This is a genomic window from Streptococcus saliviloxodontae (assembly GCF_016908655.1).
Classification (GTDB): Bacteria; Bacillota; Bacilli; order Lactobacillales; family Streptococcaceae; genus Streptococcus; species Streptococcus saliviloxodontae.
Genome location: NZ_JAFBEI010000006.1, coordinates 1 through 57,671 on the forward strand (window position 1 = coordinate 1; position 57,671 = coordinate 57,671).

The window sequence follows — 57,671 nt, forward strand, 5'->3', positions numbered from 1 at the left end:
TTATCCAGAAAAAAGGCGACTACTGTTTGGCTGTTAAAGAGAATCAGAAGGGACTATTAGAGGACATTCGTCCCTACTTTGAGTTGGATTCTAGAGGCGATGACACTTACGAAACTATTGAAAAGGCTCATGGTCAAATTGAAGTCAGACAGTATGATGTCATCCATGATGTCAGTTGGCTGAGAAAAATTCATCCTGATTGGGGCCATGTTCAGAGTATAGGCCAAGCCCGTATTCACATCATAAAAAATGGACAAGAGAGTGAAGAGACCCGTTATTTTATTCTAAGTTGCCAGGTTAGTGCTCAGGAATTGTGTCATTACGTTCGAGGTCATTGGCAGATAGAGAGTATGCACTGGCTATTGGATGTTGTTTTCCGTGAGGATGCTAATAAGACGATGAACAAGCACTTGGCTTTCAATTTAAATGTCATGGATAAATTCTGTCTAGCTGTATTAAAGAGACTAGATACTGGAAAGAAAATGAGTATGAGGCATAAGAAATATGTTCTTAGTTTATCCTTTGACAAATATCTAAGCCGACTACTTTAGGTCAAAAAAGGTTCTGTCGTTCAGAAAATGAAATGGAGTATCTCATGCGTTTGTCGTGAGATTTAATTTATTGATTTATATCAACTCTCGAAATTATGTTATACTAGTTAAGTTACAAATCAATACAAAGGAGCTAAACATGACAAATTCTGTAAGTTCTACCTCAGATAGGAAGTACAATATTGCGGCTTTCTTTTCTGGTGTGGGTGGAATTGAGTTAGGTTTTGAACAAACCGACGAGTTCAGAGTGGTGTTTGCTAATGAATTTGATAAGTATGCAAGGGTGACTTATGCTTTGAATTACCCTGATACACCTTTAGATTCACGTGATATCCACGCTGTTCCTGCCGACGAAATCGGCGACAATATTGATGTGATTGTGGGAGGATTCCCCTGTCAAGCTTTCTCCATTGCGGGATATCGTAAGGGATTCGAGGATGATCGTGGGGATTTGTTCTTTGAACTGCTTCGCATGATAGAAGCGAGAAAACCAAAGGCTATCTTTATTGAAAATGTTAAGAATATGGTGGGTCACGACCACGGTAATACCTTTAAGGTGATTCGCGAAGCCTTGACGGATAATAATTACTTTATCAAGTGGAAGGTTCTGAATGGTAAAGATTATGGTAATATTCCACAAAATCGTGAGCGAATTTATATTGTAGGTTTTGATAATAAAGAAGCCTATGATTTATTTGAATTTCCAGAAGAGATTGCTTTGACAACTTCTTTGAAAGAGATAATTGACTTTTCTGGAGAGAAAGAGAGGGTCTACTATTATGAGGAAGGTCGTCAGAATTTCTATGACCAGCTGAAAGAAAGTATGACCAGTCAGGATACGGTTTATCAGTGGCGTCGTCAGTATGTCCGTGAAAATAAGAGTGGTGTTGTACCGACTCTGACTGCTAATATGGGGACAGGGGGGCATAATGTTCCCTTGATTTTGACGGATAGTGGTAGGATTCGTAAGTTGACACCTAAAGAGACCTTTAACGCTCAAGGCTATCCGAAAGATTTCAAGATTCCAGAAGGTGTTTCTAATGGTCAGCTTTATAAACAAGCTGGCAATAGTGTTGTTGTCCCGGTTATTAGGCGCATTGCAGAAAAAATAGCTGATGCTTTAAATCAATCCAAAGGGCAATCTCAGTTTGATAGAGAAGGTCAAGTTGGTTTGATTTATACACAGATGAATGGACCTTTCGAAGGGGAATCTTATCTGGTTGACTATTTTTCAAGTCAAGCTGAAGCAGAGCAGTTTGTTGCCAATCTTGACGAAGCACTTCCGATTCTATCAAGAGATGATTATCTTACGTTTGTTAAGAAAAAGAGTAGTGGTGCTTTTTATAGTTTGGTTACGAATAAATAAAGGGAGTGAGCGAATGGCTCACTTTCTTTTGATAGACTAAAGTGGAAAGAGGCGAGATAGATAATATGTGGGAAGATTTAAAATCATCGGACAAAAAACGATATCAAACGTTAATCACTAATTTTGCTAGTTTGAGTCAGGCCTTTTCTCAAAAAGCAGATACAGATGATGGTGATTTGGAGCAAGTAGCTCCCATTGTCAATTCTAAGTTTCAGGAGACTGTTTTTCAAAGAGCCTTTAATGCTGTTGCAGAAGATATTGCCAATACATCTTACGATGCTTCTTTAGTCTTGGATGATAAGCATAAGTATCTTGTAGGGATTAAGTCTTTTGGGCTTAGCTCAGGTGACCAAAAGGTGGCACAATTCAAGAAAGACTCTCAGAAGTGGACGGAGATTTTGCAGAAAATTCAGTTTCACGCTAGTATTTCAAATTCCAAAGAAGAAGCTGATGAGAAGAATAAAGCGTCTTATGAAACACTTGCTAGATACATTTCTCATCTTCGAAATCAGAGAATTGCTTCGTCAAAGGCACAGATTAAAGGCTTTCAGTCGGAAGATGTTTCAGTTGAATCTGTTTATCATGTCTTGATGCCAACCAGAAAAGGTCAAGACCCTAAAATTCATGTTGGCGAGACAAGTTATCTCCCTATTGATATCGAGCAATTACAGATTTTAGGGGCAACTAACTTAAATAACCCAACTAATTTTCGATTTACAGATGGTAATCACGTTTACAAATACACTGCCGCAGATAGTCAGTTACATATGACCTTTAACAATCAAGATATTATTGTTGAGACTTGGGATGTGTCCTATGTTGAGGATCCTTTTTACCTTTTTGAGCATTTGCATGAGCTTTCTGGAGGTAAGGAAGAACAGATAGTTGAACAGACGGTTTCTTGGATGATTCCAAATGCTAAACACGAGGTTGAAGAAAGTTCTGGTTATAACGCTTTTGACGGCGGTTCGAAATTAGCTAAAGCTGATCGTGAAAAACGCATTGCCTCTATTGAAACAAAGTATACCTCTCTTTTAGCTGAGGATGAGTTGAAAAAGGTTAGTGACTACCTCAAGGAGATTTTGCTGATTAGCTGGAAGAAAACGGAAGATATGAAATCATTGCGTTCTGAATTGATGACATATCTGATGGACACAGTTCAAAATATTGAATTGATCAACGATATTGAGCATATGATTTACCGTCCTATCAGTGAACTTTACATTCCAATCCCAGATGCCAAGCATTTTCATCAGACTTATCCAAACTTTTTTGGCGAAGCTATTGGCACTTTTAAAGAAAATAGTAATAAGCTAGCTCTTCCTAAAGAAGAAAGAATATTTACCTTGAGATTTTTGCCATCTGGCGACGAGATTGAAGCTTATATTAACCAAGACAATGGTAAGGCGATTCAATCAACTCAGAAACAAGGTATTTTGGGTGAGTGGATTTTGAGAGGTGTTTTTCAGCTTAAGGAAAGGGAAAGATTAACCTACGAAAGATTGGTGCAGCTAGAAATCAACGGTGTGCGATTAACAAAGCACAAGGATTCAACTGTTATCGGTATCGAATTTATATGGATTGATGAGGAAAATCCTCCTGCAGATGCCATTGGTTGGATTGCGAAGCAAAGGGAATCTGATTAAGTTTGTTTTAAGCTTTGCTTTGTATACTATAACCATCCTAAAACTTTTCTTTTTCATAAATCTCCTAAACAAGTTCATCCATGAGGGTGGGCTTGTTTTTTGGTATAATAGCAAATAACGACTATAACAGAAAGGTTGATAAATGATGCAGCCAACATACCATATTGACAATCCTCAATTATCCTATCAGACCAAGTTGGATCTTTGGCAGACCGGTTTTGGTCTTCAGAAGGTAGATGGTCTGACCCCATCTGCTTACATGGTAGAGCTTGCTGAGTGTCAGGCTCGCGGTGATTATAGCTATGAACAGGTTTATGAGGAGATAACGACTTACCATAAAATGAAGGATAATAGTACAGCTGAGGCTGACTTGGTTTCATTGAGAATAGCGGAGCTACTGTCACGTAGCGGCTTTTCCTTTAGCCCAGCTACCTTACTGACCATTCACCGTGAATTGTTTCAGGATATTTTTGATGATTCAATACCAATCGGTCAATTTCGTCAAACAAATATTTCTAAAAAAGAAGCAGTTCTTAATGGCGAAAGTGTTGTTTATGCTGATTTTTCGATGATCCAAGCGACACTTGATTATGATTTTCAGCAGGAAAAGACTTTCCACTATTCAGGGCTTTCAAAGGAGGCTATTGTTCAGCACATCCAATCTTTTATGTCAGGAATTTGGCAGATTCATCCTTTTCGTGAAGGTAATACAAGAACAACGACAGTTTTTCTCATAAAATATTTACGTGAATTTGGATTTGAAGTTGATAATAGACCTTTTCAAAAGCATGCCCAGTTTTTCAGAGATGCCTTAGTTTTGGACAATGCTAAAATATTACAGAAACGCCCAGAATTTTTGACTTCCTTTTTTGAAAACCTCTTACTTGAAGGGGAAAATGATTTATCAAAAGAAAAGATGTATAGAAGTTTAGGTTTGGAAACTAGTGAGGCGATTAAAGAATCTGAATAAGTTTTAGCTGATATATCGTTAACAAGTTCATCCATGAGGGTGGGCTTGTTTTCTTATCTGTGGGTAGGATTATTTCTGATAAAAGGAGAGAGAAAGGGATAATGTTAGTTAGTGTAGGTTTGAGACAATTTTTTAGAGCTAAATTATCTGAATTTTGCTATAATGAAAAGATAATAAAAGATTGTTCTATCTCAGTTTTAATGACTGATAAAGGGCTTTCTTTTGTATGGATTAGCACGTATCACTGTAACCAATTGGTAAGAATCATCGTAAAGGTGGGAAAAATATGGCAAAACTTATTCCAGGGCGTATTCGTAATCAAGGAATTGAGTTGTATGACTCAGGGAAAATCAAGATTATAAGTGAAGAAGATGGTGTTATCACTGCTGAGGTAGATGGCGCCTTGATTTCCTTTGCGTTTGATGATCAGTTGGTAATGTGTTCTTGTGATCTCTTTCAAAGTAAGCGCTACTGCCAGCATTTAGCCGCGGTTGAGCATTATTTAAAGAATGACGCTACTGGAAAGGAAATGGCTGACCAGATTCAACATAAGGAGGAAGAGACTAAGCAAGTTAAGGAAAAGCACTCGTTTGGTAGCTTATTCTTGGATTCCTTGGTGATGGTTGAGGATGACACCTTGAAATACCAGCTTTCAGCGTCTTGTCAGCAAAGTCCTTATTCTTCTGATTTGTGGTGGACCTTGAAGATTCGTCGTTTACCAGATGAGCGAAGCTACATTGTACGAGATATTCGTGGCTTTTTAGCCATCGTTAAAAAAGAAGGTTTTTATCAAATTGGCAAGAACTACTATGAGCAGTTAGCTTTGCCTTATTTTGATTTAGAGAGTCAAGAAGTCATTGAGTTTTTATGGCGTTTGATACCTGACTCGGATCGTTTTGATAGCGACTTTATCCTCCCTAATCATGGACGCAACCTGATGCTTCCAAGTGGTTTCTTTGAGGAAGGGATTACCTTGATGAGTCGCTTATGGCAGTTTGAGTTTGATTTCTTGCACAATCACTACACGTCAATCACGTTCAGGCATTTAGCTGGTGATGAGGGAATTTACCATTTTGATGTTGATGTCCATCAACAGGCTATCGAATTGATTATTTCAGATAAAAATAGTCTAGGTTTTTTTGATAACCAATACTTGTTCTATAACGGTGTGTTTTACTACTTAGATTTAAAGCAGCAAAAGTTAGCTAATGCCATCAAGAGTCTTCCTTTGTCTGAGGATTTGTCACGTCATATCTTTTTTGATTTAGATGACCAAGCCAAGGTTGCAGATAGCTTGTTAGAGTTTAGGCAACTCGGTGATGTTAAGGCTCCTAAAGCGTTTGAGATTCACGATTTTAGCCCGTCGTTTGCATTTAGTTTGCTTGATGATGGTTCAGTTGCACTTCAGATGACCTTTCGTTTTGAGCACATCACTGTGACTAGCCAAGAAGAATTATTGAATCTTCCTTTTGCTAGCAATTATAAAAAAGAGTCTCGCATTCTGAATTTAGCTGAGGCAGAAGGATTTGAAGGCCGCCTGCAAAGTAAGCGTGAACCTTTGAGCAAAGAGACGATTTATAACTTCTTCAATCACACCTTGTTGCGCTTTGAGCGATTTGGGAAGGTTGAGCTTTCTAAGGAGTTAGAAGCCTTGCGAAGTGTTGAAAAACCAAGCGTCTCTATTCAAAAGAAGGGCGGATTGCTAGATATTTCCTTTGATTTTGATCAGGTTCAAGAGGATGATATTGACCAAGCTTTGGAGGCTCTTTTTGCCAATGAACCTTATTTTATCAGCAAGTCTGGTCAATTAGTTGTTTTTGATGATGAGACTCAGAAGGTTAGTCAAGCCTTACAAAATCTTCGTGCTAAGCAAGTTAGTCAAGGTCATCTGGAGTTAGGAACAATTGCAGCCTATCAGCTTTCAGAAGCTTTCAAAGGGATGTCTCAGGTTACCTTTAGCGAAGAGTTTGAAAATCTTGCGCATGACCTGGTTCACCCAGAGACCTTTGAAGCAGCCCCTGTTCATGTTGAGGCGGAGCTACGTGATTACCAGATGACAGGTGTCAAGTGGCTGAGCATGTTAGATCACTACGGTTTTGGAGGAATCTTAGCCGATGATATGGGACTTGGAAAGACGCTTCAAACCATTAGTTTCTTGACATCACGTATAACAGAGTCATCCAAGGTATTGGTCCTGTCGCCATCTAGTTTGATTTATAATTGGAAAGATGAGTTTGACAAGTTTGCCCCTCACCTTGATGTTGCTGTCTCATACGGTCTCAAGCCTGTTCGCGATCAGCTTATTGCGGAGAATCATCAAGTGATGATTACGAGCTATAGCTCTTTTAGACAAGATTTTGAGGCTTATCGTCAAGAAAAGTACGACTACCTTATCCTCGATGAGGCTCAGGTGATGAAGAATGCTCAGACGAAGATTGCTAAGAGTTTGCGTGAGTTTGACGTCAAAAATTGTTTTGCTCTCTCAGGAACACCGATTGAAAATCGACTAGCTGAAATTTGGTCAATCTTCCAAATCGTACTGCCAGGTCTTTTGCCTAACCATAAGGCCTTTTCTAAGATGGATGCTAAGCAGGTAGCGCGCTACATCAAGCCCTTTGTCATGAGGCGTAAAAAAGAAGATGTCCTTCCTGAGTTGCCAGATTTAATTGAGATTAATTACCCTAATGAACTCGCAGAGAGTCAAAAAGCAATCTATCTGGCACAGTTGCGTCAGATGCAAGAAAGTATCAAGGGGCATTCCGATTCGGAAATCAATCGACAGAAGATTGAGATATTATCTGGCATTACCAGATTACGCCAAATTTGTGATACCCCTGCGCTCTTTATGGATTATAAAGGTGATAGTGGTAAGTTAGATAGTCTGCGTCAGCTATTGACTCAAATCAAGGAAAATGGACACCGTGCCTTGATATTTTCACAGTTTAGAGGAATGTTGGATGTGGCAGAAGCAGAGCTTGAAAAACTTGGTTTAACGACTTATAAAATCACAGGGTCAACCCCGGCAGATCAACGTCAAGAGATGACCCGAGCCTTTAATAGTGGCTCTAAGGATGCTTTCTTGATTTCCTTGAAGGCAGGTGGTGTGGGTCTTAACTTGACAGGAGCTGATACCGTTGTCTTAATTGATCTCTGGTGGAATCCGGCTGTTGAAATGCAAGCCATTAGTAGAGCCCATCGTATTGGTCAAAAGGAAAACGTTGAGGTCTATCGCTTGATCACTCGTGGCACCATTGAAGAAAAGATTCTGGAGTTGCAAGAAAGCAAGAAACACTTGGTCAATACTGTTCTTGATGGTAATGAAACGAGAGGTAGCATGACAATTGATGATATTAAAGAAATTTTAGGGATTTCAGAATAAGATAATTTTGAAAAATTCATAGATTTAGTTTATAATAGGAGCGTTGTAGAAAAGAGATGGCAAAGGAAGATGACTCGTGAAAGGGAGCCTCTAAGATAAAAGAGATTAGACGCTTTCACATCTTTCTTTTCCTATAGAAAGGCTGGTGATTACCATGAATCAAGTGACGAGACCATTTCCTTTAGTGAAGGACGATGAGCCTATTATTGGGCAGTCGCGTTTAATGAAACTTTATGAAAATGAAGATTTAATCAATAATATTCGTGGTAATTATCAAGACAAAAACTACAATGAGGTTGAGGAGACTCAAGTCATTTCGTCTAACCTGTCAAATCAAGTTACTTATAAGCCTTCTCAAACTGAGGAAACTTATGCGAGACAGGCTAGAGAGACAGCTAGAGAGGACATCAAGCGCAAGCGTCACCTGTATTTGAAAAATGAAGTGACCCAGGCGAGTCAAAAGCGAAAAAGCTCTTCTCCTATTTTGACGAGACAAGTGAGCACAGTAGAAGCTAATCAAGCGATTAGCCCGTCACCTAACCGTCAAGAAGTTGAGAGTGTTAAGCCTAAAAGAGTTTCTCAAACAGGTTTATCACGCTTTTCTGATAAGTTACGCCAAGAAGAGTACATCTTGGTTGAGTTACCCAAAACCTATCAGAAACCTCAGAACCCCTCAACCAAGAAAGTTAAGAAGAATAATTATGACTTTTTAAAACGTAGCCAGGTCTATAATCAAAAAGAACGTCAAGAAAACAAGGAGCGTCGAGTTGCTCAAGAATTGAACTTGACACGGTTTGAGGCTGACGAATAAAGGAGAAAACATGTCAAAAACCTATCATTTTATTGGAATTAAGGGTTCAGGAATGAGTGCCCTTGCGCTCATGCTTCATCAAATGGGACATAAGGTTCAGGGATCAGATGTTTCAAAATATTATTTTACCCAACGTGGATTAGAGCAAGCGGGAATCGCTATCTTGCCTTTCGATGAGAACAATATTACAGAAGATGTTGAATTGATTGCTGGGAATGCCTTTCGTGAAGACAATAATGTCGAAGTAGCATACGCTATTCAAAAGGGAATTGCCTTTAAACGTTATCATGAGTTTTTAGGTGACTTTATGCGTCAATTTACCAGTCTTGGTGTAGCAGGAGCTCATGGCAAGACCTCAACAACAGGTCTTTTATCTCACGTTTTGAAAAATATCACAGACACATCGTATTTGATTGGTGATGGTACAGGACGTGGTTCTGCCAACGCTCAATATTTTGTGTTTGAATCTGATGAGTATGAACGTCACTTCATGCCTTATCACCCAGAATACTCAATTATCACAAATATTGACTTTGACCACCCAGACTACTTTACAAGCATTGATGATGTCTTTGATGCTTTCAATGACTATGCTAAACAGGTTCAAAAAGGTCTCTTTATCTATGGTGAAGATACTTATCTTCGTCAAATTACGTCAGAAGCTCCAATCTACTACTACGGTTTTGATGAGAATAATGATTTTATCGCTTGCGACATCACACGTACCACTTCAGGTTCTGACTTTAATGTCAAACACGATGGTCAGATTATCGGTCACTTCCATGTCCCAGCTTTTGGTCGTCACAATATCTTGAACGCGACAGCAGTAGTTGCTAACTTATTTGTTGCTGGATTTGACATGGATTTAGTAGCTGAGCACTTGAAGAGCTTCTCAGGTGTTAAACGTCGCTTTACTGAAAAAGTGGTAAACGGCACCATTATCATTGATGACTTTGCGCATCATCCAACTGAAATTATTGCGACTTTGGATGCTGCCCGTCAAAAATACCCTTCAAAAGAAATTGTGGCGATTTTCCAACCGCATACCTTTACTCGTACGATTGCCCTCTTGGATGACTTTGCAGATGCTCTTAATGAAGCAGATGCTGTTTACTTGGCACAAATCTATGGTTCAGCGCGTGAGGTTGACCACGGTGATGTTAAGGTTGAGGACTTGGCAGACAAGATTGTCAAACCAGCTCAAGTGGTCACTGTTGAAAACGTCTCACCTCTTCTTAACCACGAGGATGCTGTTTATGTCTTTATGGGAGCAGGAGACATTCAACTTTATGAGCGTTCTTTTGAGGAATTGTTATCAAGTAGTGTCAACAACAATCAATAAACACTAGAGTTGGGGGTTCCCAACTCTTTGCCTTATTCTAGGAGTTATTTATGATAATTAGACATGCGACCTTAGAGGATTGGGAAGAAATCGTTGCGATTGAGCAAGAAAATTTCTCTCAAGCAGAGGCTGCTACGCCCGAAGATATGAGAAGTCGTATCACAACGATTTCTGATACTTTCTTAGTTGCAGAAGTGGATGGAAAACTAGCCGGTTATGTGGTAGGACCTGCTGTGAATCAGCGTTATTTAACCGATGATCTTTTTCATGAGGTAGTACCTAATCCTTCTGCAGGTGGGTACATCGCCTTGACGAGTCTATCAGTTAATCCTACTTTTCAAAATCAAGGGATTGGAACAGCCTTATTAGCAGCGATGAAAGATCTTGCCATCGCTCAAGAACGTGAAGGGATAAGTTTGACTTGCCACGATTACTTGATTGCTTATTATGAGAGAAATGGTTTTTTGGATGAAGGCGAGTCAGAGTCATCTCATGGTGGAGCTAGTTGGTACAACTTGGTTTGGGACGCTTCTGAAACCTCTCTTCGAGTCTTTTAAATGCCTTGTTGAAGCAATGTTACGATACGGTAACAAAAAGGAATTAGATTTGATTTTGCCTAATTTTTAAGATATAATGGCGTTTGATAAATATGGAGGAGGATAAGCTTTGACTGATTTTAAAGATGGTGAAAAAGCATCTCAAAAAGAGCCGAGCTTTAAGGATAAAATTTTAGCTGAATTGGAGGAGGCTAACCGTTTGCGCCAAGAGCGTGAGGAAGAATTACGCCGCAAACAACAAGAAGCCCAAGAAGCAGCCCAAAGACAAGCCGAGCAAGAGGCAAAGCTAGCTGAAGAGGCTCGTCTTGAAGAAGAGCGTTTGTTAGCCTTGAAACGCCAAGAAGCAGAGCGACTAGCAGTTGCTAAAGCCCTGATTGAGCAACAAAAAGCTGAGGAGGAGCGTTTATTACGTGAACGTCAAGAAGCTCAGAAGCAAGCTATTGCTCAAGAAGTAGAAATGCAGCGTCTAGCAGCAGAGAAGCAGGCAAAAGAAGCCCAAGAGGCTATTGATGCTGCCAAAATGGCTAGTTTATCACTTGAAGAAACGTCACCAGTAGACAAAGAGATCGTTAAACCAGAATTACCAACAGCCTCAACATTCACTATTGAAGAAACTGTTCAAAATCAGGAGCAAACGACTGTTCCCCAACTTGAAGAAAATGATGCGGAGATTGTCGCTCCTAAGTTAGTTGCTAAATCAGAGTCGACAAAAGATGTTTTTGAAGAGCTTGAAAAAGAAGTTCCAAGCAAACGTCAACGTAAAAATAAGATTGCTACTAAGATTTCAGCTATTCTTATTACCGTTATTATTTTAGTTGGCTGTTTAGCAGGTTTCTTCGGCTATCGTTATGTGACGTCTGCCTTGGGAGCAGCTGATAAAACAGCCAAAAAATATGTCACTGTCGATATTCCAGTAGGATCAGGCAATAAATACATCGGACAGATCTTGCAAAAGAGTGGTGTTATCAAAGATGCAACTGTTTTTAATTACTATACCAAGTTTAAAAACATTTCAAATCTTCAAAGTGGCTACTATAATTTGAAGGCAAGTATGACGGTTGAGGAGATTGTTAAGTCCCTCCAAAAAGGTGGAACAGCTCAGCCTGAACAACCTGTCGCTGGTAAAATTCTGGTGACAGAAGGTTACACGATTAAGCAAATCGCTGAAGCGATTACTAAAAATGTTAATACAAGCTCGTCATCTAAGACACCTTTTAGTGCAGATGATTTCTTAGCATTGATGAAAGATGACACCTTCATCGCTAAGATGGTTGCTAAATACCCAGATTTATTGTCAAATCTTCCAAGTGCGGATACGGCAACTTATCAGTTAGAAGGTTACCTTTTCCCTGCAACTTACAACTACTATGACGATACAACCCTCGAAGGCTTGGTAGAAGAAATGATTTCAACAATGAATTCTTACCTATCAAGTTACTACACGACCATTAAGTCAAGTGGGTATAATGTCAATCAAATCCTGACATTGGCTTCATTAGTAGAAAAAGAAGGCTCTACAGATGATGACCGTCGTAACATTGCTAGCGTTTTCTATAATCGTTTGAATAGTAACATGCCTTTGCAGAGTAACATCGCCATTTTATATGCTATGGGTAAACTCGGCGAAGCAACAACGCTTAAAGAAGATACAACTATTGACACGGCGATTGACTCTCCTTATAATATATATACTAATACTGGCTTGATGCCTGGACCAGTTGATAGCCCAAGTTTATCTGCAATCGAGGCAACGATACAACCAGCATCAACGAATTACCTCTACTTTGTTGCGGATGTCAAAACGGGTAAAGTGTATTATTCGGAAGATTACGACACACATTTACAAAATGTTGAAAAATATATCAATAGTCAGGTCGCAGAAAGCAGTAATTAACGACTAAGAAGGGAGGGTTTATGCCCACCTTCTTGATTTTACAAAGAAACTAATTAGAAAAGAGATAGACAGATGGCAGAAAAAACTTATGTAATGACCCAAGCGGAAAAAGAACAACTTGAACAAGAACTCGAAGAGTACAAACTCGTTCGTCGTCCAGAAGTTGTTGAACGTATTAAAATTGCACGTTCTTACGGTGACCTTTCAGAAAACTCTGAGTACGAAGCAGCTAAAGATGAACAAGCCTTTGTTGAAGGTCAAATTCAAATTCTTGAGACTAAGATTCGCTATGCTGAGATTGTGGACAGTGATGCGGTTGCTCAAGATGAGGTCGCTATTGGTAAAACAGTTGTTGTTCAAGAAGTTGGAACAACTGATAAAGATACTTACCATATTGTTGGTGCAGCAGGTGCAGATATCTTCTCTGGAAAAATTTCAAATGAAAGCCCAATCGCTCAAGCTTTGATTGGTAAAAAAACTGGGGATAAAGCAACGATTGATTCACCTTCAGGAAGCTATGATGTTGAAATCATCAGTGTTGAAAAAACAGCTTAAGTGATTATTGGCTTTATTACCAATAGTCTTCTGTGAGAGATGTTTGACAAAAGGAGGCAATTCCATGTTGATTGGGATCTTGTCTCCTTTTTTATTTTGGTATATTAATTACGTGATTTATAGATGAAAGAAGTAAGGTTTGACTAGGTATAGTCTTCATTTGATAAAAAAACCACAGAAAAGTAATATTTCTTTTTCTGTGGTTTTTTCTTAATTAACGTTTATTTTGCTTACCGGCATTACGGTTTGACTTTGGAGTTGGAATTGTTTGTGCTTTCTTTGGAGTAACATCACGACGTGCTGATTTAAAAGCTTTTGGAGGATTATTTTTGTATTCCTCTTCAACGCGCTTACGAAGTTTTGGTTTAAGCATGTATTGGGTGATGAGTTGTTGGACGATTGAGAAGATCCCTCCGACAAACCAGTACAATCCAACAGCAGAAGGAAGGCTAAATGACATCACAGCCATCATAATTGGCATGTAGTACATCATGACTTTCATTTGTTGGCGCTGTGCTTCTGGAACAGCGATATAAGATAAGTATGATTGGATAAAATAAAGACCAGCAATAATGATGATAAGGACAATATCACGTTGTCCAAGAGTCATCCAAAGGAAGTGGCTATTAGCAACTCCTTTGGTGTGCTGAGCAGCAAAGAAGAGAGCTGAGAAGAAAGGCATTTGGATGAGTAGCGGTAAACAACCAATACCACCAAGCATGCTAACGCCGTTTTCACGTTGAGCAGCCATCAAATCAGCTTGTGCAGCCATTTTTTCTTCTTGTGTTTCAGCATTTTTCATGCGCTCGTTGATTGGGTCAAAGATAGGTTTGAGGTAATTCATCTTTTCAGCGTGATAAGCCGCTTTCCAAGATTGATTTAGACCAAGGGGAAGGATGATCAATCGAACAATAATAGTTGTAACGATGATACCAACACCGAAGCCAAGTCCAAGGTGGTCACCAAAGTAAGTGATGACATAGCTCATTGGCTTACCTAAAAGATTCCAGATGAGACCAGTAGGGTTACCGCTTTTATCGCGTGAAACACATCCTGTTAGGAGAAGTAGCATTGACAGAGAGAGTCCTGTCAGTAGCCATTTTTTACTATTTTTCAATTTGGTACAGTCCTTTATTTTAGAATACTTATCTATTTTACTGTTTTTTTGTTAATTTCTCAATACATCTGAAGTCTTAATTTGCCATTTGAAAGTCTGTGTAGTCTGAGAAATTAGCCATTGTAGCATCAACATAGCTAACTTTGGCAAAACGAGAAGGACCTTTTCGGACTTCTTGGATGAATTTAGCTAGTTTGGCAGCATTGTCGGACTGGACTAAAATTTCAACAGTACCGTCATCATTGTTCCAAACCCGGCCATAGAGATCGCCTATTTCTTGGGCAAGGAGGTAGGTTGAGTAGCGAAAGCCTACTCCTTGAACCCGACCAGACACTAGGAGACGCATTTTTTTCATGAATTCTACCTTCTTTCTTTGTAGAAGCTTGAGGTTTGATGGTATAATGGTTTACATGACTATTATAACCTCAAAAGCAAATAATCTCATTAAAAATACAAAAAAACTCTTGCAAAAAAAATACCGTAAAACCTCTTACTTGATTGAAGGCTGGCACCTCTTTGAAGAAGCCAAAAAAGCTGGAGTCACTTTTCGTCATATTTTTGTGGTGCCCGAAATGGCAGAACGTATTGGTGATAGGTCAGAACTTGTTCTTGTTTCTATAGAGGTACTCAGGGAGTTGACCGAGTCAAAATCCCCTCAAGGCATTGTAGCAGAAATTATGCTAGAATCTCACTCTTTACCGGATCAGTTTTCAGGCAAGCTGTTGGTTTTAGAAGATGTTCAAGATCCAGGTAATGTTGGCACTATGATTAGAACGGCAGATGCTGCTGGGTTTGACGGTGTCTTATTATCACAAAAATCAGCTGATATTTATAATGACAAGACCCTTCGTTCTATGCAAGGTAGTCATTTTCACTTGCCAATTTGGCGAGGGGACCTTTTTGAACTATTGGCATCATTTAAAGAAGCGAAGAAGCCTATCGTTGCGACAACCTTATCTCAAACGTCGGTAGATTATAAGGACTTGCCTCATCTTGAAAATTTTGCTCTTGTAATGGGAAATGAAGGTCAAGGTATCTCAAAAGAAATGACAGCATTCGCTGACCATTTGGCTCACATCACTATGCCTGGGGATGCAGAGAGTCTCAATGTGGCTGTGGCAGCGGGGATTATGATGTTTAGTTTGATTTAAGAAAAGTGTTGTACTATAATTAGTTAGAAATACACCGTTGGAGGTGGCTAAAATGAAACACTATGAACAAGACAAAGACTTTATGAAGCACGTTGGTCATTTGATTGATCATCCGCGTTTCCAAAAATTGGATGGAATCGTCCAACACCATCATTCGACACGCTTGGAGCACTCGATTAATGTTGCTTATACTAGCTATAAAATTGCGAAAAAATTGGGTTGGGATGCTAAGGCAACTGCTCGAGGTGGTCTATTGCATGATATGTTCTATTATGACTGGCGTGACACGAAGTTCACTAAGGGGCATGCTTGGACTCATCCTCGTATTGCCGTTAGAAATGCCCGTAAGATAACAACGCTTAATAAGAAAGAAGAAGATATTATCCTTAAACATATGTGGGGAGCAACGATTGCGCCTCCACGTTATAAAGAGGGGTATATCGTGACCATGGTAGATAAGTATTGGGCAGTCAAGGAAGCGGCAACCCCCTTTAGAAAGATAATTCGTAAGGGTAAGCTGTTCCATAGACGTTTGTTGAATGATCGCCATTGATTAGTTAAGGAGGAGTAATGTACGATAATATTGTTTACACACAGGGAAGTGAGGCTGGATTAAGCCGTTTCTTCTCTAAGGTATATAGTTTGGTTGGTATGGGGATTGGTTTATCAGCCTTTGTATCCCTTTTGATGCTTTATGTTTTTCCGCAGAATCTCATTGCTATCATGACAGGGGGCTCTTGGATTTATTATGGGGCTATTCTACTGGAGCTTGCTTTGGTCTTTATGGCATCAAGCGCAGCGGCTAAAAATACCCCTGCAGCTCTTCCTTTGTTTTTGACCTATTCTGCTCTTAACGGATTTACCTTGAGTTTTATCATTGTCCGTTATGCTCAAGCAACTGTCTTTCAAGCTTTTCTATCATCTGCTCTCTTATTTGCTGTGATGGCAATTTTAGGAGCAGTCACTAAGAAGGACTTGTCTTCTCTACGTAAGGCTATGATAGCTGCTTTGCTTGGTATTATGATTGCAAGTTTGGTTAATTTCTTTTTAGGATCTGGCTTTATTTCATACCTTGTTAGTATCATTTCTGTTTTGATTTTCTCGGGTTTGATTGCTTATGATAATCAGCAAATCAAGAATGTGTACTATCAAACTGGAGGAAATGTCGGTGATGGTTGGGCAATTTCGATGGCTCTTAGCCTCTATCTTGATTTTATCAACCTTTTCCTTAATCTCCTTCGTCTTTTTGCTCGTAATGATTAAGATATGCAAGTTACCTAAGATTTAGGTAGCTTGTTTTTCTTTTAGCAGTTATCTGGCAGAGACTAGTCACTATGGTAGCTACTTTCTTTAGTAAAAAAAATATGCAGGAAATAATTTATCCGATAGGAACTTATGATATAATAGACTAAATATTTCGAATTTTGAGGAAAACAGATGAAAAGACCATTTATTTCAAAAGAGGAGCTTGAAAAAATTACAGCTCAATACCAGACACCATTCCACCTTTATGATGAAAAAGGGATTCGTGAGACAGCGCGTGCTGTTAACAAGGCTTTTGCTTGGAATCCAGGATTTAAGGAATTTTTTGCAGTAAAAGCAACTCCTAATCCATCAATTTTAAAAATCCTTAAAGAAGAGAACTGTGGGGTTGATTGTGCTACGGATACTGAGTTGCTCATGAGTCATAAAGTTGGCTTTACGTCAGCTGATATCAGCTTTACATCAAATGACACTAAGGCTCAGGAATTTGTCTACGCGCGTGAAATTGGAGCGACCATTAACCTTGATGCTTACGAACACATTGCCTTTTTAGAAGAATCAGCGGGGCTTCCTGAGACAGTCTCCCTTCGTTATAATCCAGGGGGTGTCTTCTCATTGGGGACTGATATCATGGATCACCCAGAAGAATCAAAATTTGGGATGACAAAGGAGCAACTTTTCCAAGGCTATCAAGATCTTAAAGAAAAAGGTGTTAAATCATTTGGACTTCACGCCTTCTTGGCTTCTAATACAGTAACCAACGAGTACTACCCAACCTTGGCTGCTCAGCTATTTGAATTGGCGGTAGAAATCAAGAACGAACTGGGCATTAGTCTTGACTTTATCAACCTTTCAGGTGGTATCGGTGTAGATTACAGTCCAGAAAACCGTCAAAATGACATCGCAGCCATCGGTCAAGGTGTTCATGAACAATTTGATGCCATTTTGGTACCAAACGGGCTTGGTCACATTAGTATCTATACCGAACTTGGTCGCTACATGCTTGCCTCACATGGTCACTTGGTGACTAAGGTGCTTCATTTGAAAGATACCTATCGTCACTATGTAGGCGTGGATGCCAGTGCGGTGAACTTGCTTCGTCCTGCTATGTATGGTGCTTACCACCATATCACCAATATTTCAAATCCTGATGGAGACATCCAGGTAGTGGATGTTGTCGGTTCTCTTTGTGAAAACAATGATAAATTTGCTAAACATCGTGAATTGCCAGAGGCGCGTGTGGACGACACGCTTGTCATCCATGATACAGGAGCTCATGGATTCTCAATGGGCTACCAGTATAATGGTCGTCTGCGTTCAGCTGAGATTCTTTATCAAGAAGACGGTTCAACTCGTGTGATTCGGCGTGCTGAAACAGTGGATGATTACTTTGCTACCCTTTATGGATTTGATTTTGATAAAGAGTAATGTCGTTTAAATACTAGGCTGGGATAGGATTATTCCAGTCTTTTTGTGAGTAAAGGAGGTCTTTGTGAAAGGAAGTGCTATTGATTTAACAAAGGGAAGAGTTCTAAATGTCTTGCTATTGTTTGCTTGGCCGATTATGGTCTCAAATCTCTTTCAACAACTTTATAATACAGCTGATACCATGATTGTGGGGCATTTTTTAGGAGAATCTGCCCTAGCTGCGGTAGGTGCCAGCGCCTCCTTGTTTGATTTAATTGTGGGCTTTTCCTTAGGGATTGGAAATGGTATGGGGATTGTCATTGCCAGATACTATGGTGCCAAAGAGATGGAAAAGCTTAAGCAGGCTGTTGCAGCCAGTCTAATCATAAGTCTTTGTTTTAGCTTTCTAGTCATGATTATTGGAAGTCTTGCCTTATATACGATTTTACAGCTTTTAGGGACACCAGCTTCAGTTATTCATCAGTCTTATGATTACTTGTCATTGATTGTTGCTAGTGCTATAGTGACATTTGCTTATAATTTGGGAGCAGGTCTCTTGAGGGCAATTGGTGATAGCTTGACGGCTCTATCTATTTTAGTGTTGGCTTCTTTGGTCAATATTAGTCTTGATTTTTTGTTAATTACACAGTTTGGTATGGGGGTTAGGGGAGCTGCTTTAGCAACAGTTATCTCTCAGGCTTTGTCAGCTGTTTTATGTCTGGGCTATAGTTACTATAAGTGTCCGATTTTAATTCCTCAGAGAAAGCATTTTACGTATGATGGCAAACTTTATCGTGACCTTTTGGGGCAAGGTTTGTCTATGGGCTTGATGTCATCGATTGTGAGTGTTGGAACGGTTATCCTGCAGTCCTCTATTAATGCTCTTGGCGTGATAATAATAGCTGCTCAGGTTACTGCACGGCGTCTGATGTCATTTTTTATCATGCCTTTGACAGCTATGGCCTCAGCACAGGCTACCTTTACTTCACAAAATTTAGGAGCAGGTCTTACGGTTCGTATTCGACAAGGCTTAAAGACAGCAACGGTTCTTGCTTTGATATGGGGAGTGATATCAATTATTAGCTTGTATGCTTTTGGACCTTATATGATAGCCTTTGTCTCAGGGTCTGATAAGTCGGGACTGCTTAGAGCAAGCGAGCGTTATTTGCATTTCACAACCTTATTTTATCCCTTGTTGGGGGTACTTTTTCTGCTACGAAATACCCTGCAGGGACTGGGGCAAAAGGTAACTCCACTATTGTCAAGTATCATCGAGTTGGTTGGAAAGGTTCTTTTTGTTATCTTTGTTATTCCAAGAATGGGTTACTGGGGTGTTATTATCTGTGAGCCTTTGATTTGGTTACCGATGACAGCACAACTTTATTGGGTTTATCGGAAAGTAAGACCTAAAGTGTGAAGGCTTTCTTGATATTTGATAAGTCTGCTGTAATTTGCTATAATGGTAGCAATAGTAAAACTGAGGAGAAAGCAATTATTATGACTTTTGTATGGATTTTGTTGATTATCGTCGCTCTTGTAGCGGGTCTTTTTGGTGGTGTTTATATCGCTCGTAAACAATTCGAGAAAGAAGTAAGTGAACACCCACGTTTAACACCAGATGCTATCCGTGAAATGATGAGCCAAATGGGTCAAAAACCAAGCGAAGCTAAGATTCAACAAACTTACCGTAACATTATCAAACAATCAAAAGCAGCTGCTAGCAAATCTAAAAAATAAGAGCAGCCTCGTTAGAAGAAGGCGAGGGTTACCTTTCAAGAGAGCTTGGAGTGTGACGTGCTGGAGTAGAAGTCAAACTCAGTTGGCACAGCCAGCTGGGTTTTGTCTTATTCTTAGAAAGTAGGTATTATGGATAATCGTCCGATTGGATTCTTGGATTCAGGTGTAGGCGGCTTGACAGTTGTCCGTGAATTGCTACGTCAACTGCCACATGAAGAGGTCGTGTATATTGGTGATTCAGCGCGTGCTCCCTATGGTCCTAGACCTGCAGAGCAGATAGAAGCTTATACTTGGGAGCTGGTAAATTTTCTGTTGACCAAAAATGTTAAGATGATTGTTATTGCTTGTAATACAGCGACAGCGGTTGTTTGGGAAGCTATCAAAGAAAAGTTGACCATTCCTATTTTGGGAGTGATTTTACCAGGGTCTAGCGCAGCGATTAAATCAACTAAGACTGGTAAGATAGGCGTTATTGGAACACCAATGACCATTAAGTCAGATATTTACCGACAAAAGATTGAAATGTTGTCGCCAGATATGTCAGTAACGAGTTTGTCTTGTCCCAAGTTTGCTCCTATTGTAGAATCTAACGAAATCAGATCAAGTGTCGCCAAAAAAATTGTTTACGAAACACTTTCACCACTCAAGGGAAAGGTGGACACCTTAGTGCTGGGTTGTACCCATTATCCTCTATTGAGTCCTATTATTCAGAATGTCATGGGACCAGAGGTCAAGCTGATTGATAGCGGAGCTGAGACGGTGCGTGATATTTCTGTCCTGCTCAATTATTTTCAAATCAATCGCAGCCGGGATGTGGCCAATCATCACCAGTTCTTCACGACAGCCGGTGTGGCTAGTTTTAAAGCAATTGCTCAAGAGTGGCTAGGTACAGACATCAGCGTTAGCCATGTGGATTTAGAAAAAAGCGAGGAAAATCATGTCTAAGATTTATGAAGTCAAAACAGAAGAAAACTGGTTTATCGGTAAGTGGGAAGGCTACGGTGCTATTCATGGAGTTGGTATCAGTAATGATGAAAACTATTTTAAAATAGCTAGAACATTAGACCCACTGTATTCAAACGATGAAGATAGTTATGATGTTGTGGTTATCAAGAAAAACTCTGATTTCGCGCTCATGTCTTTCATTGTGGACATGATTAACCAAGAGAAAGGTCGTCAGATTGAGATTCGTCAACATCAGGGAGCTGTTCTCTTTACTGAGGGGGACAAGCTCTTGGTGGTTCATCTTCCAGATGGCGGTGTGTCTAGTCAGGACTTTTTCGGTGATAGTGGCGGTACTGGCTTTGGGGATACCATTTTGATTGCGACTCGTAATGAGGGTAAGACTAAGGAGTTCCGCAAGATGTTTGGTAAACTAGGGATTACGGTCGAAAACCTCAATGATTACCCAGACCTGCCAGAGGTGGCTGAGACTGGTATGACCTTTGAGGAAAATGCCCGTCTCAAGGCAGAAATCATTTCAGCATTGACTGGCAAGATGGTCTTGTCAGATGACTCTGGCTTGAAAGTGGACGTTCTAGGTGGTCTGCCTGGGGTCTGGTCAGCTCGTTTTTCAGGTCCTGATGCCACTGACGATCTTAACAATGCTAAGCTCTTACACGAATTAGCCATGGTCTTTGACAAGGAAAACCGCTCCGCTCAATTTCACACCTGTCTGGTCGTAGCAGCTCCAAATAAGGAAAGTCTTGTCGTTGAGGCTGACTGGGAAGGCTACATCGGTACAGAGCTAAAAGGTGACAATGGCTTTGGTTATGACCCACTTTTCATCGTTGGTGAGGGAACTAAGACAGCAGCGGAGCTTTCTGCCGATGAGAAAAATGAGATTTCCCACCGTGGGTTAGCAATGAAAAAATTGATGGAGGTATTTCCAAAATGGCAAGCTACACATTAATCGTCATGAGTGATTCTCACGGTGACCGTGAGATTGTTGAAGAGATAAAAAATCATTACCTTGGTAAGGTGGATGCCATTTTTCACAATGGTGATTCTGAGTTGCCAAGTTCAGACCCTGTTTGGGAAGGTATCCATGTGGTGGCAGGAAATTGCGACTACGATGCTGGATACCCAAATACGCTCATCACAAGATTTCCTAATGTGACCATTGCGCAAACGCATGGGCATTTGTATGGTATTAACTTTATGTGGGATAAACTGGATTTGTTTGCCCAAGAAGCTGACGCTGATATCTGTCTTTATGGGCACCTTCACCGAGCTGCCGCTTGGCAAAATGGCAAGACTGTCTTTGTCAATCCAGGGTCAGTTTTGCAACCTCGTGGTGACGTCATGGAAAAACTCTATGCCAAAATTGAGGTGACGGACCATAAGATTGTAGTTAGCTACTATACTCGACAGCATGAGCCTTACCCATCCCTTAGTCAGGAATTTTCAAGATGATTGCAAAAGAATTTGAACAATTTTTACTTAAACATATGGAGCACTATCTTATTTCTGCTGAGGATCTGGCTATTATCGTTGACAGTCATAATGCGGATCATGCTAGCCTTTTGTTGGCTAGTGCTGGTTACTCTCGTGTCCCTGTTATCACTAAAGAAAAAAGATATGTTGGAACAATCGCTATTTCTGATATTTTGGCCTATAAGTCACATCATCATTTAGCGGATTGGGAAATGAGTCAATTGCCGATTGCTAAGATGGTTAATGATAAGATAGAGACTGTTTCAGAGACAGCTGATTTGACAGAAGTGATGCATAAACTTGTTGATAATCCGTTCTTACCAGTTGTAGGTGGGGATAACCGATTTTTGGGAATCATCACTCGAAAATCAATTCTAAAGGCGGTTAATAGCCTTTTGCACGAATTTACGGAGACCTATGATATCAGAAAAAAAGGATAAATTAGAGCTTTTAGTTGAGTCATTTTTACAAACCAAGACACTCAGTCTCAATTCGGAAAAATCCTATCGCTATGATTTACACCAATTTTTAGAGCAAACTACAGGTGATATCACAGACACCCGCTTGAAACTCTATCAAGAATTTCTAAAGACTCTAGCGATTAGTGCTGCCAAACGCAAACAATCTGCAGTGAACCAATTTCTTTTTTACCTGTATCAGGTGCAGAAAGTATCGACTTACCATCGTTTAAGCTTAGATGTTAATAGAAATACACTATCTAAAGAAGTCACTGCTTTGGAATTGTCATCGCTCTATTCAGAGACGGCCTTTAAAGAAGGCCAGGTGATTGCCCTTTTGATAGTAGAGCTAGGCTTAACTCCAAGTGAAATTGCAAGTCTTGAGACTCAGTCTCTTGATTTGACCTTTAGGATTTTGACCTGTCAGACCAATAAAACAAGGCGTGTCTTACAATTACCAGAAATTCTGCTTCCTTTTTTAGAAAAACGAGATGATCAGACCTACTATTTTCAAAATGGAGACCAAGCCTACTCACGTCAGTGGTACTTCAGACGTTTGTCTGAGTTCTTAGAGGAAAAAGGATTTGGTGAGTTGACGGCTCAAAAATTGCGTGAACAGTTCATCGTGAGGCAGGTTGCACAAGGGCAGACCATTTTTGAGATTGCAAAGGCACTTGGTCTTAAAACGAGTTTGAGTTTGGAAAAGTATTTTAAACACTAATGGATATTAAATTTAAAGATTTTGAGGGACCACTAGACTTATTGTTGCACCTGGTTTCTAAGTATGAAGTGGACATCTATGATGTTCCTTTGGTCGAGGTTATTGAGCAATACCTGTCTTATATCGCTACCTTGCAGGCCATGAAGCTTGAGGTTGCGGGCGAATACATGGTCATGGCTAGCCAGCTCATGCTTATCAAGAGTCGCCGTTTACTGCCGAAGTTGGTTGAGGACACTTCCTACGAGGATGATTTGGAAGTCGATCTTTTAAATCAAATTGAAGAATACAAACGTTTCAAAGCCTTGGGAGAAGAATTGGCAGCCCAGCATGATCAAAGAGCGAAGTTTTATTCAAAAGCTAAGACAGAGGTTCTTTCGGAGGATATGGAGCTAGTTCATGACAAGACGGTTGTGGATCTTTTCCTTGCTTTTTCAAAAGTGATGTCATCACGACAAAGCACTTTGAATGATAAGCATACAACTGTTGAAGCGGACCAGTATCGTATTGAGGACATGATGGTATATATCGAAGAAAGATTTGATCGCAAGCATCAGTTGACTTTATCAGATTTATTTTCTGAGAGTAGGAGTAGGGCTGAGATGTTGACTATTTTTCTAGCCAGTCTTGAACTGATTAAACGTCACATCTTGTGTGTGCAACAAGAAGATAATTTTGGAGAGATAATACTGACGAAGGAGGGGGCATGACAACTCTAGCAAAATTAGAAGCGCTGCTATTTTTGGCAGGAGAGGATGGTTTGAGCTTAAGACAGCTCGCAGAAATGTTAGAACTACCACCTACAGGAATTCAGCAATCTTTAGATAAGCTAGCGATCAAGTATGACGAGGATAATGAGAGCGCTTTTCATCTACTGGTCTCATCAAATACTTATAAGCTAGTGACAAAAGAGATTTTCGCAGATCTTTTGAAAACTTATGCTAAGACTCCTGTCAACCAAAGTTTATCACGTGCCAGTCTGGAAGTGTTATCGATTATTGCTTACAAACAGCCGACGACGCGTCTAGAAATCGATACCATTCGTGGGGTTAATTCGAGCGGTGCGATTGCAAAACTCCAAGCCCTGGGACTGATTACAGAGGCAGGGAAACTAGAAACGATTGGACGCCCGAATCTCTATGCGACAACTGATTTTTTTCTAGATTATCTTGGAATCAATGATTTGGGAGAATTAGTTGATGTCTCTAGTATTGTCGTCCAAGAAGAGGAAATTTCTCTCTTTGATGAGCTAGAAGAGACAGAATAATTGGAAAATAGCAGAGTAAAAGTCACTTTTTATGGTAGAATAGTAAAAAGTATTGAAAGCATCTGCTTTTATTGTGATAAAAATAGCAAGAATAAGGAAATAACATGAGAATCAATAAGTACATTGCACACGCAGGTATTGCCAGTCGTCGTAAGGCTGAAGAGTTTATCAAGCAAGGCTTGGTGACAATCAATGGTCAAGTCGTAACTGAGCTAGCAACAATGGTCAAATCAGGTGATAAAGTAGAAGTTGACGGAAGCCCAATCTATAATGAAGAAAAGGTTTACTACTTACTCAATAAACCTAAAGGTGTCATTTCAAGTGTTTCAGATGATAAGGGACGTAAGACAGTAGTGGACCTCTTACCAGAGGTTAAAGAGCGTATTTATCCAGTTGGACGTTTGGACTGGGACACGTCAGGTCTTTTGATTTTGACCAATGATGGTGATTTTACAGACAAGATGATTCACCCACGTAATGAGATTGACAAGGTTTACTTGGCGCGTGTGAAAGGTATTGCTACTAAAGAAAACTTGCGTCCTTTGACCAGAGGTGTCGTTATCGATGGTAAGAAAACAAAACCAGCTCACTATAGCATTATCAAGGTTGAAGCAGATAAAAATCGCTCTGTTGTTGAATTGACGATTCATGAAGGGCGTAATCACCAGGTTAAGAAGATGTTTGAATCCGTAGGACTTTTAGTCGATAAATTATCACGAACACGATTTGGAACCCTTGACTTAACAGGTCTTAGACCAGGGGAAGCTCGCCGCCTCAATAAAAAAGAGATTAGCCAGCTTCATAATGCAGCGATCAATAAAGGCAAATGAAGCGAATTATCATTTGGCTAGTGAGAGCTTATCAGAGAGGGATTTCCCCTCTTTTTCCACCTAGTTGCCGTTTTGAGCCAACTTGTTCCAATTATATGATCGAAGCCGTTCAAAAACATGGCTTAAAAGGGGTCCTAATGGGAATAGCACGGATTTTACGTTGCCATCCTTTTACACCGACAGGAAAGGACCCTGTTCCTGACCATTTTTCGCTTAGGGCTAATAGGAAGTAAGCTATCTCTTTCAAATAGGGAAAGTTAAAATAAAGGAAAAACTCCTAAACAGCATAACTGTTTAGGAGTTCTTGTTTATAAGCTTTTTGAGTCTAGTTAGACCATGTTTTAGGAAGAAAAAGCAACAAGACAGGATAAATTTCGAGACGTCCTGCAATCATGGCAAAACTCATTGCAAGCTTGGCAAAAGGTCCAAAAATAGCAAAGGTTTCTGTCGTTCCTAAGATAGGTCCGATATTGTTGAAGGTTGAGGCTGCTGCGCTAAAGACAACTAAGAAATTCTCATTGTCCCAACTTAAAATTAACACCAAACCTAAGAACGTCATCGTGTAAACTGCTAGGTATTTTAGGACACTGTGTTGGGTATGTTTGTCTAAAACCTCATGATTAATATGAAGTGATATGACGCGATTAGGATACAAGGTTGATAAAAATTGATTCTTGGCAATCTTTGAAAGAATCAAGACACGAATGACCTTAAGACCACCGGCAGTTGATCCTGCAGAGCCTCCGATAAGCATCAAAAAAATCAAGAGTACTTGAGAAAAGAGGGGCCAAACCGTCGTATCAGTAATACCAAAACCGGTTGTTGTAATGACTGTTGACACTTCAAAGAAAGCATACTCGAAACTTTTATCGAATGAGTGATAAAGATGCATGATATTGAAGCAAATCAATAGTGTCGTCAAAGCAACAATCCCAAAATAGGTTCGAAGCTCTTGGTCTTTGAAGAATGTCTTCACTTTTCCTAAAAGAATGAAGAAGTAGAGATTGAAGTTAACCCCAAAGAGCAAGGTTGCAATTGATACAATATAAGCAATCAGAGAGCTATGATAATGTGCGATAGAGTCGTTGTAAACGGCAAAACCTCCTGTACCGGCACTACCCATAGAGATGACCAAACTGTCAAATAAAGGCATACCACAAAGGACTAGAATAACCACCAATAGAACAAACATCATGAGGTAGATGATATAAAGGATCTGTGCTGTATTTTTTAGTTTGGAGACCACTTTACCAAAGACAGGTCCAGGAACCTCAGCCCGCATCAATTCGTGATTGGAATTTTTGCTGTTACTCATAATGGCTAAGGCAAAAACAAGAACCCCCATTCCTCCAATCAAGTGGGCGAAACTTCTCCAAAAGAGAAGCGAATGCGACAAGACACCGACATCGGGTAAGATAGTAGCTCCAGTAGTTGTAAAACCTGAGCTCATCTCAAAGAAGCTATCGATGACACTTGGAATTTGTCCAGCAAAGACGAAGGGAAGCCCACCAAAGAAGGACCACAACACCCAGCAGAGTGCTACAATCAGCATCCCGTCCTTAGTATAGATATGGAGATTTTTAGGCTTAAAGAGCATGCCAATCCCTCCGATAGTACAGAGGATGACCATGGTTCCAATAATGCTTCCAATGACCTTAATAGGTTCTTGATAGATAAAGGCAACTAGCAGAGGAACGATCAGAAGACATGCTTCGATAATGAGGAGTTTAGAGACAAGGTAACGTACCATACTTCTATTCATAGCCTTACCTCTTCAACAAATCGTAAATGTGTGTCACATTTTGCAAAAGGCTGATGACGATAATCTTATCACCGACTTCAAAGGTATCTTCACCAGTTGGGAAAATGGTTTTTCCTTTTCGGATGATAGCAGCGATAAGCACATTGGGTTTAAGGGTGATATCGTGTACTTTCTTACCAGCCATTTTATTTTGCTCACGAATCAAAAATTGTAAGGTTTCGACCCGTCCGTTGGCAACATGGTGCATGGCCTCCAAGTTAGAGTGCTGAGCATTGACACGTCCACGAACGAAGTGCATGATAGAGTCCACAGCGATGCGTTTTGGAGTGACGATGCTTGAAAATTCCTTACTATCAATGATTTCAAGAAGGCTGGTTCGATTGACCTTAGTGATATTTTTTTGGACACCAATTTTTTCTAGGAACATTGATGACACGATATTTTCTTCATCGACACCAGTCAAGGTTGCGACAGCATCGTAGTTTTGAGCCCCTTCTTCAAGTAAGATATCCTTGGCTGTTCCATCTCCTAAGACGATATGGCGTTTTGGAAATTCTTGACTGAAGAATTCAGCGCGTTTGGGATTAACTTCGATAACTTTGATCTTGATTTTTGTATTTTTAAGCGTGTTGAGTAGGTAGTAAGCAATCTTACCTGCCCCGATAATCATCAGATTTTTTACAGTTTTGCTCTTCACATAATTGTGGAAGAGAATCATCTCAACACGATTACCAGTAACAAAGATACGATCGTTTGGTTCGATAGAAGCCTCACCATCAGGGATGATAACCTTACCTTGACGTTCAATGGCACAAACAACGATATTGCCAAATTTTTCTCTGAACTCTTTTAAATTAAGGTGACAGAGACGGTTCTCACTAGTGATTTTGAACTCCATCAGCATCACACGTCCATTGGCGAAGTGCTCAACAGAATGCGCATTTGGAAACTCAACCATGTTGGCAATATAACGTGCCGTCAAGAGTTCTGGGTTGACAACTAGAGACATCCCCAGGAAGTTTTTGTCTCTAAAGTAGGGATTTGAGTACTCAGGGTTTCGAACACGGACAACAGTATCTTTTGCCCCCATACGCTTGGCAAGGACAGCAGCGACCATATTGAGCTCATCCTTATCTGTCATAGCGATAAAAATATCACATTCTGCGATGTCAGCCTGCTCTAAAATTTTATAGTTAGCACCATTACCGACAATGCCCATAATGTCATATTTCTTGGTGAGGTGTTTTAAAACGGATTCTTTTTCTTCGATGACGACAACGTCATGCTTTTCTTCAACGAGTGAGCGACAAAGGGCAGTCCCGACCTTTCCTCCGCCGACAACAATAATTCTCATTATTTTCCTCCTATACAGTTACGTTCTATCATACTCCTTTTTCCTTGAAAATGCACTTCTTTTTCGAAAAAGTTATAGACTTGTAAAAGAGGTGACAGTAGAGATAGAAGGAAGGACTAAGTAGACTGTGAAAGCCTTCTGTTTTCTTGATAATAAGAGTAGTTTGCTAAATAAACTTTTTTTAAAATCCTGATAATACAATGAAAAATGTTTCTATTTTGATACCGTGATGTATGATTGGAAAGTGTATACGTTTCGGCATTAGAATCATAAATTTATGACATTTTTCTTAATTGATGTTGACATTTGATGTCAGAATCGTTATACTATTACTAAAGAATTCGTTGGTTTAAATCAAACCTGTTATGATTTAAGGTAATGAATCGCCATCCAACCATGCTGTCTGCTGAGCTTGACTCCGGGCGGCATGGTTTTTTTAATCGTTTATCTAAACAAGAAAGGCTGACTGCTATGGCTAGAAATCATATCGTACTCTATCAACCACAGATTCCTCAGAATACTGGAAATATTGCAAGAACGTGTGCAGCAACCAATGCTCCTTTACACATTATTCGTCCTATGGGTTTTCCTATTGATGACAAAAAGATGAAGCGTGCGGGCTTGGATTACTGGGACAAGTTGGAGATTTATTTTTACGATTCCTTGGAGGAGTTCTTAGATAACTGCAAAGGAAGCTTACATCTGATTACCAAGTTTGCAGATAAAACCTACTCTGATGAGGTTTACGATGATGAGGCAGAGCACTATTTCATGTTTGGACGTGAAGATACTGGACTGCCTGAAGATTTTATGCGTGCCAATGCTGAAAAAGCGCTGCGTATTCCTATGAACGATGAGCATGTTCGTAGTCTCAATGTCTCAAATACCGTTTGTATGGTGGTTTATGAAGCTCTGCGTCAGCAGCATTTCCAAGGGCTAGAACGTAGCCACACTTATGCCAAGGACAAGCTTAAATGATGAAAGAAGAGCAACTGCTAGCTATTGAGATGCACGTCAGAACTGTTCTGGGGTCGGAGGCTTCTGGACATGACTGGTGGCACATCTATCGTGTCCGTCGCTTAGCGGTGACCATAGCAAAGCAGGAAGGGGCAGATCTTTTTATCTGTCAGGCGGCAGCTCTTTTGCATGACATGATTGATGATAAGCTCTTTGTGGATCCTCGGGCTGAAAAAGTAAAGCTAGAAACTTTTCTAGCCGATCTTGGATTAGCGCAAGCAGACATTGATTGGATAATGGCTATTATTGAAACCATCTCCTTCAAGGGAGGTCGAGGGGTGATTCCAGCCAGTCTTGAAGGACGTGTGGTGCAAGATGCTGATCGATTAGATGCTATCGGAGCAATCGGTATCGCCAGAACCATGGCTTATTCGGGAAATAAAAACCGTCTCATCCATGATCCTAGCATGACAGCACGTGAACATCTGACCTTAGAAGACTATCGCTCAGGTCAGGACACAGCCATCATGCACTTCTATGAAAAGCTTCTCAAGTTGAAAGACTTGATGAACACAGACTATGCTAAAAAGTTGGCCCAGAACCGTCACGATTATATGCTAGCTTTTTTAGATGAATTTTATGCAGAATGGGAAGGTCTCTCTTAATGTTGTAAGAGATTGTGACAGGAAAACTATTGCTACAAAGTGCCAAGAAACATCACGAACCCGAAAATGGTCTGATATTTCTTGGTTTTTTGCTAAAAAATAGTAATAATTAGTATCAACGACTTGAAATCATAAAAAAAATTTGTTATGCTAAAGGTGTCTTCAGGGCAGGGTGTAAGTCCCGACCGGCGGTGACTCTATCATATCTAGTATTTTCAGGTACGACTAGAGAAGTCCGTGAGCGAAAGCTGACCTAGTGAGATTCTAGGACCGACAGTATAGTCTGGATGGAAGAAGACCGGATTTTTTAGTATGCTTTTTTGTCATACTTTGAGTGACGGAACCTTCTTCCAATTTGCAAAAATTGGAGGAATTTTTTTATGTCAACATCGACAAAACAAACACGTAACTTGGCTTACATTGCTATCTTGTCAGCCATCTCTTTCTTGCTCATGTATGTGCAGTTTCCATTGATTCCAGCAGCAAACTTTTTACAGATTGATTTTTCAGTCTTGCCAGTCTTGCTTGCTTTGGTCATCTTTGATTTAAAATCAGCTTTTGCAGTTCTTGCTATCCGCACAATCTTGAAGCTTCTTTTAAACAATGGCGGTGCTGGTACCTTGATTGGAATGCCGATGAACTTTATTGCTTTATCAGTTTTTCTATTGTCACTAGCCTTGATTTGGAATAAGAAACGTACAAGCAAGAACTTTATCCTAGCGTCAATTGTAGGGACCTTGTCTTTGACTTTGGTTATGTTTGTCTTAAATTACGTTTATGCTGTCCCTTTGTATGCTAAGTTTGCTAACTTTGATATTAGTGCCTTTATCGGTTTAGGAAAATACCTTTTTGCGATGGTCATTCCATTTAACCTTCTGGAAGGGCTCATCTTTGCAGTCGCATTCATTGCTCTATATGGTGCTTTGAAGCCTGTTTTAAAGAAGATTTAAGTTTCTCATGTTATAATACTAACTATGAATAGACGATTGATTAACCTAATAGCAGGTATAGCTATTACTTTCTTTGTTTTCTTAGGTTTGCTGGTTCGCTTCTCACCTGAAGCTTTAACAGGAGTAGATACCAGTGTGCAGACCCTTATTAGGGGGAACCTACCAGCTATTTTAACCCGTTTTTTTAAAGGTATTACTTTTTTGGGAAATACATCCACTCAGATTGTGATACTCCTGGTGCTAGCTTCTCTACTATATTTAAAACACTACAAAAAAGAAGCTCTTTACCTTATTAGTAACGGTATCTTGGCAGCCCTGTTCATAGTTAGTCTAAAATATTTTTTTCAACGTCCTCGTCCAAGTATCAGCCATTTAGTTGAGGCAAATGGTTACTCATTTCCAAGTGGTCATTCTCTGGGAATGATGTTGATTTTAGGAAGTTTGATTGTCATTAGTTGTCGTTTGCTCACATCTAAAAAGCTTGCTTATGGGCTTTCTGTCATCTTAGGACTGTTGATTTTATTAGTCGGTATATCTCGTATTTATCTAGGGGTTCATTATCCGACAGATGTGGTTGCTGGTTTTGCTATTGGCTTTGCTGTGTTGACAGTAACGACATCTTATTACAAGAGATAGAAGTAGGGCTTAGCTCTGCTTTTTTGTTGCTAAGAATGCTCCTTTTTATCAAAAAAGTAAACCTTTTTTTGAAATAGGTTTACTTTTTTTAATGAATAGGATAAACTATTGTTAACTAAAAAAATAAAGAGGTTAACTAATGAAAACGAAAGACTTAACTCAGATGACACTATGGCTTGCCATTACTATCGTCTTGGCCTATATGCCTGTGCTTCCAGTTCCTTTCTTGCCAGTACCCATTGTGATTCAAAATATGGTGTTTATGGTGATGGGGGCTTTTCTGGGAGCTAAAAAGGGCTTTTTGACAGCACTTCTTTATTTGCTGATTTATGCGACCGGTATTCTAGGTAAGGGGGGCTTGGCAGTCTTTCTTTCAGCTAGTGGCGGTTACCTATTTTCTTATCCTTTTGCTGTTTTAGCTGTTGGTTATTTTGTAGAGCGCTACTGGGAGCAATTGAGTGATCTTAAGTTGCTCTTGATTTTGATTGGTTTTGGGGTTATCTTTATCAATCTCAGCGGTGCTTTGTTTATGGTTTATTATCTTCATTTGGGAAATCTTCTACCTGTTTTAATGTCTTGTCTGGTTTATTTACCTGGCGATGTGATTAAGGCTATCTTGGCATTTTTCCTCTTTAAACGTTTGAAAAACTTTTCTTTGTTGGCAAAATGATTTATGGGCTTGATTTGGACAGGGAGTCTCGTTGCCGCCACTATCACAGTCAGTTGGATATTGTGGCGCTTAAGTGTTTTCTATGTCAGCGTTACTATGCCTGCTATAAATGCCACAATGCTTGTCAAAACCATTCTTTTGCTCCCTATCCTCTAAGCAGAAGGGAGGACTTGGTCGTGATTTGTGGTGTTTGCCACAAGGAGATGACGATTGCTGACTACAAAGAGGTTAGTGCTTGTGTCGCCTGTCAGTCCCCTTTTAACCCTAGGTGCCACTTGCATGAGGCTATTTATTTCAAGAGCTAGTCGTAATGAACTAGCTCTTTTGTTATAATAGATTAATGAGTCAAAGGAGGTTATCTATGCCATTAGTGAAACAAGGAAGTCATTTGCGTATTTTAAGTCCATCGTCATCTATTGAACGTCTGGGTGGTTTTGAGGCTAATGTGTCTGCCAAGGAGACCTTGGAAAAATTAGGTTTTAGTCTGTCTTTCTCAGAGCATTACTTTGAGACAGATTTGTTTGATTCGGCTAGTATTGAGAGTCGCGTGGCAGATTTGCATGCTGCTTTTACAGATGAAAGGGTGGATGGCATCTTAGCGACCATAGGAGGCTTTAATTCTAATGAGCTTTTGCCTTATTTAGACTACGACCTGATTGCCAAACATCCTAAGCTTATCTGTGGTTATTCAGATACAACGGCTCTTTTGAATGCTATCTATGCCAAGACTGGCATGCCAACCTATATGGGACCGTCCTATTCGAGCTTTAAGATGAAAGAGGGACAAGATTATCAGTCTAGGGCTTGGCTTAGAGCTGTCACTCAGACAGAATACTCTCTAGAGGCAAGTCAAGAGTGGTCGAGTGATGCTTGGTATGATCCTAGTCAGCCTCGTCATTTCATGCCGACAGAGTGGAAGGTTTACAATGAAGGTAAGGCTAAAGGAATTGCTATCGGAGGTAATATCTCGACTTTTAATCTCTTGACTGGTACGCCGTATGCACCGAAACCTAAGGATTACATTCTCTTTTTAGAGGAGGCTGAAGATGATGTCTATCAGATTATCTCACGTCATTTGACTGCTATCTTACAAGCTTATCCAGATCCTAAGGCGGTTGTTTTTGGGCGTTTTCCTAAAGACTGCCAGATGACCCCAGAGATTTTTGAGTTTATCCTAGCTAAGCACCCGATTCTGAAAAAGATTCCAGTTATTTATGATGTGGATCTAGCACACACGCAACCTCTTTTTACCTTTACTATTGGTGGAGAGGTCACGTTAGATACTAGTGATTTGTCTATTGAGATTAAAGTAGAGGATTAGTAGAGGGAGCTTTGTCTCCCTTTTTTTCGTGCTTTTAAAGTGCTATAATAGTTGCTATGGAAAAACGTTATACGACTTTGAATGATTATTATCGAGAACTGTTTGGAGAGAAGACTTTTAAGGTTCCTATTGATGCTGGTTTTGATTGCCCTAACCGTGATGGGACAGTGGCTCATGGAGGCTGTACTTTTTGTACCGTTTCAGGTTCTGGTGATGCTATTGTAGCTCCAGATGCCCCTATTCGTGAGCAATTTTATAAAGAAATTGACTTCATGCACCGTAAGTGGCCCGATGTTCAGAAGTATTTGGTTTATTTTCAAAATTTCACCAATACCCATGAAAAGTTGGAAGTGATTAAAGAACGCTATGAGCAGGCTATCAATGAGCCTGGGGTAGTTGGTATCAACATTGGAACAAGGCCAGACTGTCTGCCTGATGACGTTATTGATTATTTAGCGGAGCTGAGTGACCGCATGCACGTCACAGTTGAGCTGGGTCTTCAGACGACTTATGAAAAAACGTCAGATTTAATCAATAGAGCCCATAGTTACGAGCTTTATGTGGAGACGGTCAAACGACTTAAGGAGCGAGCTCCCAAGGCTGAAATTGTATCGCACTTGATCAATGGGCTGCCAGGTGAGACCCATGAGATGATGCTGGAAAATGTCCGCCGTTGTGTGACGGATAATGCCATTGATGGCATCAAGCTGCACCTCTTGCACCTGATGACCAATACGCGGATGCAACGTGATTACCATGAAGGTCGTTTGCAGTTGCTTAGTCAAGAGGAGTATGTCTCCATTATCTGCGATCAGCTGGAGATTATCCCCAAGCATATCGTCATTCATCGGATCACTGGAGATGCACCAAGAGAGATGTTGATTGGTCCTATGTGGAGCCTCAACAAGTGGGAAGTTCTTAATGCTATTGATGTCGAGATGGAAAGACGCGGTAGCTGGCAGGGATGTAAGGTGGAGGAGAAAGCATGATTAAACGACCAATTCATCTTTCGCATGAGTTTTTGGAGGAAGTGTTGGATGGCAATAGCATAGCTGTTGACGCCACTATGGGCAAGGGTAACGACACTGCCTTTCTAGCTGGTTTGGCTAAGAAAGTCTATGCTTTTGATGTTCAGCAAGAAGCCCTTGATAAGACCCAAGAACGCCTAGATCAGCTGGGGATAAGCAATGCTCAACTGATCTTAGACGGTCACCAAAATGTGGATAAGTATGTGGAAGATCCTATTCGAGCAGCCATTTTCAACTTAGGTTATCTACCAACTGCGGATAAGTCTATCATTACCCAACCTGATACCACTTTGGTAGCGATCGAGAAAATTTTAGAAGGTTTAGAAATCGGTGGTCGTTTGGCTATCATGATTTATTATGGGCATGCGGGCGGCGATAAAGAAAAAGATGCTGTATTGGATTACATGAGTCACCTGGATCAAAAGTTATTCACAGTTATGACCTACCAACCAATTAATCAAATCAACACCCCACCCTTTTTAGTAATGGCAGAAAAATTGAGTTAAGAAAACGAGTTTGAGACTATTTTGTCTCAAACTCGTTTTAGTATGGTTAGCTTATGCAGGTATAGGAGTTGATAGATAAGATAGTTTCAGCGCAGTAGCTAGAGCTGGAGACTTGCTGATAAGCTAGAATTACTGATTTTATCCCTTGTATTCTTTTGATTAACTTAAGAGTGGGTTAATGTAGAAGCGATGCTCATCAATCGGTATGATTTGAACAGGATTTTGATAGAAGTCAGCTAAGACTTCTGGCGTGATGATGTCCTCTTTTTTACCTTGAGCAACGATTTCTCCTTCTCTCAAGAGGAGGATGTGTGTCATTTTTTCAGTGATTTCTTCAGCGTGGTGGGTGACATAAAGAACGAGTGGTGCATGATCAAGCTCTGTAATCTTATCAATTTGGCGCAGCAATTTTTCACGTGCAAAGAGGTCTAAGCCAACAGTGGCTTCATCCAAAATGATAATAGCAGGGGCTTCCATAAGGCTACGTGCAACGAGAACAATTTGCTTTTCTCCTTGTGATAGACTATGGTAGTCTCGTCCGATAAGTTCCCCTGCTCCGAGAGAAGTGAGCATGTCCTTGGCTTCTTGTAGGTCGGACTCTCCATAAGCTTTGTACAGTATAGAAGCCTTGTATTTCCCCGTTAGGACAATTTTCTCAGCTTTCATATGTTTGGGTAAGCGCTCAGTAATGAATGAAGAAACGACCCCAATCTGATTTCTGAGCGATGTGATATCTCCGTGACCGAAGTGATGGCCTAGGATTTTTAAATCGCCTTGACTTTGGAAAAATTCTGCCATGATAAGCTTAAGCAAGGTTGATTTTCCAGCGCCATTTAATCCTAAAATTGCCCAGGTTTGCCCACTTTCAACTTGCCAATTCAAGTTTTTGAGTAGCGTTTTTCCTTGTCTTGTTAGACTAACATCTGTCATGGAAATAATGCTCATACAGCTTCTCCTTTAGTGTGATGGTTTTATTATAGCATATTTTCAGAAAGTTTTGATAATTAAGGAGAGCTTTTCAAGGTCTTTCTTAGAATATCGCTGAAAAATATGCTATAATATGAGCACTATATTATTTTTGAATGGAGAATACTAATGGAAGACCCTGGCAGTCAGTCCTTATTGTTACAATTTGTTCTATTACTTATCCTAACCTTGTTAAATGCTTTTTTCTCAGCCTCTGAGATGGCGATGGTGTCGCTTAACCGTGCGCGTGTTGAACAAAAAGCAGAAGAAGGGGATAAAAAATACAGTCGTCTTTTAAGTGTTTTAGAAAACCCGAATCATTTCTTATCCACAATTCAGGTTGGTATCACCTTTATCAGTCTTTTACAAGGGGCTAGTTTGTCTGCCTCCTTGGGAAATGTTATTGCTGGTTGGTTAGGTAATTCTGCAGCTGCTCAAACAGCAGGTAGTGTGATTTCACTAGTCTTTTTGACCTATATTTCAATCGTTTTGGGAGAGTTATATCCTAAGCGTATCGCTATGAATCTCAAAGAAAACTTGGCGGTTATTTCAGCTCCTATCGTTATCTTCATTGGTAAGCTGGTTAGCCCATTTGTCTGGTTGTTGTCAGCTTCAACTAATCTGTTAAGTCGTATAACACCTATGACCTTTGACGATGCCGATGAGCAGATGACGCGTGATGAGATTGAGTACATGCTGACAAACAGTGAAGAAACATTGGCAGCAGAAGAGATTGAAATGCTTCAAGGGGTTTTCTCACTTGATGAATTGATGGCGCGTGAGGTAATGGTACCTCGGACAGATGCTTTTATGATTGATATTGAGGATGATACTCAAGAAAACATCGAAAAAATTCTCAAGGAGAATTTCTCTCGTATTCCTGTCTATGAAGGCGACAAAGATAAGGTTATCGGCGTACTTCATACCAAGCGTCTTTTGACAGCTGGATTTGAGCAAGGTTTTGAAAATATCCGTCTCAGACGAATTATGCAGGACCCACTTTTTGTTCCAGAAACTATTTTTGTCGATGATCTTTTGAAGGCTTTTCGAAATACGCATAATCAGATGGCGATTCTTTTGGATGAATATGGAGGCGTTGCAGGTCTGGTGACTCTCGAGGATCTTCTTGAGGAGATTGTTGGTGAGATTGATGATGAGACGGATAAGGCAAGTGTTGATGTTCGTGAAATTGCTGATCAGACCTATATTGTCTTGGGAGCTATGACCTTGAATGACTTTAATGAGTATTTCCAAACAGAGCTAGAAAGTGATGATGTTGATACAATCGCTGGTTTTTATTTGACGGGAGTGGGTACTATTCCAACGCAAGAAGTCAAAGAAGAGTTTACCGTTGAAAGTAATGGAAAATCAATTGAATTGATTAATGATAAGGTCAAAGATGGTCGTGTGACTAAGTTGAAAGTTATCATGACGGATATCCCCAACCTTGAGGAAATCTAATCAGTCATCGAAAAGAAGCTGGGGCTAGTCCTGAGCTTCTTTTTAGTTATCTGTTCATTTTTGAAACCTAGTGGATGGTAAAAAAACGATTAATGCTAGTTGACCTAGCCTTTTTCTTGCATGGTTTAGGGGATTTAGTACTGATGAATGCCTTTGAAATTGTCTTTGTTTCATTATTTTTCTATTTTACGGCTTCTGTTCTATAATAACCTGATAGTTTTAAAGACCTTGCCTACATACCTAAGGGATGTTATAGTATAGAATTTAGCAATTCGCTTTATTTACTAGCTTTTTAGGAATGAAAAAGTGTATAATGAAAATAAGTAAAACGTTTCCAAGGAGGTTGTTATGACAGGAATTGACTACAAACAGGTAACAGGTCAGGTGCACTCAACAGAGAGTTTTGGATCAGTAGATGGTCCCGGTGTTCGCTTCATTGTTTTTATGCAGGGATGCAAGTTACGCTGTCAGTATTGTCATAATCCTGATACTTGGGAGATGGAGACGAATAAATCAACGGAGAGAACTGTTGAGGATGTGCTAAATGAGGCGCTTCAGTACAAACATTTCTGGGGAGATAAGGGGGGAATCACCGTTTCAGGTGGGGAAGCCATGTTGCAAATTGATTTTGTGACTGCCCTTTTTACGGAGGCTAAAAAGCTAGGGATTCATTGTACCTTGGATACCTGTGGTTTTACCTATAGAGATACGCCGGAGTATCATGAAGTGCTGAACAAACTATTGTCTGTGACAGACTTGATTCTCTTAGACATTAAAGAGATTGACCCTAAGCAACACTTATTTGTCACTAAGCAACCTAACAAGAATATTTTGAAATTTGCTCAATATCTATCTGATGAAGGAACACCCGTTTGGATTCGTCATGTCTTGGTGCCTGGTTTAACGGATATTGATGAGCACCTGATTGCTCTTGGGAAATTTGTCAAAACCTTGAAAAATGTTGATAAGTTTGAAATCTTACCTTATCATACAATGGGAGAGTTTAAGTGGCGTGAGCTGGGAATTCCTTATCCTTTGGAAGGGGTTAAACCACCGACAAAAGAGCGTGTTCAAAATGCCAAAGATCTTATGCACACCGAAACTTATACGGAGTACATGAATCGTGTTCATAGTAAGTAGATTGATAATAACCTGTTAGCCTTTACTTGATTTTTACAGGATATCTTTAGAGCAAGTAATGGGTGAACATTATCGTTACTTATAAATTATTTTTGTAAGAGGTTGGATGTTGCTTCAACCTCTTTTGTTGACTTGACAGAGATTTTTATCTTTGGTATGCTGACTGGAAAGCAAGGAGGAAAAGCTATGCAAACCTATATGGTTTTAAAGATTGAAGCGGACGTGGTTTATCTTGGCAATACTGATGGCAATTTAAAAAAACTTAGCATGGAGTGTTTTTCTTATAGCCCAAAAGAGGGGGATCAAGTCTTGGTTTATAGTCAAGGTAAGACCAGTTTGGTGACCAAGGGTACTGAAGAGACGACGCCAGAAGGCAATAAATGGGTTAAGTCTAGCCTTTTACAGGGAATTTTAGATCTGTTTTTGGAAACCTTAGCTGTGCACAATAATCATCTAGGTGATATAAAGAAGATTTTTTCTCAGCTACTCATTACCTTGTTTATGGCATGGAGTCTTTTGGGAGTTATCGTGATTGAAATCCTCCTTTTGCTAGAATCTGTGATTGTTTTTGTCTATCGTTTACTCATCGGAGGTTTACGTGCTATTCGTTTGGCTAGTCGTATTCAAAATTGGTTTGATAACAGAGAAAAGAAGGCCGCGCTTAGACGCCAAGCAGAAGAAGTGCAAGCAAAGAAAGCCCTTCGTCAAATGACAGAAGAAGTAGAGAGTTTAGTTAGTTCTGAAATGACATCTTTTTCAGAAAGTACCAGTCTGCTGATGACCAGCGAGGAGCAGTCACTCCATTGAGTGAAGGTGTTAGGCTTTAAAAACTCCTACCAATCCTTTTATGTAAAAAATCTCGCCTTGATACTCTTTGTAAGGAAATCAGTGATTTCTTGCGAATGTTTAGAACTATCAGTTGAGCACAAAAGTCAAATGTGACTTCATACGATATTCAAGCTACTGTCATCCTGATGAGAGTAGTTTTTAGTTATTTTCAGAGGTAGAAAGTTGTCTTTAATCGCTTCCTCTGTAACCCTGAGAGAACCTTTTGGGTCTTTTTTCTGAGTTTTGAAAACCTTTCCTATTTTTCTGAAAATGTGATATAATGAAATCAGTTTCGCTGAAAATACTATGTTTTTCATAGTTGTTTTCAAATTTTTTCTACAGATATTCAAAGGAGATATCATGGCATTTGATAATATTGATCAATTAGCAGTAAATACTGTTCGTACGCTTTCAATTGAAGCGATTCAAGCAGCAAATTCAGGTCACCCTGGTCTTCCAATGGGTGCAGCACCTATGGCTTATGTGCTTTGGAATCAATTTATGAAGGTCAATCCAAAGACTGGTCGTACATGGACTAACCGTGACCGCTTTGTTTTGTCAGCAGGGCACGGGTCAGCCCTTCTTTATAGCCTTTTACATTTATCAGGCTATGATGTCTCAATGGATGATTTAAAGAACTTCCGTCAATGGGGTTCAAAAACACCAGGACACCCAGAAGTCAATCATACTGATGGTGTTGAGGCAACATCAGGACCTCTTGGTCAAGGGATTGCTAATGCTGTTGGTATGGCTATGGCAGAAGCTCACTTGGCAGCTAGGTTTAACAAGCCTGATTTTGAGATTGTTGACCACTACACTTATGCCCTTAACGGAGATGGCTGTTTGATGGAAGGTGTCTCTCAAGAAGCTGCTAGTCTTGCTGGTCACTTGAAACTTGGTAAGTTGGTCCTTCTTTACGATTCAAATGATATTTCACTTGATGGATCAACTTCTATGGCCTTCACTGAGGATGTCAAAGCTAAGTTTGAAGCCTATGGATGGCAACATATTTTGGTTAAAGATGGCAATGATTTGGAAGCAATTGCTGCCGCTATCGAGGCTGCTAAAGCTGAGACAGAAAAACCATCAATCATCGAAGTCAAGACCATCATTGGTTACGGTGCTAAAGGTCAAGGAACTTCAGCTGTTCACGGTGCTCCAATTGGTCAAGAAGGTATTGATCACGCTAAGAAAGTTTACGGATATAACTATCCAGCTTTCACTGTTCCTGCAGAAGTAACAGAGCGTTTTGCAGCAGGCATTCAAGAGCGTGGAGCTAAGGAAGAAGATGCTTGGACAGAACGTTTTGAAGCCTACAAGGCAGCCTATCCAGAGTTGGCGGCTGAGTATGAGGCAGCTTTCTCGGGTCAACCAATTGAAGTGACACTTGATGCTCACGAACTTGGTACAGCTGTCGCTAGCCGTGTGTCAAGCCAGTCAGCTATCCAACAAATTTCAGCGCAAGTACCATCATTCTGGGGAGGTTCAGCTGACCTTTCAGCCTCAAATAATACTATGGTTAAGGAAGAATCTGATTTCCAACCAGATAACTATCTTGGACGCAATATTTGGTTTGGTGTGCGTGAGTTTGCTATGGCAGCAGCTATGAATGGTATTGCTCTTCACGGTGGAACACGTGTTTATGGCGGAACATTCTTTGTCTTCTCAAACTACCTTCTTCCAGCTGTTCGTATGGCAGCTCTTCAAAGCTTGCCAACAGTTTATGTCATGACTCATGATTCAATTGCAGTTGGTGAAGATGGTCCAACTCACGAGCCTGTTGAGCAATTGGCAAGTGTTCGTTCAATGCCAAATCTTAATGTTATCCGTCCAGCAGATGGTAATGAAACGAATGCGGCTTGGAAACGTGCCTTGGCAGAGACAGACCGTCCGACCATGCTTGTTTTGACACGTCAAAACCTTCCAGTTCTTGAAGGAACAAAAGATTTGGCTGAAGAGGGTATCAATAAAGGTGCCTACATCATTTCTGAAGCTAAGGGTGAGCTTGATGGTATCGTGATTGCAACAGGTTCAGAAGTGAAATTGGCTCTTGATACACAAGCAGCTCTTTCAGAAGAAGGTATCCACGTTCGCGTTGTCTCAATGCCAGCTCAAAATATCTTTGATGAGCAATCAGCAGAATACAAAGAAGCTATTCTTCCAGCTGCTGTAACCAAACGCCTTGCTATCGAAGCTGGTTCAAGCTTTGGTTGGGGTAAATATGTTGGTCTCAACGGAAAAACACTCACCATTGACACTTGGGGAGCATCAGCACCTGGAGATCGTATCTTCAAAGAATACGGCTTCACAGTTGACAATGCTAGCCAACTTTATAAATCATTATAATCGGTTGAAAAGATTGGGGAAACTCAGTCTTTTCTTTTTGGAATAAAATCGTGCCAATCTTCATATTTTATTGTATAATTTTTCTATGAAACGAAATTTTGAAAATGTAAAACGTATTGTTATAAAAATTGGGACAAGTTCTCTTGTTCTAGCAAGTGGCAAAATCAATTTAGAGAAGATTGACCACCTAGCCTTTGTCATTTCAAGTTTGATGAATAAGGGCAAAGAAGTGGTTTTAGTTTCATCAGGAGCTATGGGATTTGGCTTGAATGTCCTTGATTTGGACAAGAGACCGTCTGACCTTGCCAAACAGCAAGCGGTATCAAGTGTAGGACAGGTTGCCATGATGAGCCTCTATTCTCAGATTTTTGCCCATTATCAGACTAAGGTCAGTCAAATTTTATTAACACGTGATGTGGTTGTATTTCCAGAGAGTTTGGCAAATGTTACCAATGCTTTTGAGAGTTTGATTGGTATGGGGATTGTGCCTATTGTTAATGAGAATGACGCGGTCAGCATTGACGAGATGGACCACCAGACCAAGTTCGGAGACAACGACCGTTTGTCAGCTGTGGTAGCTCGCATCACCAAGGCAGATTTGTTGATTATGTTGTCAGATATTGACGGACTTTTTGATAAAAATCCGACTATCTATGATGATGCTGTTCTGCGCAGCCATGTTCCAGAAATCACTGAGGAGATTTTGGCATCGGCAGGTGGCGCAGGCTCTAAGTTTGGAACGGGTGGCATGATGAGCAAAATCAAATCCGCTCAAATGGTTTTTGACAATCAAGGAGAGATGATTTTGATGAATGGTGCCAATCCACGTGATATTTTACGTGTACTGGAGGGAGAAGAAATCGGAACCCTCTTTTCACAAAAGTGAGGTAGTGTATGACTTATATTGAGACTTTAGGGAAAAAGGCTGTTGCTGCCAGTCGAGATTTGGCTAAATTGAGAACTAGTGAGAAAAATGCTCTCTTGACCTTGGTAGCTAAACGTTTGGTGGCAGAGCGCCTTTACATTATCGAGGAAAACACCAAGGACTTGGCTGCAGCCAAGGACAATGGTATTTCAGCTATTATGATTGACCGTCTCATGCTTAATTCAGAACGGATTGAAGGGATAGCGGAAGGTCTTCGTCAGGTTGCTGATTTGGAAGACCCAATTGGACAGGTGGTACGAGGCTATACTAATCTTGATGGTCTCAAGATTGTTCAGAAACGTGTACCGCTTGGTGTTATTGCTATGATTTTTGAAAGCCGTCCCAACGTATCGGTAGATGCTTTCTCTCTAGCTTTCAAGACTAATAATGCGATTATTTTGCGTGGCGGGCGTGATGCCATTCATTCCAATAAAGCTCTGGTTAGTGTTATTCGTAAGGCTTTGGAAGATGCGGGTATCACTCCTGATGTGGTGCAATTGGTTGAGGATACGTCACACGAAGTGGCTGAGGAGCTGATGCAGGCTGTGGATTATGTGGATGTTCTTATTCCACGTGGTGGTGCTCGCTTGATCAACACGGTCAAGGAGAAGTCCAAGGTGCCTGTGATTGAGACGGGTGTCGGCAATGTTCACATTTACGTTGACGAGTTTGCCGACCTTGACATGGCGATTAAGATTGTCATCAATGCCAAGACGCAACGTCCAAGTGTTTGTAACGCTGCAGAAAGCCTTTTGGTCCATGAGACGATTGCAGAGGCATTCTTACCAGCTCTTGATAAGGCTCTGAAGGCTGTCCAACCTGTTGAATTTCGTGCAGACGATAAAGCGCTAGCTCTTTTGCCAGATGCTAGGAAAGCGACAGCAGAAGACTTTGCGACCGAATTTTTAGACTATATCATGTCTGTCAAGGTAGTCTCTTCCTCTCAGGAGGCAATTGATTGGATCAATACTTACACGACTCACCATAGTGAAGCCATTGTCACACGTGATATTGAAAGAGCAGAAAGTTTCCAAGACCAAGTGGATGCCGCGGCGGTTTATGTCAATGCATCCACACGCTTTACAGACGGTTTTGTCTTTGGTCTGGGTGCAGAGATTGGTATCTCAACGCAAAAAATGCATGCGCGTGGACCTATGGGACTGGAAGCTTTGACATCAACTAAATTTTACATTAACGGTAACGGGCAAACCAGAGGATAAGAAAGTCATCTGATTTTGGTAATCAAAGTCAGATTTTTTTCATGCTCTGTGGCTTACACCTTAAGACAGATAACGTAGATTTATGGTATAATGAACCTTATGACAAATGAATTTCATCATGTGACGGTGCTCTTGCACGAGACGGTTGACATGCTAGATATCAAGCCGGATGGTATTTATGTAGATGCGACACTCGGTGGTGCAGGGCACTCGTCCTATTTATTATCACAATTATCAGAAAACGGTCATCTCTATTGTTTTGACCAAGACCAAAAAGCGATTGATAATGCTCAGATTAAACTAAAAGACTATATTGATAGAGGCATGGTGACCTTTATCAAGGATAATTTCCGAAATCTACAGTCAAACTTATCGGCACTTGGTGTCACTGAGATTGATGGGATTCTCTATGATTTGGGCGTGTCTAGTCCTCAGCTCGATGAGCGTGAGCGTGGCTTTTCTTACAAAAAAGATGCACCACTGGATATGCGAATGAACCGAGAAGCTAGCTTGACAGCCTACGATGTGGTCAATAGCTATGACTATCATGACTTGGTGCGTATCTTTTTCAAATACGGTGAGGATAAGTTTTCAAAACAAATTGCTCGTAAAATTGAAGAGGCTCGCAAGGTCAAACCAATTGAGACAACGACTGAATTAGCAGAGCTTATCAAGTCCGCTAAACCAGCCAAGGAGCTCAAGAAAAAAGGGCATCCAGCCAAACAGATTTTCCAAGCCATTCGTATCGAGGTCAATGACGAGCTAGGTGCTGCAGATGAGTCTATTCAGCAGGCTCTTGACTTACTTGCCTTGGACGGACGCATTTCGGTCATTACCTTCCATTCATTAGAAGATCGTTTGACCAAACAACTGTTCAAAGAAGCATCAACGGTGGAAGTTCCTAAAGGCTTGCCTTTTATTCCGGATGATATGCAGCCGAAGATTGCCTTGGTTAACCGCAAGCCAATTTTGCCGAGCCAAGAGGAACTAGAAGCCAATAACCGTGCTCACTCTGCTAAACTCAGAGTAGCTAAAAAAGTTCGTATCTAAGGAGAACTACTATGCCAAGAGATAGGAGAAGTCAAGCTGTAGCAGTAGCGCTATCTAATAGAATACGTCAGTTAAGTCGGTTGGAGAAAGCCTTTTATGGTGCCATCATCATTACGGCAATTACCATGGCAGTGAGTCTCGTTTATCTGCAAAGCCGTAATCAAGAAGTGAAACAACAGATTACTGACCTCAATTATCAAATTAACGATGCCGAAACAGCTCTTAATAATGCCAAACAAGAAGTGAATGAGTTGACTCGTGCTGACCGTATCAAACAAATTGCAGGTCAGGCAGGTCTCTCTATTCAAAATGATAATATTCAAAAGGTGGACGATAAATGATGTCATACCTCAAAAAAATCCGTACGGCTTTTATGAACTTTGTTGTCAAAGACAGAAAGAGTCCTGCTGATAATAGGAAGCATGTTGGACAAAACTTAATGTTACTTGCTGTTTTTATCTTCTTTGTCTTTGTTATCAATTTTGCGATTATTATTGGAACTGATAGCAAGTTTGGGGTAAATTTATCTCAAGGGGCTAAATCTGTCTATTCCAAGACAGAAGTCGTTCCAGCCAAGCGTGGAACCATTTACGATAGAAATGGAAATGTCATCGCTGAAGATTCAACAACGTATAGTGTTTACGCCGTCGTTGATACCTCTTATGTTACTTCGACGGGTGAAAAGCTCTTTGTTCAAGACTCGCAGTATGATACGATTGCTCAGATTTTTAATGAGCAACTCGGGATGGAAAAAGACTATGTATTAAAGCAACTGAAGACTAAAAATGTTTACCAAGTTTCGTTTGGGACACAAGGGTCAGGCTTGAGTTATAGTAGCATGTCTAATTTGAAAGATGCTTTGGACAAGGCTAAGATTAAGGGCGTTGGCTTTGAAACAAGTACCAGTCGAATGTATCCGAATGGAACATTTGCTTCTCAATTTATTGGCCTAGCCCAATGGCAAGAGCAAAAAGATAAGACAAAGATTTTTACAGGTACTACAGGTTTAGAGTCCTCTCTAAATTCACTCTTATCAGGTACAGATGGTACCATGACCTATGAGATTGATAAGAATGGCAATACCCTCTTAGGGACTGGAAAAGTAGATAAAAAGGCTATCAATGGTAAGGATATCTACACGACTTTAGATGCCACTTTACAGACTTACCTTGAAACTCAAATGGATGTCTTCCAAGGAGAAGCTAATGGTGTCAACGCATCTGCTACTGTCGTTAATGCGAAGACAGGTGAAATTCTAGCAACAACACAAAGACCTACTTATAATTCAGATACTCAAGAAGGCTTGTCAGATTTAAAAGATTGGTCAACTCTTCTTTATCAATCCAATTATGAACCAGGATCTACAATGAAGGTTATGTTGTTAGCTGCTGCGATTGACAATGGAACCTTCGATCCTAACGCCACTTACTCAAACGTGAACGGTGTTCAGGTGTCTGATGTAACCATCAACGACTGGTCTCTTAATGATGGTAGTTCAACAGGACAAACCATGACCTATGCTCAAGGTTTTGCCTATTCTTCAAACGTTGGAATGACTCTACTTGAGCAGGCCATGGGAGATTCAACTTGGTCTAACTATCTCTCCTTGTATCGCTTTGGTTATCCGACGCGTTTTGGAATGAACGATGAGACGTCAGGCTCTATTTCTGATAACTCTGTTAATACAGCGCAATCTTCCTTTGGTCAAGGGATTAGTGTGACTCAGACTCAGATGCTCCGTGCCTTTACGGCCATTTCAAATAACGGTACTATGCTCGAACCGCAGTTTATTTCACAGATTGTGGATACCAATAACGATTCACGCCGTGTAGCTAGTAAAGAAGTCGTGGGCCATCCAGTATCAAAATCAGCTGCGAGTCAGACCCGTGATTACATGGTTACAGTTGGTACAGATCCTTACTTTGGTACCTTGTACAGCAAGACAAACGGAGGACCTATTATTCAGGTTGGGGATTACTCAGTAGCGGTTAAATCTGGTACAGCGCAGATTGCAGCTGAAGATGGTAGTGGTTATATCACAGGAAAAAATCAAACCCTGAATTCTGTTGTTGCTATGGTCCCTTCGGATGACCCAGACTTTATCATGTATGTGACAGTCCAACAACCGGAAAATTGGTCAGGTACTTTCTTTGCAGATGTCGTTAATCCTGTTCTAGAAGAAGCTATGTTGATGAAAGATAGCCTTACTGCTGACAGCTCAGCAAACAAACAAGATATTTCTAAGACGACTTCTTATAAGCTCTCAAAAATTGTTGGAGAAGCTCCAGGAGCTGTTACAGAAGAACTTCGTCGCAATCTGGTTCACCCTGTTCTTGTCGGTACAGGAAATGAAATTACCAAGGTATCAGTGAAAGAAGGTAGCAATCTAGCTCCTAACCAACAAGTTTTATTGCTAACAGATAAGTTAGAAACACTTCCTGATATGTATGGTTGGACGAAAGAAAATGTAGAAACCTTTGCCAAATGGACCGGTAAAAAGATTACTTTCAAAGGCTCCAAATCAGGAACAGTGACCAAACAAAACGTAGAAGCAGGTACCAGCATGGACAATGTTTCTAAAATTACAATAACAATAGGAGACTAAAATGTTTTTTAGTATTATTACAGGTATAGTAGCCTTTATTTTAACCACTCTGACTATGCCATACTTTATTCGCTACTATCAATTGAAAAAAATTGGTGGTCAGCAAATGCACGAAGATGTCAAGCAACATTTAGCCAAAGCAGGAACCCCAACCATGGGTGGAACAGTCTTTCTTTTAGTAGCTGTTCTTGTATCTGCCGTTGATTCTTTCTTGATGCCAATTGGTCAAGGAGGCGTGATCATTGGGATATTATCAGTGATTATCATCTATGGTGTCATTGGTTTCTTAGACGATTTCTTGAAGATTTTCAAACAAATCAATGAAGGCTTGAAACCTTGGCAAAAAATGGTTCTTCAAATTATTGCGGGCTTAGTGTTTTACTTTGTTCATGTTGCTCCAAGTGGAACAAGCTCACTTAATCTATTTGGTTTCCATTTGCAGCTTGGCATTCTTTACCTTTTCTTTGTTTTGTTTTGGGTTGTTGGATTTTCAAATGCGGTCAATCTAACAGATGGTATTGATGGGCTTGCGTCTATATCAGTTGTGATTAGCCTCTTAGCATATGGTGTAATTGCTTTTCACCAAAAACAATTTGATGTTTTAATGCTTATCGTGACAATGATCGGCTCTCTCTTAGGTTTCTTTGTCTACAACCATAAGCCTGCCAAGGTCTTTATGGGAGATGTGGGTTCATTGGCATTGGGAGCTATGTTGGCAGCTATTTCAATCGCTTTACGTGTTGAGTGGACGCTACTCCTTATTGGATTTGTCTATGTTTTTGAAACAGCATCAGTTATGATGCAGGTGTCTTATTTCAAATACACTAAGAAAAAATATGGTGAAGGACGACGTATTTTTAGAATGACACCATTCCATCACCATTTGGAATTAGGTGGCTTGTCAGGGAAGTCTGAGAAGTGGTCTGAATGGAAGGTAGATGCTTTTCTTTGGACAGTAGGACTTGTTTGCTCAGCTATTGCCTTAGCTATTTTATACCTTTAAGATGATTAGAGTTAACGGTTTTTCTAACTGTTGACTCTTTTCATTTTGCTAAAACCTATCTTTTAATGGTATAATGGGAGGGAAACAATTTATAGAAAAGGATAGGAACGATGGTTCGAAAAAGCTAAGAGACTGACTGTTGTTCCATACTAAAAGATGTCATTTAAAGATTTTAATTTTAAAAAATACATTCAAGAGGCTCTTGATGAAATCAAGTTTACAGAGCCAACGGATGTTCAAAAGAAGCTTATCCCTGTGGTACGTTCAGGGCGTGACTTGGTGGGAGAATCCAAAACAGGTTCTGGGAAAACACACACCTTCTTATTACCGATTTTTGAGAAACTGGATGAAAGCAAGCAAGACGTTCAAGTGGTCATTACAGCGCCGTCTCGTGAGTTAGCAACCCAGATTTATCAAGCGACCAAGCAAATTGCAGACCACTCTGAAACAGAAATTCGTGTGGTCAACTATGTTGGTGGTACAGATAAACTCCGTCAAATTGAGAAGCTAAAGGTTGCACAGCCTCATATTGTTATCGGAACACCAGGCCGTATCTATGATTTGGTACAATCAGGTGACCTTGACATCCATAAGGCACATACTTTTGTTGTTGACGAGGCTGACATGACTATGGATATGGGATTCCTAGATACAGTCGATAAGATTGCAGCTGGCTTGCCAAAAGAAGTTCAAATCTTAGTCTTTTCAGCGACTATTCCACAAAAATTACAACCATTCTTGAAGAAATACCTGACAAATCCTGTCATGGAAAAAATCAAGACGTCAACAGTCATTGCAGATACTATTGATAACTGGTTGATTTCAACCAAAGGGCGTGATAAGAATGCTCAGATTTTACAATTATCTAAGATTCTCAATCCTTACTTGGCTATGATTTTCGTCAATACTAAGGAACGTGCGGATGATTTGCATGCTTACCTAGTCTCCAACGGTCTCAAGGTAGCTAAAATCCATGGTGGTATCCCTCCTCGTGAACGTAAGCGTATCATGAACCAAGTCAAAAATCTTGATTACGAGTACATTGTAGCGACAGACTTGGCGGCACGTGGTATTGATATCGAGGGTGTCAGCCATGTCATCAATGATGCTATTCCACAGGATCTCTCATTCTTTGTTCACCGTGTGGGTCGTACAGGACGTAACGGTTTGTCAGGCACAGCTATCACCCTCTACCAACCTAGTGATGACTCAGATATCCGTGAACTTGAGAAATTGGGCGTAGCCTTTGTACCAAAAGTGGTCAAAGATGGTGAAATCCAAGATACCTACGATCGTGACCGTCGTGCTAATCGTGAGAAATCTTACAAGAAGCTAGATACTGAGATGATCGGTTTAGTTAAGAAGAAAAAGAAAAAAATCAAACCTGGCTACAAGAAGAAAATTCAGTGGAAGGTTGATGAAAAACGTAAACGTGAGCGCCGTGCTGAAGCGAGAGCAAAAGGACGTGCAGAACGTAAAGCTAAGAAACAGTCATTTTAAGGCTGAGTGGTTAGTAAGTGTCTAAAGGGTCTATGTTTTAGACTTTAAATAAAGAGCAGAAGCTAGCTAGCCTTTACTGACTGTTACATGAAAGCAGTATTTGAGATAGGGATATCTTGAGTACTGCTTTTTATTTTTATTAGTGTAAATCTCATTTTGTATAAAATAGAGAAAATAAGATAATAATTTGATGAGAAAGCGTTTTATATAACGCTAACATATGAATTGTAAAAAATAATCGAAATAGTTTGAAATTTCATTGTTTTGCTCTATAATGATGTAGTTAATGTTCATAGGCGAGGAGTGATGTGATGACATTTCCAGTTTTTCTGGAGTTAGTAGAAATAAAGGCAAAAACGGCTAGTATTTTACCGTTTTTAGTAGGTTTATGCTATTCCTATTTTATGTATGGGACGATACAGCCTCTTTTGGCCCTACTTTTTTTTGTGGCAATGATTTTATTTAATATGTTTGTTGACGTTTGGGATAATTATCAAGATTATAAAAATGCTCATGATAACGATTACCTGGAACAAACAAACATCATTGGACGAGAAGGGCTAAAATTAAGGCAGTTAGAGTGGTTGTTGGCAGCCATGTTTATATCATCAGCTTTGATAGGATTACTTATAGTATATGTGGTAGGGCTGTCATTACTCTATTTGGGGCTCTTTTGTTTTGCAGTTGGAGTTTTGTATTCGGCTGGACCTAGACCTTTGTCTAGTTTGCCCTTAGGTGAGATTTTTTCAGGCGTGACAATGGGTTTTATGATCTGTTTGATTACTGTTTTCATTAATACTCACACTGTATTTGATTGGAACTGGTACTCAGTGATGGAAGTCTTTTTAATTTCCTTGCCATGTACACTATGGATTTCAAATTTGATGTTAGCCAACAACCTTTGCGATAAGGAAGAGGATGAGAAAAATCATCGCTACACATTGGTACATTATACAGGGGTGAAAGGTGGTTTGTATCTTTTTGCACTGACCAATGTACTAGCAGTTATGGCTATCCCATTACAATATTGTTTAGGATTAGCACCATCTACTGTATTATGGAGTTTGGTCATGATTCCTTTTGTTATTAAGCAGACGCGATTGCTTTGGAATAAGCAAGTAAAAGCAGAAACCTTCAGTGCAGCTGTTAAGATTTTAGCTTTAGGATCAACCATTTACGTTATTACTTTTGCACTTGGACTCATGATGTAAGGAGAAGAATCACATGAAAGAAGTTGTCGTACTAGGAGCTGGCTATGCTGGCTTAAAAGCAGTAAGAAAATTGCAGAAAGAATCTGGTGATTTTCACATTATCTTAGTGGATCGCAATGATTATCATTACGAAGCAACCGAACTACACGAAGTTGCTTCAGGTTCACAACCCCGCGAAAAAATATCATATCCGATCAAGGATGTTTTGAATCTAAAAAAAGTAACTTTTATTCAAGATTCTGTAACAAAGGTTGATCGTTCCAGTCAGACAGTTAGCTTGGCTAATACCAGTGATTTGCATTATGATTATTTGGTAGTGGCACTAGGTTTTTGTTCAGAAACGTTTGGTATTACAGGAGCGCAGGAGAATGCTCTTCAAATGGTTGATGTCAATACTGCCGAAGCTATTCACAATCATATTGTTAAGACAATGACAAAATACCGTGAAACAAAAGATCGTAATTATCTCCGTTTGTTGATTTGTGGCGCTGGTTTTACAGGTATCGAGTTAGCTGGTGCCTTTGTTGATGAGCGTAAAAAATACGCGGAGTTGGCAGGTGTCAGTCCAGAAGAGATTGAAATTATCTGTGTGGAAGCAGCGACATCTATTTTACCGATGTTTAAGAAAGAATTGGCGCAATACGGTACAGAGTTAATTGAAAAATTAGGTATCACATTGATGCTTGGTTCTATGATTAAAGAAATTAAACCAGGAGAAGTGGTTTATGCGCAGGGACAAGATGCACAAGAGTTGCAAACTATCTCAGCAGAAACAATTATCTGGACGACTGGAGTTAGTGGAAGTCCTGTTATGGCTGAATCTGGCTTCAATCAACGCCGTGGTCGAGTGGTTGTTGCCAATGATTTGCGTGATCCAGACCATCCAAATGTTTATGTCGTTGGTGACGTCTCAGCCTTTATGGATCCGGAAACAAATCGCCCTTATCCAACAACGGCTCAAATTGCGACACGAATGGGAGCTCATGTAGGTAAAAACTTAGCGCGTCAATTGAAAGGTGAAGAGCCAGAAGATTTTAGTTATACCTCTCAAGGGACAGTGGCTTCTGTTGGTAATACCCATGCTTTGGGTGAGGTTGGACCAGCAGCATTGAAGGGTTATCCTGCTTCTGTTTTGAAAAAAGTGATTATGAACAAATCTCTTCTAGATATTGGTGGCCTCAAAGAGCTTTTGGCGCGTGGACGCTTTGACCTTTATCATTAAGAGTGATGTAGGATAGAAGGAGAGCTGAGAGGTTTTCGCCAAATACTATCTTATTTTTTCTGATAAGGATACAATACTAAAATGCACAATCGCTACATTGATTTTGAAATTCTAGTAATTGTGTGATCAAGTAGATGAATGATCAGCTACTTGGCTAAGTGGATAAGCTGATAAAAATGAGTTAGAGACCTTTGTTTTAGGCTTATTAGTATCAGCTACATCCTATAAAAGAGGAGAGATTATGACAATTGAAACTTTAGCTCGTTTTCAATTTGCAATGACAACCATTTTCCACTATTTCTTTGTTCCATTTACCATCGGAACCACTCTTGTCGTAGCAATTATGGAAACGTGTTATGTTGTAACTAAAAACGATGTTTATAAAAAAATGACGAAATTCTGGGGAAATATCCTGCTGCTTAGCTTCGCGGTGGGAGTGGTAACCGGTATTATTCAAGAATTTCAATTTGGAATGAACTGGTCAGATTATTCACGCTTTGTTGGTGATATTTTCGGTGCCCCTCTAGCCATTGAAGCCTTGTTGGCCTTCTTTATGGAATCAACCTTCCTTGGCTTATGGATGTTTACATGGGACAATAAAAAGATCAGTAAGAAATTACACGCGACCTTTATTTGGCTTGTTTTCTTTGGTTCGCTGATGTCAGCTATGTGGATTTTGACTGCCAATAGCTTTATGCAACACCCTGTTGGTTATGTTATCGAAAATGGCAGAGCTAAAATGGTAGACTTTCTAGCATTGATAACAAATGTGCAGTTCTTCTATGAGTATGGACATGTCATCACAGCTGCTATCACCATGGGAGGGATTGTTGTCGCTGGTTTGGCAGGATTCCAGATGTTGAAAAAAGATAAACTATCTGATCTTGCACAAGATATTTACAAAAAATCTATTCGTATCGGCTTGTTGGTAACGCTTCTTGGATCTATCTCTGTTATGGGAGTTGGTGATTTGCAGATGAAGGCTTTGATTGAAGATCAGCCGATGAAATTTGCTGCCATGGAAGGTGACTATGAGGATTCGGGTAGCCCTGCAGCTTGGGCTTTGATTTCATGGGCTGATGAAGCTAAACATGAGGAAGTCTTTGGTATTAAGATTCCTTATATGCTTAGTATCTTATCTTATGATAAACTCTCAGGTTCGGTTGATGGTATGAATACAGTCAACGAAGAATTGATTAAGAAGTACGGAAAACGTAACTATTATCCTATGGTAAATGTTCTTTTCTATAGTTTCCGTATTATGGCTGCCTTTGGTACGCTTATGTTTGGGGTTTCTGTCCTAGGACTCTATCTGACAAGAAAGAAAAAACCGATTTTATACAACCATAAGTGGATGCTTTGGATTCTTGGTTTAACAACTTTTGCACCATTTTTTGCCAACACCTTTGGTTGGGTTGTTACTGAGGAAGGGCGCTACCCATGGACAGTTTATGGGCTCTTTACGATTAAAGACAGTGTTTCGCCAAATGTATCAGTAACCTCATTACTTATTTCTAATACGGTTTATTTCCTATTATTTAGTGGCTTAGCCGTGATGATGGTTAGCTTGACCGTTCGTGAGCTTAAAAAAGGTCCAGAAAATGAAGAACAGTTATTGCAAGAAACGATTGCAGCATCACTGGATCCGTTTGATAAGGGGGCATTTTTATGAGTGGATTACAATTCTTTTGGTTCTTTTTGGTAGGGCTTCTCTTTTCAGGTTTCTTTTTCCTAGAAGGTTTTGATTTTGGAGTAGGAATGGCAGTTCAGTCACTTGCTCGAAATGAACAGGAAAAAGATCAGATTGTATCAACCATAGGTCCTGTTTGGGATGGAAATGAAGTCTGGCTTTTGACTGGTGGTGGAGCAATGTTTGCTTCTTTCCCTTATTGGTATGCTTCCCTATTTAGTGGCTACTATCTTATTTTGTTGGTTATTTTGTTTGGCTTGATTATCCGTGGCGTATCATTTGAATTTCGTCATAAGGTTCCTCAGTCACAAAAACAACTTTGGAATTGGACCTTGACGATTGGCTCCTTGATTGTTCCTTTCTTTTTTGGAGTGATGTTTATTAGCATGATTCAAGGGATGCCTCTGGATGCTTCAGGGAATATGTCTGCACACTTTACTGACTACTTCAACCTCTTTTCAGTTGTTGGGGGCGTTGCTTTGGTTCTGATGTCTTACCTTCACGGTTTGAATTACATCAGCTTAAAAACAGAAGGTCCTGTTCGTGATAGAGCACGCAATTATGCACAACTCTTTTACTGGATTCTTTATGTGGGATTGGTTGTATTTGCTGTCTTGCTTTATTTCAAGACGGACTTTTTCCAAGTACATCTCTTAGGGACACTTGTAGCAGTGCTTGTCATTGTCTGCTTGACTGTTTTTGCGCATGTTTCATTATTTAAAGAACGTGAGTTATCAGCTTTCTTAGCCAGTGGACTCTCCTTGGTTGCCCTAGTGGTTCTCATTTTCCAAGGGATTTTCCCTCGTGTCTTGATTAGTTCGATTAGTTCAAGCTATGACCTTCTGATTAAGAATGCGTCATCATCTCCATATACATTATCAGTGATGTCTATTGTGGCAATTACATTGGTACCATTTGTATTAGCTTACACTGCTTGGGCTTACTACATTTTTAGAAAACGTATTTCACTACCTGCCATTGAAACAGGAGGACATCATGCTGGATAAAGCGATTTTACGCTTGTCTGGTATCAAATATATTTTAGGATTGCTTGCAGGACTTGATTTCCTTCAGGCAATCTTTATTATCGGACAGGCTATTTTTTTAAGCCAATCCATCACACAGTTGTGGGAAGGAAAAGAGCTTTCTGGAGCCACCATTAGTATCCTTGGTTTTATCCTGTCTTATCTTGGCCGCCATGCGATGACTTGGATAAAAGATCACCGGTTAGATGCATTTTCGGCAGAACAAGCTAAGGTGACGAGAGAATTGCTGCTGCAAAAAGTTTTTCGAATGGGACCTCATTTAGTACAAGAAAAAGGAAGCGGTAATATCATTACCCTTGCTTTAGATGGGATAGGTCTGATTGAAAATTACCTTCATCTGATTTTAAGTAAGATGATAAACATGTCCATTTCACCGTGGTTAATCTTGTTAGTCATTGCCTATCTTGATTGGGAATCAGGGCTAATTCTATTTTTGGTGTTTCCTTTAATTATTATTTTTATGATTGTTTTAGGTTATGCTGCACAAGCCAAGGCAGATAAGCAGTATGCTTCATATCAGCGTTTGTCCAATCATTTTCTAGATTCATTACGAGGAATCGATACCTTACGATTTCTAGGTCTCAGCAAACGCTATGCTAAAAGCATTTACCGAACTAGTGAGGCTTTTAGAAAGGCAACGATGAGTGCTTTGCGAATTGGAATGTTATCGACCTTTGCCCTCGACTTTTTCACGACACTATCAATCGCGATTGTTGCTGTTATGCTTGGTTTGCGTTTGATTAACGGACAGATGACTCTGTTTCCAGCACTTGCTGTCTTGATCCTATCACCAGAGTATTTCTTACCTATTCGTCAGTTTTCTAGCGATTATCACGCGACATTGGATGGTAAAAATGCCTTTCAAGCAGTTCAAGACATCCTCAACCAAGAGGAGTTTAGTGACGATAGCTTACAGTTAGAAGAGTGGTCTGAAGAGAGCCAACTTGATTTAGATCAGATTAGTATGGCTTATGGTGACAAGAAAATCTTAGAGGACACCAATCTTCATATAAAAGGCTATCAAAAAATAGGTATCGTAGGAATGAGTGGTTCTGGAAAATCGACTTTGGTTAATCTCTTGGGAGGTTTTTTACCACTTGAATCAGGTTCTATTAAAGTCAATCATCAAGAAGTCAATCATTTGAGACATACAGACTGGCAAAAGCAATTGCTATACATTCCCCAATCACCTTATATTTTTGAACTGTCGCTAAGAGATAATATTGCCTTCTATACGCCAGGGGTAAGCGACGAGGCTATTTTGAAGGCGATTGAGATGGTTGGTCTTGAAGAGTTGCTCAGTGAATTACCAGACGGTCTAGATACCAAAATCGGAAACGGTGCAAGACCTCTTAGTGGTGGCCAAGCTCAACGTATTGCCTTAGCTCGAATTTTGGTCAATGCCAAACGAAAGGTTTTATTGTTTGATGAGCCAACAGCCCACCTAGACATTGAAACGGAGTTGGATATCAAAGAACGTATGCTGCCTTTATTGGAAGACCATCTGGTTATCTTTGCCACACACCGTCTTCATTGGTTAAAAGAAATGAATCTTATCTTAGTTTTGGAAAAAGGGCAGGTTGTTGAATACGGGACTTATGAACAACTGATGCAGAACAAATCAAGCTTTTTCCGTTTAAAAACAGCAATGGGAGGAAGACATGACTAAATTAGCCATCATACAGTTATTAAAAAAGGATAAATGGGTCCTTCCTTACTTTAAACGTTATAAAGTGGCACTGGTAACAGCTCTTGCATTAGGATTTTTGACCTTCTTTTGTTCAGTTGCTTTGATGTTCAATTCGGGATTTTTGATTTCAAAATCAGCTTCGCTACCAAGTAATATCCTATTGGTTTACATTCCGATTGTTTTAACGAGAACATTTGGGATAGGAAGACCTTTGTTTAGGTACCTAGAGAGATTGACCAGTCACCATTGGGTTTTGAAAATGACATCGTCGCTTCGGAAAAGACTTTATTTAGCACTAGAGCAAGATGCTGTCTTTTTGAAAAATCGAGTGAGACTAGGCGATATTATGGGAATCTTATCGCAAGATATAAATTACCTACAAAATCTATACCTGCGAACAATTTTTCCCACTATTATTGCTTGGATTTGCTACTTCTGTATTATTGTTTTACTCGGTTTTGTAT

At 40.0% G+C, this 57,671-nt stretch carries 56 protein-coding genes and 1 riboswitch (1 of these 57 running past the window's edge); of the genes, 51 read left to right on the forward strand and 5 right to left on the reverse strand.

Features of this window, described 5'->3' with window-relative positions:
* The 10 genes from JOC31_RS01965 to greA all read left to right on the forward strand — a co-directional run.
* The coding region (locus tag JOC31_RS01965; protein ID WP_205016534.1) for an ISAs1 family transposase at positions 1 to 551 on the forward strand (551 nt) is incomplete at its 5' end.
* Between the two features lie 139 nt (positions 552 to 690).
* Positions 691 to 1,917 (forward strand): DNA cytosine methyltransferase, encoded by a 1,227-nt coding sequence (locus tag JOC31_RS01970; protein WP_205016535.1) that lies wholly within the window; start codon positions 691 to 693, stop codon positions 1,915 to 1,917.
* A 65-nt stretch (positions 1,918 to 1,982) separates the two neighbouring features.
* Positions 1,983 to 3,563: a hypothetical protein gene (locus JOC31_RS01975; protein WP_205016536.1), complete on the forward strand. Its 1,581-nt coding sequence runs from the start codon at positions 1,983 to 1,985 to the stop codon at positions 3,561 to 3,563.
* A gap of 145 nt (positions 3,564 to 3,708) precedes the next feature.
* Positions 3,709 to 4,533, forward strand: a complete 825-nt coding sequence (locus tag JOC31_RS01980) for a Fic/DOC family protein (RefSeq protein WP_205016583.1) — start codon at positions 3,709 to 3,711, stop codon at positions 4,531 to 4,533.
* A 286-nt stretch (positions 4,534 to 4,819) separates the two neighbouring features.
* On the forward strand, positions 4,820 to 7,912 hold the full coding sequence (locus JOC31_RS01985; RefSeq protein WP_205016537.1) for a pilus expression-regulating Snf2 family helicase: 3,093 nt from the start codon (positions 4,820 to 4,822) through the stop codon (positions 7,910 to 7,912).
* Positions 7,913 to 8,066: 154 nt separating this feature from the next.
* Complete coding sequence (gene zapJ / locus JOC31_RS01990; protein WP_205016584.1) at positions 8,067 to 8,723, forward strand: divisome accessory protein ZapJ; 657 nt, start codon at positions 8,067 to 8,069, stop codon at positions 8,721 to 8,723.
* Positions 8,724 to 8,733: 10 nt separating this feature from the next.
* The gene (gene murC / locus JOC31_RS01995) at positions 8,734 to 10,065 is read left to right on the forward strand and encodes a UDP-N-acetylmuramate--L-alanine ligase (protein ID WP_205016538.1); all 1,332 of its coding nucleotides are present in this window, start codon (positions 8,734 to 8,736) and stop codon (positions 10,063 to 10,065) included.
* A 50-nt stretch (positions 10,066 to 10,115) separates the two neighbouring features.
* Complete coding sequence (locus JOC31_RS02000; protein WP_205016539.1) at positions 10,116 to 10,622, forward strand: GNAT family N-acetyltransferase; 507 nt, start codon at positions 10,116 to 10,118, stop codon at positions 10,620 to 10,622.
* Positions 10,623 to 10,731: 109 nt separating this feature from the next.
* On the forward strand, positions 10,732 to 12,516 hold the full coding sequence (mltG, locus tag JOC31_RS02005; protein WP_205016540.1) for an endolytic transglycosylase MltG: 1,785 nt from the start codon (positions 10,732 to 10,734) through the stop codon (positions 12,514 to 12,516).
* A gap of 72 nt (positions 12,517 to 12,588) precedes the next feature.
* Positions 12,589 to 13,071, forward strand: a complete 483-nt coding sequence (greA, locus tag JOC31_RS02010) for a transcription elongation factor GreA (RefSeq protein ID WP_205016541.1) — start codon at positions 12,589 to 12,591, stop codon at positions 13,069 to 13,071.
* A 214-nt stretch (positions 13,072 to 13,285) separates the two neighbouring features.
* On the opposite strand, the gene yidC is transcribed toward greA, so the two are convergent.
* Entirely contained in the window at positions 13,286 to 14,188 is a 903-nt protein-coding gene (gene yidC / locus JOC31_RS02015; protein ID WP_275586103.1) for a membrane protein insertase YidC, read from the reverse strand.
* 76 nt (positions 14,189 to 14,264) lie between these two features.
* Entirely contained in the window at positions 14,265 to 14,543 is a 279-nt protein-coding gene (locus JOC31_RS02020) for an acylphosphatase (protein WP_205016542.1), read from the reverse strand.
* Positions 14,544 to 14,598: 55 nt separating this feature from the next.
* Here JOC31_RS02020 and JOC31_RS02025 point away from each other — a divergent pair, with 55 nt between their 5' ends.
* The 15 genes from JOC31_RS02025 to yidD all read left to right on the forward strand — a co-directional run bounded on the left by JOC31_RS02025 (position 14,599) and on the right by yidD (position 25,688).
* Positions 14,599 to 15,339 (forward strand): TrmH family RNA methyltransferase, encoded by a 741-nt coding sequence (locus tag JOC31_RS02025; RefSeq protein ID WP_205016543.1) that lies wholly within the window; start codon positions 14,599 to 14,601, stop codon positions 15,337 to 15,339.
* Positions 15,340 to 15,391: 52 nt separating this feature from the next.
* Entirely contained in the window at positions 15,392 to 15,892 is a 501-nt protein-coding gene (locus tag JOC31_RS02030; protein WP_205016544.1) for an HD domain-containing protein, read from the forward strand.
* Between the two features lie 17 nt (positions 15,893 to 15,909).
* Complete coding sequence (locus tag JOC31_RS02035) at positions 15,910 to 16,602, forward strand: Bax inhibitor-1/YccA family protein (RefSeq protein WP_205016545.1); 693 nt, start codon at positions 15,910 to 15,912, stop codon at positions 16,600 to 16,602.
* A 174-nt stretch (positions 16,603 to 16,776) separates the two neighbouring features.
* The gene (locus JOC31_RS02040) at positions 16,777 to 18,030 is read left to right on the forward strand and encodes a diaminopimelate decarboxylase (protein ID WP_205016546.1); all 1,254 of its coding nucleotides are present in this window, start codon (positions 16,777 to 16,779) and stop codon (positions 18,028 to 18,030) included.
* 64 nt (positions 18,031 to 18,094) lie between these two features.
* Entirely contained in the window at positions 18,095 to 19,426 is a 1,332-nt protein-coding gene (locus JOC31_RS02045; RefSeq protein WP_205016547.1) for an MATE family efflux transporter, read from the forward strand.
* Between the two features lie 77 nt (positions 19,427 to 19,503).
* Positions 19,504 to 19,746: a YneF family protein gene (locus JOC31_RS02050; RefSeq protein WP_205016586.1), complete on the forward strand. Its 243-nt coding sequence runs from the start codon at positions 19,504 to 19,506 to the stop codon at positions 19,744 to 19,746.
* Between the two features lie 129 nt (positions 19,747 to 19,875).
* Positions 19,876 to 20,691 carry a glutamate racemase gene (racE, locus tag JOC31_RS02055; RefSeq protein ID WP_205016548.1) on the forward strand — a complete coding sequence of 272 codons (816 nt, stop codon included), beginning with the start codon at positions 19,876 to 19,878 and terminating at the stop codon, positions 20,689 to 20,691.
* Positions 20,681 to 21,658: a nucleoside-triphosphate diphosphatase gene (locus JOC31_RS02060; protein WP_386705150.1), complete on the forward strand. Its 978-nt coding sequence runs from the start codon at positions 20,681 to 20,683 to the stop codon at positions 21,656 to 21,658. The genes racE and JOC31_RS02060 overlap by 11 nt, the downstream gene beginning before the upstream one ends.
* The gene (locus JOC31_RS02065; RefSeq protein ID WP_205016550.1) at positions 21,640 to 22,161 is read left to right on the forward strand and encodes a metallophosphoesterase; all 522 of its coding nucleotides are present in this window, start codon (positions 21,640 to 21,642) and stop codon (positions 22,159 to 22,161) included. The genes JOC31_RS02060 and JOC31_RS02065 overlap by 19 nt, the downstream gene beginning before the upstream one ends.
* Positions 22,158 to 22,622 (forward strand): cyclic-di-AMP-binding protein CbpB, encoded by a 465-nt coding sequence (gene cbpB / locus JOC31_RS02070; RefSeq protein WP_205016551.1) that lies wholly within the window; start codon positions 22,158 to 22,160, stop codon positions 22,620 to 22,622. The genes JOC31_RS02065 and cbpB overlap by 4 nt, the downstream gene beginning before the upstream one ends.
* The gene (gene xerD, locus JOC31_RS02075) at positions 22,600 to 23,361 is read left to right on the forward strand and encodes a site-specific tyrosine recombinase XerD (protein WP_205016552.1); all 762 of its coding nucleotides are present in this window, start codon (positions 22,600 to 22,602) and stop codon (positions 23,359 to 23,361) included. The genes cbpB and xerD overlap by 23 nt, the downstream gene beginning before the upstream one ends.
* Positions 23,361 to 24,068, forward strand: a complete 708-nt coding sequence (locus JOC31_RS02080; protein WP_205016553.1) for a segregation/condensation protein A — start codon at positions 23,361 to 23,363, stop codon at positions 24,066 to 24,068. The genes xerD and JOC31_RS02080 overlap by 1 nt, the downstream gene beginning before the upstream one ends.
* A complete protein-coding gene (gene scpB / locus JOC31_RS02085) occupies positions 24,065 to 24,625 on the forward strand; it encodes an SMC-Scp complex subunit ScpB (RefSeq protein ID WP_205016554.1) in 561 nt (186 codons plus the stop codon). Before JOC31_RS02080 ends, scpB begins: the two co-directional genes overlap by 4 nt.
* 104 nt (positions 24,626 to 24,729) lie before the next feature.
* Complete coding sequence (locus JOC31_RS02090; protein WP_205016555.1) at positions 24,730 to 25,455, forward strand: pseudouridine synthase; 726 nt, start codon at positions 24,730 to 24,732, stop codon at positions 25,453 to 25,455.
* Complete coding sequence (gene yidD, locus JOC31_RS02095) at positions 25,452 to 25,688, forward strand: membrane protein insertion efficiency factor YidD (protein ID WP_205016556.1); 237 nt, start codon at positions 25,452 to 25,454, stop codon at positions 25,686 to 25,688. The genes JOC31_RS02090 and yidD overlap by 4 nt, the downstream gene beginning before the upstream one ends.
* Before the next feature lie 92 nt (positions 25,689 to 25,780).
* Here the strand turns inward: yidD and JOC31_RS02100 are convergent, their stop codons facing one another.
* Positions 25,781 to 27,217 (reverse strand): TrkH family potassium uptake protein, encoded by a 1,437-nt coding sequence (locus tag JOC31_RS02100; RefSeq protein ID WP_205016557.1) that lies wholly within the window; start codon positions 27,215 to 27,217, stop codon positions 25,781 to 25,783.
* Between the two features lie 4 nt (positions 27,218 to 27,221).
* Positions 27,222 to 28,571 (reverse strand): Trk system potassium transporter TrkA, encoded by a 1,350-nt coding sequence (gene trkA, locus JOC31_RS02105; RefSeq protein WP_205016558.1) that lies wholly within the window; start codon positions 28,569 to 28,571, stop codon positions 27,222 to 27,224.
* A gap of 471 nt (positions 28,572 to 29,042) precedes the next feature.
* Between trkA and JOC31_RS02110 the strand changes: the two genes are divergently transcribed.
* The 9 genes from JOC31_RS02110 to mnmM all read left to right on the forward strand — a co-directional run bounded on the left by JOC31_RS02110 (position 29,043) and on the right by mnmM (position 35,304).
* On the forward strand, positions 29,043 to 29,549 hold the full coding sequence (locus JOC31_RS02110; RefSeq protein WP_205016559.1) for a tRNA (cytidine(34)-2'-O)-methyltransferase: 507 nt from the start codon (positions 29,043 to 29,045) through the stop codon (positions 29,547 to 29,549).
* On the forward strand, positions 29,549 to 30,193 hold the full coding sequence (locus JOC31_RS02115) for an HD domain-containing protein (protein ID WP_205016587.1): 645 nt from the start codon (positions 29,549 to 29,551) through the stop codon (positions 30,191 to 30,193). Before JOC31_RS02110 ends, JOC31_RS02115 begins: the two co-directional genes overlap by 1 nt.
* 154 nt (positions 30,194 to 30,347) lie before the next feature.
* A riboswitch (FMN riboswitch) is annotated at positions 30,348 to 30,496 on the forward strand.
* A 77-nt stretch (positions 30,497 to 30,573) separates the two neighbouring features.
* Positions 30,574 to 31,143 carry an ECF transporter S component gene (locus JOC31_RS02120; RefSeq protein WP_205016560.1) on the forward strand — a complete coding sequence of 190 codons (570 nt, stop codon included), beginning with the start codon at positions 30,574 to 30,576 and terminating at the stop codon, positions 31,141 to 31,143.
* Between the two features lie 24 nt (positions 31,144 to 31,167).
* The gene (locus tag JOC31_RS02125) at positions 31,168 to 31,779 is read left to right on the forward strand and encodes a phosphatase PAP2 family protein (RefSeq protein WP_239551623.1); all 612 of its coding nucleotides are present in this window, start codon (positions 31,168 to 31,170) and stop codon (positions 31,777 to 31,779) included.
* 139 nt (positions 31,780 to 31,918) lie between these two features.
* The gene (locus JOC31_RS02130; protein WP_205016561.1) at positions 31,919 to 32,449 is read left to right on the forward strand and encodes a biotin transporter BioY; all 531 of its coding nucleotides are present in this window, start codon (positions 31,919 to 31,921) and stop codon (positions 32,447 to 32,449) included.
* On the forward strand, positions 32,446 to 32,754 hold the full coding sequence (locus JOC31_RS02135) for a CHY zinc finger protein (protein WP_205016562.1): 309 nt from the start codon (positions 32,446 to 32,448) through the stop codon (positions 32,752 to 32,754). Before JOC31_RS02130 ends, JOC31_RS02135 begins: the two co-directional genes overlap by 4 nt.
* 56 nt (positions 32,755 to 32,810) lie before the next feature.
* Positions 32,811 to 33,770, forward strand: coding sequence for a S66 family peptidase (locus JOC31_RS02140; protein ID WP_205016563.1), 960 nt, complete (start codon positions 32,811 to 32,813; stop codon positions 33,768 to 33,770).
* A 56-nt stretch (positions 33,771 to 33,826) separates the two neighbouring features.
* Complete coding sequence (mnmL, locus tag JOC31_RS02145) at positions 33,827 to 34,759, forward strand: tRNA modification radical SAM protein MnmL/YtqA (RefSeq protein WP_205016564.1); 933 nt, start codon at positions 33,827 to 33,829, stop codon at positions 34,757 to 34,759.
* Positions 34,756 to 35,304: a tRNA 5-(aminomethyl)-2-thiouridylate-methyltransferase MnmM gene (mnmM, locus tag JOC31_RS02150; protein ID WP_205016565.1), complete on the forward strand. Its 549-nt coding sequence runs from the start codon at positions 34,756 to 34,758 to the stop codon at positions 35,302 to 35,304. Before mnmL ends, mnmM begins: the two co-directional genes overlap by 4 nt.
* Before the next feature lie 159 nt (positions 35,305 to 35,463).
* On the opposite strand, the gene JOC31_RS02155 is transcribed toward mnmM, so the two are convergent.
* Entirely contained in the window at positions 35,464 to 36,249 is a 786-nt protein-coding gene (locus JOC31_RS02155; protein ID WP_205016566.1) for an ABC transporter ATP-binding protein, read from the reverse strand.
* Positions 36,250 to 36,399: 150 nt separating this feature from the next.
* Between JOC31_RS02155 and JOC31_RS02160 the strand changes: the two genes are divergently transcribed.
* The 17 genes from JOC31_RS02160 to cydC form a co-directional block, all read left to right on the forward strand.
* Positions 36,400 to 37,731, forward strand: a complete 1,332-nt coding sequence (locus JOC31_RS02160; protein ID WP_205016567.1) for a hemolysin family protein — start codon at positions 36,400 to 36,402, stop codon at positions 37,729 to 37,731.
* Between the two features lie 348 nt (positions 37,732 to 38,079).
* Positions 38,080 to 38,871, forward strand: coding sequence for a pyruvate formate-lyase-activating protein (gene pflA, locus JOC31_RS02165; protein ID WP_205016568.1), 792 nt, complete (start codon positions 38,080 to 38,082; stop codon positions 38,869 to 38,871).
* A gap of 186 nt (positions 38,872 to 39,057) precedes the next feature.
* Positions 39,058 to 39,678 (forward strand): hypothetical protein, encoded by a 621-nt coding sequence (locus tag JOC31_RS09830; protein ID WP_239551624.1) that lies wholly within the window; start codon positions 39,058 to 39,060, stop codon positions 39,676 to 39,678.
* 381 nt (positions 39,679 to 40,059) lie between these two features.
* The gene (gene tkt / locus JOC31_RS02175) at positions 40,060 to 42,045 is read left to right on the forward strand and encodes a transketolase (RefSeq protein ID WP_205016569.1); all 1,986 of its coding nucleotides are present in this window, start codon (positions 40,060 to 40,062) and stop codon (positions 42,043 to 42,045) included.
* Between the two features lie 85 nt (positions 42,046 to 42,130).
* Complete coding sequence (proB, locus tag JOC31_RS02180; protein WP_205016570.1) at positions 42,131 to 42,931, forward strand: glutamate 5-kinase; 801 nt, start codon at positions 42,131 to 42,133, stop codon at positions 42,929 to 42,931.
* A gap of 8 nt (positions 42,932 to 42,939) precedes the next feature.
* Positions 42,940 to 44,190, forward strand: a complete 1,251-nt coding sequence (locus tag JOC31_RS02185; RefSeq protein ID WP_205016571.1) for a glutamate-5-semialdehyde dehydrogenase — start codon at positions 42,940 to 42,942, stop codon at positions 44,188 to 44,190.
* A gap of 99 nt (positions 44,191 to 44,289) precedes the next feature.
* Positions 44,290 to 45,240, forward strand: coding sequence for a 16S rRNA (cytosine(1402)-N(4))-methyltransferase RsmH (gene rsmH, locus JOC31_RS02190; RefSeq protein ID WP_205016572.1), 951 nt, complete (start codon positions 44,290 to 44,292; stop codon positions 45,238 to 45,240).
* 11 nt (positions 45,241 to 45,251) lie between these two features.
* Positions 45,252 to 45,581, forward strand: coding sequence for a cell division protein FtsL (ftsL, locus tag JOC31_RS02195; RefSeq protein WP_205016573.1), 330 nt, complete (start codon positions 45,252 to 45,254; stop codon positions 45,579 to 45,581).
* A complete protein-coding gene (gene pbp2x / locus JOC31_RS02200; RefSeq protein WP_205016589.1) occupies positions 45,581 to 47,845 on the forward strand; it encodes a penicillin-binding protein PBP2X in 2,265 nt (754 codons plus the stop codon). Before ftsL ends, pbp2x begins: the two co-directional genes overlap by 1 nt.
* A gap of 1 nt (position 47,846) precedes the next feature.
* Entirely contained in the window at positions 47,847 to 48,848 is a 1,002-nt protein-coding gene (gene mraY / locus JOC31_RS02205) for a phospho-N-acetylmuramoyl-pentapeptide-transferase (RefSeq protein WP_205016574.1), read from the forward strand.
* A gap of 156 nt (positions 48,849 to 49,004) precedes the next feature.
* Positions 49,005 to 50,348 carry a DEAD/DEAH box helicase gene (locus JOC31_RS02210; RefSeq protein ID WP_205016575.1) on the forward strand — a complete coding sequence of 448 codons (1,344 nt, stop codon included), beginning with the start codon at positions 49,005 to 49,007 and terminating at the stop codon, positions 50,346 to 50,348.
* Positions 50,349 to 50,659: 311 nt separating this feature from the next.
* Positions 50,660 to 51,559, forward strand: a complete 900-nt coding sequence (locus JOC31_RS02215; protein ID WP_205016576.1) for a prenyltransferase — start codon at positions 50,660 to 50,662, stop codon at positions 51,557 to 51,559.
* Positions 51,560 to 51,572: 13 nt separating this feature from the next.
* Entirely contained in the window at positions 51,573 to 52,781 is a 1,209-nt protein-coding gene (locus JOC31_RS02220; protein WP_205016577.1) for an NAD(P)/FAD-dependent oxidoreductase, read from the forward strand.
* 241 nt (positions 52,782 to 53,022) lie between these two features.
* Entirely contained in the window at positions 53,023 to 54,453 is a 1,431-nt protein-coding gene (locus JOC31_RS02225; RefSeq protein WP_205016578.1) for a cytochrome ubiquinol oxidase subunit I, read from the forward strand.
* On the forward strand, positions 54,450 to 55,478 hold the full coding sequence (gene cydB, locus JOC31_RS02230) for a cytochrome d ubiquinol oxidase subunit II (protein WP_205016579.1): 1,029 nt from the start codon (positions 54,450 to 54,452) through the stop codon (positions 55,476 to 55,478). The genes JOC31_RS02225 and cydB overlap by 4 nt, the downstream gene beginning before the upstream one ends.
* Complete coding sequence (gene cydD, locus JOC31_RS02235; protein ID WP_205016580.1) at positions 55,468 to 57,186, forward strand: thiol reductant ABC exporter subunit CydD; 1,719 nt, start codon at positions 55,468 to 55,470, stop codon at positions 57,184 to 57,186. The genes cydB and cydD overlap by 11 nt, the downstream gene beginning before the upstream one ends.
* Positions 57,179 to 57,671 carry the 5' end (the start) of a thiol reductant ABC exporter subunit CydC gene (gene cydC, locus JOC31_RS02240; protein ID WP_205016581.1) on the forward strand. Its footprint extends 1,265 nt past the window's final position, so 493 of the gene's 1,758 nt are visible here — the first part of the coding sequence; the start codon lies at positions 57,179 to 57,181; the stop codon falls past the right edge of the window. Before cydD ends, cydC begins: the two co-directional genes overlap by 8 nt.

Bases quoted from the DNA above. Each gene is read 5' to 3' on its own strand.
- JOC31_RS01970 (WP_205016535.1), top strand. From the start codon at position 691: ATGACAAATTCTGTAAGTTCTACCTCAGATAGGAAGTACAATATTGCG.
- JOC31_RS01975 (WP_205016536.1), top strand. From the start codon at position 1,983: ATGTGGGAAGATTTAAAATCATCGGACAAAAAACGATATCAAACGTTA.
- JOC31_RS01980 (WP_205016583.1), top strand. From the start codon at position 3,709: ATGCAGCCAACATACCATATTGACAATCCTCAATTATCCTATCAGACC.
- JOC31_RS01985 (WP_205016537.1), top strand. From the start codon at position 4,820: ATGGCAAAACTTATTCCAGGGCGTATTCGTAATCAAGGAATTGAGTTG.
- zapJ (WP_205016584.1), top strand. From the start codon at position 8,067: ATGAATCAAGTGACGAGACCATTTCCTTTAGTGAAGGACGATGAGCCT.
- murC (WP_205016538.1), top strand. From the start codon at position 8,734: ATGTCAAAAACCTATCATTTTATTGGAATTAAGGGTTCAGGAATGAGT.
- JOC31_RS02000 (WP_205016539.1), top strand. From the start codon at position 10,116: ATGATAATTAGACATGCGACCTTAGAGGATTGGGAAGAAATCGTTGCG.
- greA (WP_205016541.1), top strand. From the start codon at position 12,589: ATGGCAGAAAAAACTTATGTAATGACCCAAGCGGAAAAAGAACAACTT.
- JOC31_RS02020 (WP_205016542.1), bottom strand. From the start codon at position 14,543: ATGAAAAAAATGCGTCTCCTAGTGTCTGGTCGGGTTCAAGGAGTAGGC.
- JOC31_RS02025 (WP_205016543.1), top strand. From the start codon at position 14,599: ATGACTATTATAACCTCAAAAGCAAATAATCTCATTAAAAATACAAAA.
- JOC31_RS02030 (WP_205016544.1), top strand. From the start codon at position 15,392: ATGAAACACTATGAACAAGACAAAGACTTTATGAAGCACGTTGGTCAT.
- JOC31_RS02035 (WP_205016545.1), top strand. From the start codon at position 15,910: ATGTACGATAATATTGTTTACACACAGGGAAGTGAGGCTGGATTAAGC.
- JOC31_RS02040 (WP_205016546.1), top strand. From the start codon at position 16,777: ATGAAAAGACCATTTATTTCAAAAGAGGAGCTTGAAAAAATTACAGCT.
- racE (WP_205016548.1), top strand. From the start codon at position 19,876: ATGGATAATCGTCCGATTGGATTCTTGGATTCAGGTGTAGGCGGCTTG.
- JOC31_RS02065 (WP_205016550.1), top strand. From the start codon at position 21,640: ATGGCAAGCTACACATTAATCGTCATGAGTGATTCTCACGGTGACCGT.
- cbpB (WP_205016551.1), top strand. From the start codon at position 22,158: ATGATTGCAAAAGAATTTGAACAATTTTTACTTAAACATATGGAGCAC.
- xerD (WP_205016552.1), top strand. From the start codon at position 22,600: ATGATATCAGAAAAAAAGGATAAATTAGAGCTTTTAGTTGAGTCATTT.
- JOC31_RS02080 (WP_205016553.1), top strand. From the start codon at position 23,361: ATGGATATTAAATTTAAAGATTTTGAGGGACCACTAGACTTATTGTTG.
- scpB (WP_205016554.1), top strand. From the start codon at position 24,065: ATGACAACTCTAGCAAAATTAGAAGCGCTGCTATTTTTGGCAGGAGAG.
- JOC31_RS02090 (WP_205016555.1), top strand. From the start codon at position 24,730: ATGAGAATCAATAAGTACATTGCACACGCAGGTATTGCCAGTCGTCGT.
- yidD (WP_205016556.1), top strand. From the start codon at position 25,452: ATGAAGCGAATTATCATTTGGCTAGTGAGAGCTTATCAGAGAGGGATT.
- JOC31_RS02100 (WP_205016557.1), bottom strand. From the start codon at position 27,217: ATGAATAGAAGTATGGTACGTTACCTTGTCTCTAAACTCCTCATTATC.
- trkA (WP_205016558.1), bottom strand. From the start codon at position 28,571: ATGAGAATTATTGTTGTCGGCGGAGGAAAGGTCGGGACTGCCCTTTGT.
- JOC31_RS02110 (WP_205016559.1), top strand. From the start codon at position 29,043: ATGGCTAGAAATCATATCGTACTCTATCAACCACAGATTCCTCAGAAT.
- JOC31_RS02115 (WP_205016587.1), top strand. From the start codon at position 29,549: ATGAAAGAAGAGCAACTGCTAGCTATTGAGATGCACGTCAGAACTGTT.
- JOC31_RS02120 (WP_205016560.1), top strand. From the start codon at position 30,574: ATGTCAACATCGACAAAACAAACACGTAACTTGGCTTACATTGCTATC.
- JOC31_RS02125 (WP_239551623.1), top strand. From the start codon at position 31,168: ATGAATAGACGATTGATTAACCTAATAGCAGGTATAGCTATTACTTTC.
- JOC31_RS02130 (WP_205016561.1), top strand. From the start codon at position 31,919: ATGAAAACGAAAGACTTAACTCAGATGACACTATGGCTTGCCATTACT.
- JOC31_RS02135 (WP_205016562.1), top strand. From the start codon at position 32,446: ATGATTTATGGGCTTGATTTGGACAGGGAGTCTCGTTGCCGCCACTAT.
- JOC31_RS02140 (WP_205016563.1), top strand. From the start codon at position 32,811: ATGCCATTAGTGAAACAAGGAAGTCATTTGCGTATTTTAAGTCCATCG.
- mnmL (WP_205016564.1), top strand. From the start codon at position 33,827: ATGGAAAAACGTTATACGACTTTGAATGATTATTATCGAGAACTGTTT.
- mnmM (WP_205016565.1), top strand. From the start codon at position 34,756: ATGATTAAACGACCAATTCATCTTTCGCATGAGTTTTTGGAGGAAGTG.
- JOC31_RS02155 (WP_205016566.1), bottom strand. From the start codon at position 36,249: ATGAGCATTATTTCCATGACAGATGTTAGTCTAACAAGACAAGGAAAA.
- JOC31_RS02160 (WP_205016567.1), top strand. From the start codon at position 36,400: ATGGAAGACCCTGGCAGTCAGTCCTTATTGTTACAATTTGTTCTATTA.
- pflA (WP_205016568.1), top strand. From the start codon at position 38,080: ATGACAGGAATTGACTACAAACAGGTAACAGGTCAGGTGCACTCAACA.
- JOC31_RS09830 (WP_239551624.1), top strand. From the start codon at position 39,058: ATGCAAACCTATATGGTTTTAAAGATTGAAGCGGACGTGGTTTATCTT.
- tkt (WP_205016569.1), top strand. From the start codon at position 40,060: ATGGCATTTGATAATATTGATCAATTAGCAGTAAATACTGTTCGTACG.
- proB (WP_205016570.1), top strand. From the start codon at position 42,131: ATGAAACGAAATTTTGAAAATGTAAAACGTATTGTTATAAAAATTGGG.
- JOC31_RS02185 (WP_205016571.1), top strand. From the start codon at position 42,940: ATGACTTATATTGAGACTTTAGGGAAAAAGGCTGTTGCTGCCAGTCGA.
- rsmH (WP_205016572.1), top strand. From the start codon at position 44,290: ATGACAAATGAATTTCATCATGTGACGGTGCTCTTGCACGAGACGGTT.
- ftsL (WP_205016573.1), top strand. From the start codon at position 45,252: ATGCCAAGAGATAGGAGAAGTCAAGCTGTAGCAGTAGCGCTATCTAAT.
- pbp2x (WP_205016589.1), top strand. From the start codon at position 45,581: ATGTCATACCTCAAAAAAATCCGTACGGCTTTTATGAACTTTGTTGTC.
- mraY (WP_205016574.1), top strand. From the start codon at position 47,847: ATGTTTTTTAGTATTATTACAGGTATAGTAGCCTTTATTTTAACCACT.
- JOC31_RS02210 (WP_205016575.1), top strand. From the start codon at position 49,005: ATGTCATTTAAAGATTTTAATTTTAAAAAATACATTCAAGAGGCTCTT.
- JOC31_RS02215 (WP_205016576.1), top strand. From the start codon at position 50,660: ATGACATTTCCAGTTTTTCTGGAGTTAGTAGAAATAAAGGCAAAAACG.
- JOC31_RS02220 (WP_205016577.1), top strand. From the start codon at position 51,573: ATGAAAGAAGTTGTCGTACTAGGAGCTGGCTATGCTGGCTTAAAAGCA.
- JOC31_RS02225 (WP_205016578.1), top strand. From the start codon at position 53,023: ATGACAATTGAAACTTTAGCTCGTTTTCAATTTGCAATGACAACCATT.
- cydB (WP_205016579.1), top strand. From the start codon at position 54,450: ATGAGTGGATTACAATTCTTTTGGTTCTTTTTGGTAGGGCTTCTCTTT.
- cydD (WP_205016580.1), top strand. From the start codon at position 55,468: ATGCTGGATAAAGCGATTTTACGCTTGTCTGGTATCAAATATATTTTA.